Source organism: Flavobacterium sp. ACAM 123, from assembly GCF_000264055.1.
GTDB lineage: Bacteria > Bacteroidota > Bacteroidia > Flavobacteriales > Flavobacteriaceae > Flavobacterium.
In genome coordinates this window covers 1-52,296 of record NZ_AJXL01000013.1, presented here as the reverse complement: position 1 = coordinate 52,296, position 52,296 = coordinate 1, and the positions used below count along the sequence as shown (strand labels likewise).

The following is a 52,296-nucleotide window of genomic DNA, read 5'->3' as shown; positions in this document are numbered from 1 at the left end:
TAATTAATACCTTCCTTTTTTTGTGAATTGTATTCAAACCACAAAAAAGTCAAAATGTTTGAACAATTAATACAATTAGCACAACAATTTGGAATAGAAGCAGTGGTGAAAAAATGATGCTATCCCAAATGATCAAAACGAAGCAGTCATAAATGAAACTAGTACTACGATCCTGACTGAACTGCAAAAAATAGTTTCAGACGGCAACGCAAGTCAATTCGCGGATTTATTCTAAGTAAACAATGCTAAGGAGGAATACAATCCTGTCGTACAAAAAATCACGAAGCAACTTACGGGCAACTTAGAAGCAAAATTTGGATTAAATAGTGAAGTGGCCACAGGACCAGCAGTTCGTTTAATACCACAAATTTCAAGTTCGCTTGTGCGAAAAGCAAAAGACCCCAACAATTCTAGCTTTGAGATTATAAAGATCATTGCAGCCAAATCCCGTAAAGCCGATAGTAGTGGAATTATGGATACTATTTCAAAATATGTTAGTAAGTTTGGCTTAGATCAAAATGCCGATGGAGAAGTCGATGTTATTGATGCGGTGGAAGCACTTAAAAAAAATAGCGGAGGCTTAGGTGATTCTTTAGGAAGTTTATTTGGAAAGAAATAAAAATTATAATTTTCAAAAGCCGATTTTCACAGATTACAGGCTTTTATTATATTAAAACATACTTTACAGAATTTAATTTTGTAGTTTTATAATTCAATTAGTACCTCATGAAATATATATATTACGTCCTACTTCTTCTTTTGGCTACGTTAATAAATTGTACCTCTGTCAAGAATACTGTTGTAAAGGCAGATGGTTTAGATCCTTCAATGCCAAACGATACAGTAAGAATTGCTAATGACGCATTAGAATATGAAGTAATTATTATCGATAACGGATTTAGTACATGGTTAGCATCAAAGTCTTTACCGCGCGGTTATAACTCTCAGTCCTTTTTAGAAAACAAAAATCGGTTGTGGATTCGCGAATGGAACAGCAGGGTAATACAGCCGTTTCGCTACAATGCAAATCTTTACGAAATGACCATTAATTACGATCAAAATGTTGATTATGGATATGAGGTAAATTATTTAATTTATAACTATATGGTCTATTTTCAAAATACCTACAAACAAAAACTTTTTGGTTATGTTCCTCCAAGATAATGTTACTATATTTGTAATCATTATAAATAAAAATGAAGGGACTAAAAAAGCGTTGGAAAATTACATCCAATTTTCAACTTGTAATTATATTTATCGTCTTTGCGATAACTGGTTCTACTTCGGCCTGGTTGTCAAAACCTGCTTGCTTTTGGTTGGGAATTATGGAAGAAGACTTTGGATTCTGGTACACACCTGTTCGGTTACTTATTATTTTTCCCCTATACCAAGTACTTTTGGTATTAATCGGAGCGCTATTGGGACAATTTAAATTCTTTTGGGCATTCGAGAAAAAAATGCTGAAAAATATGGGACTAGGTTTCCTATTTAAGGAATAAACAAACTTAACTTCCACTCCCTTTTTTTATCACATAATTGTAAAACCACATTAGCGTAAACGAGGGAATAAAATCCGTAAAAGGAAATATTTCTTCAAGAAATGTTACCACTCCTCCTACTTTCCCTGCTGTTCCTTTATACATTGTGGTCATCAAATAAGCAGCTATAGGTGCCCAAATAATATCTGAAAACTCACCAACCATGGGCACCGTAAAAGAAAGCATTCCTATGCCGTCAAACAAAATACCTAAAACTAAATTTTTATTTTTAATCTTTGCATTCACCTCGCTGACCTCTTTCTCCATTATTTTTTAAGTTTATCTTTATAAACTTTCTTTAATTTGTCTATTTTAGGTGTTATGATATACGAGCAGTAACCTTGAGACTTGTTATCATTATAATAGTTTTGATGTACCTCTTCTGCTTTATAAAATTTAGACGTTGACGAAATCTTGGTTACAATACGCTTCCCAAAAGTATCCTCAGCCGTCATTAAATCAATATATTCTTCCGCTGTCTTTTTCTGTTCCTCGTTATGATAAAAAACTTCACTACGATACTGCGTTCCTACATCATTGCCTTGACGGTTCAGTGTCGTCGGGTCGTGTGTGGCAAAAAATATTTCTAATAGTTCGCCAAATGAAATTTTTTCAGCATCAAAACTAATCTCGATTGCTTCTGCATGGCCCGTATCTCCATTGCATATTTCCCTATAGCTTGGATCAACCGTCTTGCCGCCAATATAACCTGAAATGACAGAGTGCACACCCTCTAATTCTAAAAAAACGGCCTCTGTACACCAAAAACAACCTCCTGCTAACGTAGTCACTTCTATTCCTTCTTGATTTTCCATTGTATTCGATTTCTTAATTTGAGGTAAAACAACCTCGTTTTTATTTCAACTAATAGGCAATTAACAGTATGATCAGTTCAACTCTAATATACCTATTACCAAGATAACATTATAAATCAAATTTAGGCTATTAAACAGACTCCCTTATTTCTTATTAACTAAATTTTATAGTTTGTCTCATGAAAATTATTTTGTCAGCCATTTAATATTCATTTAAATCTTTGTTTCTTTGCAGAAATAGCTTCTTATGATATATGCCAAAAATTTGCACAAATATTACGACCAACTCCATGTTTTAAAAGGAGTAGATTTGCATATTAAACAAGGGGAAATTGTTTCTATTGTCGGAGCTTCTGGAGCAGGTAAAACAACTCTTTTACAAATCCTTGGAACATTAGACAAGCCTTCGGTAGAAAAGGAAATAGAATTGCGCATCAATAATGAAGACATTCTTACTATGAATGATAAAAACCTGTCTAAATTTAGAAATTTGAATCTCGGTTTTATCTTTCAATTTCATCAATTGCTACCTGAATTTACGGCATTAGAAAACGTATGTATTCCTGCCTTTATAGCTAATAAGCCCAAACAAGAAACCGAAACCGAAGCGAAGAAATTATTAGATTTTCTTGGTCTATCGCATAGACTTAACCATAAACCCAATGAACTTTCTGGAGGGGAACAACAACGAGTAGCCGTGGCCCGCGCATTGATAAATAAACCCGCGATCATATTTGCAGATGAGCCTTCTGGTAATCTTGACACCGCATCTGCAGAAAACTTGCACCAATTGTTTTTCAAATTGCGAGATGAATTTGGTCAAACGTTTGTCATTGTAACCCATAATGAGGAACTCGCTAATATGGCCGACAGAAAACTGGTGATGGTTGATGGCCAAATTAGTAATTAGGAGCTGTTTCCAGCTATGCGCTACAATCTTTTTACCTCGTCCTAAAACGAGATAAAAAGGATTTTCACTTCTATCTGGGCTAAGCTTATTTGCTATCAGTAGTAATTTTTCCACAATTTGAGTAAACCTGTTTTAATCCATGTTATCCGATTCCCACAATGAAGAAATCAGAACTTAAAAATTTTCTCGACGAAAAAGTACTTCAATACAACACACTCGATTTCATTGAAAGTGATCCAGTACAAATACCGCATCTTTTTACTCGAAAAGAAGATGTTGAAATCGCGGGTTTTCTAAGTGCAACAATTGCCTGGGGAAACCGTACCATGATTATCAAAAACTCCCATCGCATGATTGATTTGATGGGAAATGCTCCCTTTGACTTTGTAATGTCACATTCTAACGATGATTTACAAAGGCTCGAGACTTTTGTACATCGTACTTTTAACGGACAAGATTTTAGCAGTTTTATAAAAAGTCTCCAAAACATCTACCAAAACCACGACGGACTCGAAGCTGTTTTCTCCAAACATCAAGAGCCCGCATCGATGCAAAAAAGCATCTCTGAGTTTAAGAAAATATTTTTTGAGATTCCGCACCAATATCGGAGTCAAAAACACGTGTCAGATCCCTTGAATGGCTCTGCGGCAAAAAGGATTAATATGTTTTTGAGGTGGATGTGTCGCCAAGACAGTAAAGGAGTTGACTTAGGAATATGGAAGAGTATTCCTCCAGCAGTTCTATCCTGCCCTTTAGACGTCCATTCCGGTAATGTCGCCCGAAAACTAGGATTGCTAACCCGGAAACAAAACGACGGTAAAGCAGTAGCTGAATTGGACTTTAAACTGCGAAAAATCGACCCGAACGATCCTGTCAAATATGATTTTGCACTCTTTGGGTTGGGCGTTTTTGAAGGGTTTTAATGTAAAATTCACTACCACTGTACACTACCTGTTTTCGCTGTATTTCCCTCTGTTTTTCATGTTGAAATGGCAGAAAAACTAAAAACCCATTATTTAACACTTTGATTCTGATCTAAATAGATTTTGAATGTCTTTCACCTATATATTTAGCTCTTAATCGTTTTTTATAAAGAAAATTACACTAATTTCGCATTAAATAAATAATAAATCTATTCTATGTTTTTGAGAATAAATTATTTGAATTGAATTGAATGTTTTATAAATAAGATCAATACTTATTTAGAATAATAAAAACCGAAACGGTAACCATTACGTATACAATAGTAGAATAATTAATCCATATTGAGTTAACGGTATTATACTAAATTTACATGAAAAAAGTTTTACTCGCTGAAGATAATTCCATGTTATCGTTACTGCTTAAGTTTCGATTAGAAAAAGAAGGATATGAGCTTTTAATTGCAGAAAATGGAAGAGAAACGATAGCGTTAATTGAAGAACACAACCCTCAATTGATTTTAACGGATATTATGATGCCGTTTATCAGTGGATTAGAAGTAATTAGTCACGTACGCAATAAATTGAACTACAAAACCCCCATCATTGTTTTTTCAGCATCAGGCCAGGAAGAAATAGTTCTTAAAGCCTTCAAATTAGGAGCTAATGATTTTATGAGTAAACCATTTAGTCCCAATGAATTGATGAATCGTGTAAAGCGAATATTACGTTAACTAATATGATTCCCTTTAATTATTTTATTGAACTTTTTAAAGAATCTGATTTAATCGTTGAATTGGTTTGGATTTTCATAGGCATATTATTTTTCTTAGTTATTACAGTCATCATCTACTTGAAATATTTAAGAAGTACTTTACGCAGAAATGAAAAGTCAAAAAACAAGTTAGAAAAAGAATTTGAAACTGCTGTTATCACTTATTTATATTCCGGTGATGATAATACTGAAGAAATTAGTTCAGATCAACAAGTAATCATTGAAGAATTAAAAAAAGAAACAAGCAAAGCATATAGGAAGGATATCCTAATTGGTACAATGTTAAAACTAGACTATGAGATTTCTGGGGAAATGGCCGCAGCAATAAATAAGCTTTACATTCAAATTGGGCTGAAAGAATATACTCTTTCCAAAATAAAAAGCAGAAAATGGAATTTGATTGCTGAAGGACTAAGGGAACTTACCCTTTTTGAAGTGGCAGAAGTCCAACATTTAGTTAAAGAACATATAAATCACCCTAAAAGTGAAGTGCGGAGTCAAATGCAATTGTATCTCGTTAATTTATTTCACTTTAAAGGTCTGGACTTTTTGAATGAAATAAAAACACCAATTTCAGAATGGGATCAAATCCAGTTACTTGAAGTACTACAGTTATCTAAAACTCAGGAAATTTCAGATATATCGTCCTGGTTGAAATCACCAAACGAGTCTGTGGTCTTTTTTTCTCTAAAACTGGCGAAAATCTACAACCAATATATAGTAAAAGAAGAACTTATCGCGCTTTTACAGCACCCAAATGTAAATGTACGGGTTGAAGTAATCCATGTTATCAATCACCTCGATATTATCGAAGCAAAGCTTGACTTAAAGAACAATTTTAACATACTTGAATTAGAAGAACAAATCGCTTTTTTCACGATGATGGAAAGCACTTACGAATTAGACGACAAGCCATTTATTGTGGATAATATCTTAAATCCTAATTTCGAAATTAAATTCGCAGCGATTAAAATCTTAAAAAAAATAAGTCTTGACGATTTCAATACTTTCAAGGACATATCTATCGACCCTGAATTTATTAAAATTATTAATTACGTAGAATCCAATTAATTATTTTTATAAATGCAAAATTCGATCCTTGTTATTCGCTTCTTGTTTTTCCTCTATGGGTCTTTGCTTATAGGGTCTTATATTATACTAGGGATTATATCGGTAATCGAGAGTATTGGGTACATGAAAAAGAATAGCTTTGTCAACTATAACAAAATTTTATCCTCAAACATTTCCCCTTCAATTTCTATTATTGCCCCGGCGTATAATGAGAGTTTAAATATTATTGAGAATGTAAGGTCGTTGCTATCTTGTCATTATGCTAATTATGATGTAATTATTGTAAATGACGGTAGTAAAGATGATAGCCTCGAGAAACTTATAGAAGCCTATGATCTAGTAAAAGTAGACTTCCTTATCAATGAACAAATACCTACACAACCACTAAGGGGCGGGATATTCAAATCAATAAATCCAGCATTTGAAAAATTAATCATTGTTGACAAGGTGAATGGAGGAAAAGCTGATGCTTTAAATATGGGATTAAATATCAGTTCTAACAAATATGTTGCTTGTATAGATGTAGATTGTCTGTTGATTGAAGATGCGTTACTCAAATTAATCAAACCTTTCTTAGAAACGACAGATACAAAGGTTATCGCTGCCGGAGGAGTAATCCGAATTGCCAATTCTTGTATTATTAAAGAAGGTAAATTGCTTGACGTTAACCTACCTCTAAACAAGATGGTGCAAGGTCAGATTCTGGAATATTTACGAGCTTTTTTACTGGGAAGAATGGCATGGAGTAGACTAAATGGATTGCTTGTGATTTCTGGTGCTTTTGGATTATTTGATAAAAAGATAGCAATTGAAGTGGGCGGTTATGATGTGCATACTGTGGGAGAAGACATGGAAATTATTGTGCGTATGAGACGGTACATGGAAGAGAAAGAAAACAAAACAAAATATAAAGTTGCCTATATTCCAGATCCGCTTTGTTGGACTGAAGCTCCTGATAACTATAAAACGTTTATCTCTCAAAGAAACCGATGGACTCGCGGTACTATAGAAACACTGAGAAAACATAGAAAAATTGGTTTAAACAAGAGATATGGTGCCATGGGACTCCTAAGTTATCCCTATTGGTTTTTATTTGAAAGACTGGCTCCGATAATAGAAATCATTGGTCTGTTCTATTTTGGATTTCTTATTTTTTTCGGTAAAGTCAGATGGGATTACACCATTGCATTTGTATTAGGAGCTTACTTATTCACAGTATTATTTTCGATAATCGCAATTATTTCTGAGGAGCTTACCTACCATCAATACAAAAAAAAAGGTTCAGGATTAAAAATGGTTATGATTTCTTTCACAGAGCCTTTGGTCATCCATCCTTTTATTCTGTATTCAGCTGTAATGGGAAATATTGATTACTACTTCAATAAAAAGAAGAAATGGGGAGCGATGACAAGAAAAGGAATGGGCAACACACAAACAATTAATAAATTAACAAAAGATGGAGAAAATAGAGAAAAAAGCGAATAAATTTTCTTTTAAAACTGGCTTTAGATATATTTATCTAACACTCTCCTTAATATTTACTTTTTGGCTAATTACCCTTTTCGAAATCTACTCTAAAACGGCAAGCGGAATTCAAATACAAGACCTTACCACTACGGTATTATTTAAAATACTAAATGATTTTTGGACAGGATTACTGATTGGTTTGTTATTCTTGCCCTTATATTTAGCTTTTGTATTTATCAAAAAAGCAATAAATGAAATACTAATAAAAGTACTATTTTGTTTAATTATAATTGCGCAATTTGCGTTAGTTAAGTATAACCTCACTACACTAATCAACTTAGGTGCTGACATCTTAGGCTACTCCATGGATGACATGTACACTACCGTGACAGCATCAGAGTCTCTATCTTACCTCTATTTCTTGCCTTTTATTCTTTTTCCAATGATCTATTTAGTGATCAATGGCATCTTAATCAAATTTACCACTGAAAAGGGAATCTATATTACCACTGCTCTACTTATTTTATTTTTAGGTGGTTTAAAGCTATTTATACCTGATATTTCCGCCTCCAATTATCAAAATAAAATGTACTTTTTCACCAGTGACATCATCCGTGTTCAAAATGAAAAGAGCTTAACAAACACTGAAAATTTATTCTATAAAAAAGAATATCCCTTAGTTCAGCCTTTTAATTCTACCCCAGATGTACTAGGTCCCTTTTTTGAAATTCACGAAGAAAAACCAAATATTGTAATGATCATTGTAGAAGGTTTAGGGAGTGAATTTATCGGAAAAAATGACTATCACGGCTTTACACCGTTCTTAGATTCTATGATTACCAAATCCCTTTACTGGGAAAACTTTATTAGTACAGCCGGAAGGACCTTTGGCGTTGTTCCCTCCTTATTGGGTTCTTTGCCTTACGGCGAAAAAGGATTCTTAGAGCTTAATCCGTTACCATCACACACTTCTTTGATTAGTATTCTAAAGACCAACCAATATACTACTTCGTACTATAGCGGAGATGACTCCAGTTTTGACCGAAAGATTAATTTCTTAGAATACAACGGAATCGACAATGTAATTGACGTAAATAAATTTGGCCCAGGCTATGTCAAAACAAAAGAAAATTCCGGCGGATTCTCTTGGGGATATCCAGACGCAGAGATATTTAAAAAAACCCTATCTAACTTAAATGGTAAAGAAGAGCCTCGTTTAGATATCATCATGACTTTAACAAATCATGAACCTTTTGATTTTCCATCAAAGAATCTGTATTTAAAGAAAGTAGATAGTATTGTAAACGCCAATCCTAATTTAAGTATAAATAGAGGAGAAATTAAAGCGTTCAAAGATATTTTTGCCTGTCTTTTATATACTGATAATTCGATTAAAAACTTTATGCAGTCCTATGCCAAAAGACCTGAGTATAAAAACACCATATTTATAATTACGGGAGATCATAGATTAATTCCTATAAATCAAAAAGACAAATTATGTCGCTTTCATGTGCCTTTATACATCTACAGTCCGATGCTAAAAAAAGCCCAAAGCTTCAAATCAATTTCTTCGCATTGGGATGTAGCTCCCAGTTTAATTTCATTTTTGATTAATAATTATAAATTAAACAAAATGGAAAAAACAACCTGGATGAGTCAGGGCTTAGATACTGTACAACAATTTAGAAATATTCACCAAATCCCTCTAATGCGCAACAAAGGGAGCATAAATGATTATATCTATAAAGACTACTTATATTCTGATGGAGAGCTGTTTAAAATCAATGCTGATTTTGACATTAAAAAAATAAATGATGAAACAGTATTAAAAACTATTAGCGACTCTCTAAGAGAAGCAAAAAAATTAAATGCTTACCTGACTAAAAAGAATAAAATTATACCTAAGTCTTTGAACATTTATACCCAGCCTGCTTTTCAGTTTTCTGAGCAAGAAATGGCCACAATAAAAAAACTGACCAAAGGATTGACCTTCGACGACATTCTTTTTTCTTGCCCGCGATTTTGCCTTTAATAAGGAGCGTCAAAAAGCTAGACTTTTATGCAATTATATTCTAAATGAAGTTCCTAATTATAGTGATGTACGAACTTTAAAAGCGCGAACATTAGCATGGGACGGCGACTATCCAAAAGCAGAAGCTGAATTATTAAATGTAATAAAAAGAACACCATACTATGAGGACAGCTACTTAGCCTTAATGGATGTTTACTGGTGGTCTGACCAAAACAGCAAAGCAATTGCAATTGCAAAAGTAGCCCTGAAAAACGAAGTCACACCACCTGAACTGAGTGTTAAACTCGCGCAAGCATACAAACGAGCAAATGCAGTTCCTCAAGCGGAAAAAATCATGGACAGTATTATAAAAAAACATCCTAAAAATACGGAATACATTAAAATCAAAAAAACCTTTAAAGAATGATTTCAAAAATAACAATCAAACTGACTTTTATACTTTCTATTTGCTTTGTATTACATATCCAAGCACAACAGGAAAACTATAATGGTAATCCGGACACCTCTTTCGAAACTGCCCGAAATCTTGCTTTTAATCAGCAAAGGAAACAGGCGCAGGATACACTCCGCAATATTTTAACAAAGTATCCTGACTATCATGACATCCGGACTTTCCTCGCCACTACCTACGCTTGGGATGGAGACTATAAAAAAGCAAGGAATGAGTTTGCCTACGTTTTAGATAAAGACCCTAAAAATAAATCTAACTGGATTGCTGCTATAAAAAATGAATCCTGGAGTGAATCTCCATTTGTTGCTTTAGAATTGTCGAAAAAAGCATTAAAAATATTTCCAGAAGATCCGGAATTTATTTATTTAAAAGCAACTGCCGAAAAAAGTACTAATAATCCACTAGAAGCCTTAAACAGTATTGAATCAATATTAGATAAAACTCCTGAAGACGAAAATGCACTTGGCTTTAAAGCAAATTTAAACCAAACATTACGGAAAAATACTATTGGTCTTATTGCCGCCGTAGACATATATTCGGAAGTTTTTGACCCAATGCAATATTATACGCTAAATTATACCCGACAAACAAAGTACGGGAGTATCATCAGTAAGTTTAATTTCAACAGACGCTTTAATGAAAATGGAACGCAAATTGAATTTGATTTATATCCAAAAATAGCTAAAGGAATGTATGCTTATTTAAATATTGGTTTTGCCAATACCTTTCTTTTTCCCGATTTAAGATATGGCGCAGAATTATACAAATCATTACCATACAGTCTGGAGGCCTCATTGGGATTCCGTTCTCTAAAATACGACACAACCACTAATATATATACAGGCTCCATAGGCTGGTACACCGGAAACAGTTACCTCTCTTTTCGCCCCTATATTACTCCGGGAGAAAATGGAACCAGCTCTTCTGGAACCTTTACGTATCGGAAATACAGGAGTGACGCCGATAATTATTTTGGAGCAATTTTGGGAGTAGGGTTTTCTCCTGAGATAAACCAATTTAATTTCACTGGAAATGCAAATGAAATTGTTGATTTGAAATCTCAGAAATTAATTGTGGGCTACTTTTTTACATCTACTAATAAAAAAAATGCATGGGGAGCACAATTTGGAGTAACCCATCAAGAAATCACTTTTGATCAAGGCAATTACTTTTGGATCTATAACGTCACTTTAACCTGGGACATCCGCTTTAAATAGAAAGATCAATAGTCTATAATAAAATTAGTCAGACTCATTTGCAATTGCACGAGTTTGGACCGCAATTAGCATCTTTACTTTCAAAAACCGTATATTTGCAAAAAATATACCTTTTATGACCACTTTCGAGCAATTTAATCTTCCAAAATCAGTCCAAAAAGCAATAGACGATTTAGGTTTTACTACCCCTACGCCTATTCAGGAAAAAACTTTTTCTGTTATAATGTCTGGTCGTGATATGATGGGAATTGCACAAACAGGAACTGGTAAAACATTTGCCTATTTATTACCTTTATTAAAATTATACAAATTTATCCCAGGACATACTCCGAAAATAGTAATCCTTGTCCCTACCCGTGAACTTGTAGTTCAAGTGGTAGAGGAAGTGGAAAAATTAACCAAATACATGTCGGTTCGTACGGTAGGTATTTTTGGTGGTGTGAACATCAATACCCAAAAAACAACTATTTATCAAGGTTGCGACATACTAGTAGGAACACCAGGAAGAATCATGGATTTAACCTTAGACAATGTGATTCGTTTTGAAGAAATGCAAAAACTAGTTATCGATGAGTTTGACGAAATGTTGAATTTAGGGTTTCGTACGCAGTTGACTGCTATTTTGGCAATGATGCCTAAAAAACGTCAAAACATCTTGTTTTCTGCGACTATGACGGATGAAGTAGATGCTATTTTAAATGACTATTTTGATTATCCGCAAGAGGTTACTCTTTCGGCTTCTGGAACACCATTGGAAAACATTAAACAAGTCGCTTACAATGCAGTTAATTTTAATACCAAAGTAAATCTACTAAAACACTTACTACAAGAAAACGAAGACATGAGTCGTGTTTTAATTTTCGTAAATAACAAGAAAATATCAGATATGCTTCACGGTCGCATTGAAGAAGATTTTGAAGATCAATTTGGAGTAATTCACTCTAACAAATCACAAAATTACCGTTTGAGTACGATGGCTTCCTTCCAGGAAGGGAATCTGCGAGGACTTATTACTACAGATATTATGGCAAGGGGTTTAGACATTTCTAATATTACCCATGTCATTAACTTTGAAATGCCGGCGATGCCAGAGTTATACATGCACCGTATCGGTAGAACGGGACGTGCTGATAAAACGGGAACAGCAATTAGTTTCATTGCTCCACGAGAGGAAGAGGCAAAAGCAGAGATTGAAGCTTTAATGAATATGGAGCTAGCAATTGAGCTATTCCCGACTGAAGTAGAAGTTTCGTCCAAGTTAATCGAACCAGAAAAAGAGCGACAAGTAGTTAAGTTCCTAATGAAAAAGAAGAATCTTGATGGTGATGGTGCCTTTCAAGAAAAAAGTAAAAAGAATAAGAAAGTCAATTTAGGAGGTCCTGGTGTCACCAAGAAAAAAACCCATGGATCTGTCAATCGTAATATGTTAAAAACAAGAGACAAGAAAAGAAAAGACAAAAATAAATAAGACTATTGAAAGTCCATAAGTCTAAAAAACAAAAAAGCTAGAGATGAAAATCTATTTTCATCTCTAGCTTTTTTTATTCAATAAAAAAAGTAAACATAATTTTCATATTACATCGGTATCAATAATGAAAAATGAATTCTACTTGTTTTTAGTGAAAACCAAACATACCGGAGCACACAGCGCTATTCTTTTTCCGGAGTATGTTAGCGCACCAGTAGATTTATTCCTTTTAAATATCACAATATCATTCGTATATTGATGTGCCACCAAAAGAAAATTACCAGTTGGATCAATTGCAAAATTTCGTGGTCCTTTACCCAACGAACTTGTTTGTCCTTGCGATTCTAATTTTCCATTTTTTAGAATTTTAAAGGTTGAAATTGTATTCGCTTCCCCACGGTTTGAGGCATATAGAAATTTTCCGTCAGGCGAAATATGGATGTCGGCTCCAGTAAAAGTTCCTTGAAAGTCTTTCTCTAAAATAGTCGTTTGATCCACTTTTTTCAATTTCCCTTTCGAATAACAAAAAATCGTCAAACCTCCAGTAAGTTCCTGTAATAAATAAATATACTTTCCATTTTTACTGAACGCCAAATGCCTTGGACCACTTCCTGCCGCAACAGCAAAACTGTCTTTTAATTTTAATGCGGTCCTATTCGAATTTGGATTGTATTCATAAGAATACACCTTGTCATTCCCTAAATCATTAGACAAAACAAACTTTCTGTCTGGAGAAAAATGAACCATATGAACGTGCGGACCTTCTTGTCTTTTAACATTACTTCCTTTTCCATAATGCTGAACCACCTGTTTAGCTTCTCCAATGCTTCCATCACTGTTTTTTCCGAAGACAGCGATATTTCCGCCAGAATAATTAGCGACAATCACATTCTTTTCATCATTAATAATATAACAGGGATCTGCCCCCATCGAGTTCTGGGAATTTATAAAATCTAATTTACCATTGGAAGGAGTATAACTAAAAGCGCTTACTTTACTTTCATTACCGTTTTCGTTTACGGAATAAACAAAGCTATTATCAGTAGAAACCGTCAAATAACTTGGATTTACAGTGTTTTCGGAAGCATTTTTAAAATTAAAATCACCCGTATCAGAATCAAACTCATACATATAAATTCCTTTGCTATCGCACCCCTTTGTATATGTCCCGATAAGCAAATTAAATTTATTATTTTGAGCTTGAATACTACTGCAAATTAAAAGGAACAGAAGGGAGACAAATTGCTTTTTCATTTTCTTAAATTATAATTGAAAGCTAAATTACATAATATATCGAAATCTGTTTTAAACCAGTTGAAAAATATAAAACCAATTAAAATTTTATTTGTTATAAATAAATGAGAGCCTTTACAAAAATATTTAAACAATAGCGTCTTGCAAATGTCAACAAATTCGTATTTTTGATTATAACTTCAGTTCGAATATAATCCACTGTAGTAAACTCAACGTAAGAATGCAATTTAAACATCCCGAAATTTTATACTTTCTCTTCCTGTTGATAGTACCAATTTTGGTTCATTTATTTCAATTTCGCCGTTTTAAAAAAGAATATTTCACTAACGTTCAATTCCTCTCAGCACTTTCTGTGCAGACCAGAAGAAGCTCTAAAATAAAAAGGTGGTTGCTTCTTAGCTGTCGATTATTATTACTCTCTTGTATTGTTATCGCTTTTGCCCAACCTTATTTTGCAGCAAAAGACAAAGAAAATACCACAAATGAAATGTATATCATTTTAGATAATTCATTTAGTATGCAGGCTAAAGGAAAAAAAGGAGAGCTAATGAAGCGAGCCGTTCAGGAGCTACTTGAAGACACTCCGGAAAACACTAATTTTTCGTTGCTTACGAACTCTGAAAATTTTTGGAATACCGATATTAAATCAATTCGCAGCGTCCTTCAAAACCTGAAATATAGCGCTTCGCCATTTGACTTAGGTTCTATTATGGCTCGGCTAAAAACACATAAATCCTCTTTTAAAAAAGATATTGTCATTATTACAGACGCCGTAGGCCTCGATGCGAAACAACTTGAAAGCTGCGACAAAAATGATGTTCCCTATTTTATAATCCCCACGGCAGAACAAAAGAACAATACTGCTGTCGACAGCGTTTACATTAATGAAGTATCTGATGATTTTTATGAAATAATAGTTGACTTATCGCATTACGGCACTGATTACAGACCGGTATCAATAGCCATTTATAATCAGGATAAAATGATCGCAAAAACGGCAGTTAACTTTGAAACCAAAAAAAAGAGCATCAATTTTACTATTCCAAAACAGCCCTTCCACGGTTATGTTTCCATTACTGATAATGGTCTTAACTACGACAATATTTTATATTGCAGTATTTCCAAAATAAAAAAGACGAATGTCATTAGCATTGGCACGTCCGAAAAAAGCAATTTTCTAAGTCGGGTCTACACAGATAGTGAATTCAATTTTATCAACTCTCCCATTGGCTCATTAGACTACAATAGTATTGAAAACCAAGATCTAATCGTATTAAATGAACTTGATGCTATTCCGCAAGCATTGCAAACGACTCTAAGATCTTTTGTGGAAAAGGGCGGTAGTCTTGTCGTTATCCCTTCAGAAGAAGATACAGCAGCAAACTTGGAACAGTTTCTCAGTAATTTTGGAGTCATCCAGTTTAAATCTTTCGAACCCATAGAAAAACTAATCACTAAAATCAATTTCAGTCATCCGCTGTTTAAAGCTGTTTTTGAAAACCGAATTACTAATTTCCAATATCCGAAAACAAACGGTTCCTTTACAATATCAAATACAAATCCAGCAGCACTTTATAATGACGATCAAAGTACATTCTTAACCGCATTACCAAATGCACTTTCTACCGTTTATGTGTTTTCGGCACCTATAAATACTAGAAATTCAAATTTTCAGCAGTCTCCGCTCATCGTTCCTACTTTCTATAAAATGGCAATGAACAACCAGCCAAAAGGTATAAATGCATTTACTATTGGAGATACAAATTCCTATTTAGTTGATGTTACGCTATCGAAAGATGCGATATTAACCGTTAACAATTCATCTGAAAGTTTTATACCCATGCAACGAATCATAAATGATAAAGTAAAATTATCGTTTAATGATTATCCAGAAGAAGCAGGAAATTATGGAATCTACAACCAAAAAGAAGCTTTGGACAATATTAGTTTTAACTATGACAGAAGTGAAAGTGATCTTAGCGCAGTCAATCAAAACTTGCTTTCTAGCTACAAAATAATTGATTCTATTGCAAATGTATTTGACACATTACAAACCAACCGATTGGACAATCAAATTTGGAAATGGTTTCTTATCTTTGCACTACTCTTTCTGGTAACTGAAATGGCAATCTTACGATTTATGAAATGAATTATTTGTTTTGAAATCTAAAATTAAAAAAATAGTCTTTATATATGAAATTTATCCTCCGTAGCGCCAAAATAATCGATTCGAAAAGTCCTTTTCACAATAAGACAGTAGATATTTTAGTTGAAGATGGTTTTATAAAAAAAATAGCTACTTCCCTCCCCAATTCAGATAAAACCAAAGAAATAAAATTAGAGAATCTGCATGTATCACAAGGCTGGTTTGATAGTAGCGTTTCACTTGGAGAGCCAGGTTATGAAGATAGGGAAACTATTTCGAATGGATTGACTGTTGCAGCAAAAAGTGGTTTTACTGCTATCGCTTTGCAACCCAACTCCTCCCCTATTATTGACAATCAAGCACAAGTTAACTTCGTTAAGAATAAAGCGATGGGAAATGCTACACAACTCTTTCCAATAGGAGCTTTGACAAAAGGAAGTGAAGGAAAAGATATGGCGGAATTATTTGATATGACAAATTGTGGAGCGATTGCCTTTGGAGATTATAATAAAAGCCAAGACAATGCTAATTTGCTTAAAATCGCTTTACAATATGTGCAGGATTTTGACGGATTAGTGATCGCATTCCCTCAAGACGAAAAAATAAAAGGACAAGGAGTAGTTAATGAAGGAGTAGTTTCAACTCAATTAGGGCTCAAAGGAATTCCTAATCTAGCCGAAGAATTACAAATTGCGAGAAATTTATTTTTATTGGAGTACACCGGAGGTAAATTGCACATCCCAACTGTTTCTACTGCAAAATCAGTTCAATTAATCAAAGAGGCAAAAGAAAAAGGATTACAAGTAAGCTGCAGCGTAGCGGTGCATCATTTAGTATTGACCGATGAAAAACTGGAAGGTTTTGATACCCGATTCAAAGTTTCACCTCCTTTGCGCACAGAAAAAGATCGAAAAGCATTGCTCAAAGGAGTATTGGACAATACCATTGATATGATCACATCAGACCATAACCCGATGGATATAGAACACAAGAAAATGGAGTTTGATATGGCTAAAAATGGAACCATCGGACTTGAAAGTGCTTACGCTGCCTTAATGACCGTTTTACCATTAGAAAAAATAATAGAAAAATTAACATCAGGAAAAACAGTTTTTGGTATCGAAAGTCATTCTATCTCAGAAGGAGCCATAGCAAGTATGAGTTTATTTAACCCAGAAGGAAAAGCAGTTTTTACCAAAGCTGCCATACTATCAAAATCTAAAAACTCAGCATTTCTGGGAACAGAAATAAAAGGAAAAGTTTACGGAATCGTAAACCAAGGAAAATTAATTTTAGCATAATACGACAACATGAATAATACTATTGAAAAAGGAAAAACGGCAGCAATCACCAGTTATATTTTAGGTATAGGTGTTTTTATCGCCATGTCCATGAACTCCGAAGACAAAAATACCTTTGCCTCGTTTCACATCCGTCAAGGACTAGGAATAACACTTACTTTCATCTCATTAGGCTTAATTATAAGTAATTTTGATAGTATGTTAATTTCTACTTTGATGTGGGTTTTCGTTTTTGTGTTGTGGTCTTATGGCATGTTCAGCGCAATAAAAGGAGAAACAAAACCAATGCCGCTCTTGGGTACCCTTTTCCAAAAGTGGTTTTCAAATATCTCTTGAATCTTTCTTTCAAAACCCCTTCCTTTTGTCAAAGTTTAAGACCTTGACAACACTTTTAAAATAATAAACAAAAATGAATTTATCCTTAAACTACCTCGTTAGAGAGCCAAAAATAAAATTAGACAAAAACCCACTTTTACTTTTACTTCACGGATACGGAAGCAATGCCGAAGATTTATTTTCGTTTGCAAATGAACTTCCAGATGAATATTATGTAATAGCTGCACAAGCGCCCTATGACCTACAATACGGTAGTTATGCCTGGTACGCCATCAATTTTGATGCAGACCAAAATAAATTTTCAGACAACGAACAGGCAAAATCTTCTCGAGATTTAATTGCCAGTTTCATCGATGAATTAATCCTCAATTATCCGATAGACGCAAAAGCGGTTTCTTTGCTGGGCTTTAGCCAAGGTGCCATATTGAGTTATGCCATTGCACTATCACATCCTGAAAAGATCAAGAACGTAATTGCTTTGAGTGGCTATATAAATGAGGACGTTCTAGAAGAAAATTATCGAAATAACGATTTCTCAAAACTAAGTATATTTGCTTCGCACGGGGTTGTTGATCAGGTAATTCCCGTAACCTGGGCAAGAAAAACAAAGCCCTTTTTGGATGCATTAACAGTAGACTCAGTATATAAGGAATACCCTATTGGCCATGGAATCTCTCCACAAATTTTTGCTGATTTCAAAAACTGGTTATAAAACAAATACAAAAAAAAAGGTTCCAAATGTGGAACCTTTTTTTATTTCTGGTACAGTAAACTTTGATTTACTTCAAAAGAAATACTTTCATCACTATTCACGAAATACTTGAGTAATACTTCACCCCACATTTCCCCATCACTGTAGTCAGCGATAATCCATCGGTGGTTTAACACTTTCACTTTATTGATAATGAATTTATTAGCCCCAAGCTGATCTTGACCTGCATAAGGATTTCCTTTTGGATTTGCGTTGAAATCCAATAATTTCTCGGTTACATAAGGAATTAACTTTTCATACTTAACCATTTTTTCTGAATCCTCGGAGTCAAAATAATTTTGGGCATTTTCATTTTTTTCCAAAGAAAAATAATTAGCGTCATCCAATTTGGCAGTAACTACCTTCAAATTTTCTTTTAATTTTTTAGTTGTTTTTTCATATTTTTTTTGCTCATAAGCGACCTCTCCATTATAAAAGCTATAGGTAAAAACATTCATGAGAACTAGTAATATAACCGCATAGAGCATAAAAGATCTTTTCATTTTATTTTTTTTATTAAAGTATAATTTCTAAATTATCATAAGCAAGATAAACATTTTCAGGTAGCTTTTTTTGCACTTCTTCATGAAAACCAAAGTGGTGACTTATATGCGTTAAATATGTTTTTTCAGGCTTTAAGAGTGCAATTAAATCTAAGGCTTCTTCTAAGTTTAAATGAGAGAAGTGAGGCTCTTCCCTTAAAGTATTTAGAACTAATACTTTTAAATTTTTAAGCTTTAAGATCTCACTTTCATCAATTGTCTTGACATCAGTAAGGTAAGCAAAATCATCTATTCTATAGCCAAAAACCTGGAGATTACCATGCATTACATTTACAGGAATCGCAACTTTATTCCCTATTTGAAACGGTTCATCGTTAACAACGGCTATCGTTTTTACAGAAGGTGCACCAGGATATCGATTTACCGTTGTAAAAATGTAATTAAAGCGTTCCTGAAGATTACTAATCACACGTTCGTGTGCATAAATAGGAATCTCTCCTTGTTTAAAATTAAACGGACGAATGTCATCTATACCTGAAGTATGATCCGCATGTTCATGAGTAAAAAGAATTCCATCTACTTTTTCACAATTAGATGCAAGCATTTGCTGCCTAAAGTCAGGGCCGCAATCAATTACATAAGAATGACCGTCCCAAGTAACCCAAACAGAAACTCTGAGCCTTTTGTCTTTGAAATCAGTGCTTTTGCATACAGGATGATTGCTTCCTATAACGGGAATCCCTTGCGATGTACCAGTGCCTAAAAAATATACCTTCAATTGCTCTTTATTTTTTTACAAAAATAGGATTAATTATCTTTCATAAGAAACCTATTTAACTAACTTTGTATCAAATTAGCCATATTTAAAATATAATGGATACAGAAATAAAATTAAAAGGTGATAAAGTCATCGCTCAAATACCATCAATAAAAGATAAAGCCCTTCGTATAAATTTAAACGAAAATATATATGGGACCTTTGCTGAAATCGGTGCAGGACAAGAAACTGTAAGACATTTTTTTAGATCTGGTGGTTCATCGGGAACTATAGCGAAAGCGATGTCTGCCTATGACAAAGATTTTAGTGATGCAATCTATGGCATAGAGCAAGACGGACGCTACGTTACGGAAAGCAGGCTCAAAAGAATGATTACCATGGAAGGCCAGCTAATTGAAGAGCGGTTGAGTAGGGAAAAACATCCTCATAAAATGTTTTTTAGCTATGCTAATACTGTGGCTACCATTGATTTTGCCAAACAATTTAAAGGCCACGGATGGGTTGGTATAAGGTACCAAATTGAGCCAGATGAAGACTACAATGAAATTATACTTCATATCCGTTTTAAAGAAACTGATGCTAGATTGCAACAGGAAACTCTTGGTGTTTTAGGAGTAAATTTAATTTATGGTGCTTATTATAAATACAACGACCCGAAACGATTACTACGTTATTTATATGATCATTTAGACAAAGACCAACTAGAAATAGATACCATAAATTTCTCAGGTCCCCGTTTTGCGGATGTAGACAACCGTTTAATGAGTTTACAATTAGTTAAAAACGGAATGACTGACGCGGTTATGTTTGATCCTCAAGGCCGCAACATACTTCCGGCAGCCATCTTGTATAAAAAGAATATCCTTGCTCTAAGGGGCAGTTTCCGTCCTGTTACGAAAGTAAATATGGATATGTATGAAAAATCATTAAAAATGTTTCTTGAAGAAAATAAAGTCGAGAAAGAAAACACACTAGTTATTTTTGAAATCACATTATCAAACTTACGTTCTGATGGTGAAATTGACGAACGCGATTTCATGGACAGAGCCGAATTACTTTGTTCACTGGGGCAAACGGTAATGATTTCAAATTTCCAAGAATATTATAAAGTGGTTGAGTATTTTGCCAATTATACCAAAGCAAGAATGGGATTAGCCATGGGAGTTAATAACTTAGTTGATATTTTTGACGAAAAATACTATCGTCATTTAAGTGGAGGAATATTAGAAGCGTTTGGGAAATTATTCTTCCGAGACATGAAGGTGTTTTTATATCCAATGTTAGACGAAAACGAGGAAATTACTACCTCCGAAAATCTAAAAGTACATCCAAGAATGAAAGAATTATACAAATTCTTCAAATTCAATGGAAAAGTGGTCGATATCGATGATTATGATCCTCAAATTTTAGAAGTATTCTCACGAGAGGTATTAAAAATGATTAGTGATGGTAAAACTGGTTGGGAACCAATGCTTCCTTCCGGTATTGCTGAAATCATCAAAGAATATAGCCTTTTTGGGTACAACCCAACTAAAGCTTTGAAAGAAAATAATATAAGTAATGATAGTTAATACAAACTATAAAACACAAAAAAACCTCGTTTAAAGCTATTTTAAACGAGGTTTTTATTTTTAAATGAGAAGATTTGTACTAATTATGAACACAGTATTATCGGATAACAAACCATTCTGTTTTTTACAAACTACACCACTTCATTTGTCTCGCTGAAAGCGTCTCAAGATAGGTGAGCAACTTTGCGGAGACGCTTCCAGCGTGACAAATAGCGCGAGTAATTGTTAAGTAAACGACATTGCACTATAAAATAATAAAGATTTACTTCAATATTTGATCAGCATGAGCTTTAGTTTTGACTTTGTCGATGACTTCATCTATTACTCCATTTTCGTCGATTACAAAAGTGGTTCTATGAATTCCATCGTATTCTTTTCCCATAAATTTTTTAGGTCCCCAAACACCAAAAGCTTCAATTACTGATTTATCCTCATCTGCCAATAACGGAAACGGAAAATCATATTTTTCTTTGAATTTAGCCTGTTTTGCTTGTGCATCTGCACTAACTCCCAATAGCTCATAGTTATTGGCTTTAAAGCGATCAAAATTATCTCTAAGATCACAGGCTTCGGCCGTGCAACCGGGAGTACTTGCTTTGGGATAAAAGAAAACTACTAATTTTTTTCCCTTGTAATCTGCTAATTTGTGAGCGTTACCGTCTTGGTCCATTGCTGAAAAATCAGGCGCTTTGTCCCCTTTTTTTAATGTTGTCATATTTTTTTATTTATCCGCCCTGTGCGCTAAGTTCTTTCGCAAAGGTCACAATGCTTTGTTATTGCTTATTATTGGTTTAAGTTATACCTTTTCTGCCCCAGATGGTAATGGAAAGCCCAGACTGAAAAAACCTATTTTTTATTGATTATAAAGAGCGACCGGCAGGAAGCTCCTTTATAAACTTAGAAAAAAAGTTTTTTGAAGGAGGACTTGTAATAAACAGCTGGATTAGGCACATCCTAAAATTTATATTATTTTTACAGGATATAAAAATACAAAAATGACTAAACAAGAACGGGTAACCTTTGTTATAAATACGTTAAAAGAATTATATCCTACGATTCCTATTCCTTTAGACCATAAAGATCCCTATACTTTATTGATTGCAGTGCTACTTTCTGCACAATGTACCGATGTGCGGGTTAATAAAATTACGCCATTACTTTTTGCCAAGGCAGATAATCCGTATGATATGATCAAAATGTCAGTGGAAGAGATAAAAGAAATCATTCGCCCCTGTGGTTTATCACCAATGAAATCAAAGGGAATTCATGGGTTGTCACATATATTAATCGACAAGCACGGAGGAAAAGTTCCACAGAGCTTTGAGTTTCTAGAAGAATTACCTGCTGTAGGACATAAAACAGCTGGTGTAGTAATGTCTCAGGCCTTTGGAGTTGCGGCTTTCCCAGTAGATACTCATATTCACCGCTTAATGTACCGCTGGAATTTGACTAATGGTAAAAATGTAATCCAAACAGAAAAAGATGCGAAACGCATATTTCCCGAAGAAACTTGGAACGATCTGCACTTGCAAATTATATGGTATGGAAGAGAATATTCCCCTGCTCGAGGTTGGGACTTAGAAAATGATGTTATCACTAAAACCATAGGAAGGAAAACGGTTTTAGCTACGTACTATAAAAAATAAATTTCACTACTCTAATATACAAAATAGTGAAATTCATCAATTCAAGTTGAACAATAGTACTTGACTTTTAAGCATTTCAACTAACAATAATACTAATTTGAAATAATCTCATAACTATGATTGTCAATTTCTATCATGCTTAGCGCCTTTGAATAATTTAGTAAAAAAGAAACGACTTCTTTTCTTGGTTTCATTACCTTAACGGGTAATGATTTTTTAGAGTAAATTTTTGCCATGCTGTGATTAATTTGTTTTTATTAATAACGTGGCATATCTCTATATATTGTTAATTCGTTAAAACAATTTGGTGCTTATCAATAACTTTTCTTAGGTTCATTAAAGCGTAACGCATTCTGCCTAAGGAAGTATTGATACTTACTCCTGTAATTTCAGAAATCTCTTTAAAACTCATATCCTGATACATGCGCATGACCAACACCTCCTTTTGATCAAGAGGAAGCTCTTCGATTAGCTTCTTTATATCCATTTCCACTTGGTCGGCTATAATTTTATTTTCTATTGTAGGGGAATCATCAGACATTATCGAAAAGATTGAAAACTCTTCTGTTTCTCTAAATAGAGGCATTTTCTTGTTTCTTCTAAAATGATCTATGATGAGGTTGTGGGAGATTCGCATAACCCAAGGTAAAAACTTACCCTCCTCGTTGTATGAATTAGACTTTAGCGTTTTGATTACTTTAATAAAAGTATCTTGAAAAATATCATTTGAAATGTCTCTATCTGAAATTTTAGAATAGATAAAGCCGTAAATTCTTGATTCATGTCTTTTGATTAATGTGGACAGGGCCTCTTCATTACCTGCTACATATTCTTGCACCAATAAAGCGTCTGGAGATTGTATATTAGCCATAGTTATACCTTTTAGTTCTTGTTTAAAATTTGGAGTAATTTTTCCTAAAAGTAGTTTTATGGTATAGGCTATTGGTTTTTTAATATTAGTTTGATAATCAAATTTAACAAATATTTACGCTAACAAACAAATAAAATTAAGAAAAATTAACACCCTAATTTTTAAAGCGTTAAAAACAAGGACTTCAACTTTCCATTTAATTATTTTTGTTGAACAGTAAAAAGAATTTGAAGAACATTGTCCCCCTTAATTTTCTCATAATAAAGAGCAGCGCTCAAATATAAAAAAAAATATCAAAATACGGTCAGGCCTGAAAATAAAAAAGTAGCAAGTTGAAATTTACTTGCTACTTTTCTTACAGTAAAGACCTATATTTATTGGTATACTCGAATGTAATCTACAGAAAAATCTTGCGGAAAAACGGAATCGTCAACATCCGGTCCTCCAAAACTTCCTCCAATTGCCAAATTGACAATAAAAAAGAAGGGTTGATTGTAAGGCCAAATGGCTTCCGTTTTATTCTCTGGATTGAAAGTATATACTAAGTTATTATCAACAAAAAAATCTATTTTATCTTTGGACCAATCCATCGCATAGATATGATAGCCTTCTTCGATATCTTCAATCTTTGTTTTTTTAGTGTTGATGGTATTTCCGTGACTGTCCTGCGTATGCAAAGAAGTAAAAATAATATTAGGTTCTCTTCCCACGTATTCCAGGATATCAATTTCACCACATTGTGGCCAACCTACTGTATCAATATTAGACCCCAACATCCAAAAAGCGGGCCAGATGCCATGCCCAACGGGCAATTTTGCTTTGGCTTCAAAATAACCATATTGGAATTCTTTTTTAGCTTTTGTAGTGATTCGTGTTGACGTGTACTTTTCTCCTTCTTTTTTTGCGGTAATTACTAACTTTCCCTTTGCGATTATATGGTTTTCGTTAGTGTAAAGTTGTCGTTCATTATTACCCCAACCGCAATTAGGACAACCATTTCCTAATTCAACATTCCAAATTTCCTCGTTTAAGTGTTTACCCTTGAAATTTTCTTCCCAAACTAGTTTTCTCTTAGTCCCCTGTCCAAAACAAGCGCTTCCAATAAGAAGTAATATTAAAAATTTTTTCATTTTTATTTAGTTAGAGTATTGAAAATTCGTTTGTAAGGTTTTCACTGAACTTCCACCGACAAAGACATTAAAGTCGCCCGGTTCTGCTTCCCATTTACGATTAGCAGTAAAAAATTCGATTGTTTTTTCATCGATATTAAAAGTAATTTCTTTCGTTTCGTTAGCTTTTAATTCTATCATTTCAAAACCTTTTAACTCTTTAACAGGTCTTGTTACACTGCCTATCAGATCTCTGATATACAGTTGAACCACTTCTTTTCCAGTAACTTTTCCAACGTTTTTAACTTTTACTGAAACAGCTATTTTTCCGTTTTTGGAAAAAGAACTGCTACTCAGTTTTAAATCAGAATACTCAAATTTAGAATAACTCAAACCGTACCCGAATGGATACAGCGGAGTATTTTCTTCATCAATGTAATGCGACCAAAAAACACTTTCTGGCTCATTCATAATGGGTCTTCCTGTATTTTTATAATTATAGTAAATGGGTACTTGACCTACATTTCTTGGAAATGTCATTGGTAATTTTCCACTCGGATTATAGTCACCGTACAAGACTTGAGCAATAGCATTACCACTTTGACTCCCTAAATGCCAAGCTTCCACAATAGCTGGAATATTTTCGTCAGCCCATGGCATAGCCAATGGACGTCCATTATTTAAAACTAAAACAACATTAGGGTTTGCTTTGAAAATTGTTTCCAACAACTCCTGTTGTACTCCTGGCAATCCTAAATCAGTTCTACTTCTTCCTTCACCAGATTGCAAACCATGCTCTCCTAAAACCATTATAACGACGTCAGCCTGCTTTGCTGCGGAAATTGCTTCCGGAAAACCACTCTTATCCGTCATATTAATTTTGGTCTCCCAAACGAATTGGGTTCTTCCAACACTAACATCAGCTCCTTTAGCATAGCTAAGTTGATTCCCTTTATAGTCTTGAAGTCCCTCCAATACTGAAACAGCACTTTCATCATCAGCAGCAATTCTCCAACTGCCCAGAGGACTCGTTTTATCATTTGCCAATGCTCCTATCAGCGCGATTTTCAATCCTGATTTTTTAAGAGGCAACACTTCGTTTTCATTTTTTAATAAGACAATTGATTTTTTTGCCATATCTAAAACCTCTTCTTGGAACTTAGGGCTTCCTACCGTTTCTTTTTCGCGGATTTCATCACAATACTTATATGGATCATCGAACAACCCCAATTCAAATTTCACTTTAAGTATTCTTCTGGCTGCATCATCAATTAGGTTCTCGCTTACTTTCCCTTCCTGCACCAATTCCACTAAATACCCTACGTAAGCACTGGATTCCATATCCATATCAGAACCTGCATTAATCGCAATTTCTGCGGCTTGTTTACTGTCTTTTGCATAACCGTGAGCAATCATCTCATTGATAGAACCCCAATCTGAAACAACAAAACCATCAAAATTCCAATCCCCTTTTAATATTTCTCTTTGTAAGTATCGATTTCCTGTTGCAGGAACCCCGTTCAATTCATTGAAGGAATTCATAAAAGTTCTCACTCCAGCATCAACAGCTGCTTTAAAAGGAGGGAAAATAATGTTCTGTAAGGTGCTTTCACTCACATCAACTGTATTATAATCCCTTCCCGATTCTGCAAAGCCATACCCTGCAAAATGTTTGGCACAAGCCAAAATAGTATTTGTGGCCGCTAAATCTGTTCCTTGAAAACCTTGGACTCTTGCCACCGCAATTTTACTTCCTAAAAAAGCATCCTCACCTGCGCCTTCCATAACTCTACCCCATCTCGCATCACGAGAAATATCGACCATGGGTGCAAAAGTCCAGTTTAGACCAACGGCAGAAGCCTCCTCTGCAGCCATCGCTGCTGATTTTTTAATAGCCTCCATATCCCAGCTTGCGGACTCAGCCAATGGTATAGGACTTATAGTTTTATATCCATGAATTACGTCAAACCCAAAAATCAGAGGAATACCTAATCTTGTTTCTTCGACTGCAATTTTTTGTAATGCCCTAACATCTTTAACCCCTTTAACGTTGAGCATAGACCCAACTAAACCCTTTTTTAAATCATCATACTTTTTTGCCGCCTGTCCCTCTTTAGGAGTAGGACCGGTTATTTCCCAAAATCCATTATATTGATTAAGTTGTCCTACTTTTTCTTCTAATGTCATTAACTTTAAAACAGAATCCACTTTCCTTTCTAAAATATTATCTTTCGTGTAAGACAAAGATGGCTTCATTATTTTATCACCACAACCCGCTACTAAAAGGGAAGCCGTAATGATGGGTAATATAAATCTTAAATTATTTTTCATGTATTTCTTTTTTTAAAATTATCAAAATTAAAAGGCCGGTAAACAACCGACCTTTTTAATCTCTATAAATAAATACTTAATTGTTATTGATAAACTCTCACATAATCAATCTCCATTGAAGATTGCGTAAAAGCAGGGTCTATTGCTCCACCAAAAGTTCCTCCCATAGCTACGTTTAAAATCATGAAAAAGTCTTTATTAAATGGTAAGCTGCCATCATTTGCTACAGTGTGGTATAATACATCATCTACAAATATTTTTACTGAAGCTGCAGTCCAAATCGTTTTATAAACATGAAATTCTGTAGAAGCATTGGTAATTGTTTTAACACTTCCATTTCCATTACCACCAGAACGACCGGGATAATGCAAAGTTCCATGAATCACGTTAGGTTCATTTCCTTTATGTTCCATAATATCTATTTCTCCACAACCCGGCCATGTATTTGTTGCATAATCTGAACCCAACATCCAAATAGCGGGCCATGTTCCTCCACCTGCAGGCAATTTCGCTCGTACTTCTACCTTACCATATGTAAACTTGTACTTACCTTCTGATTTTAATCGAGTCGAAGTATATCCCGATCCTACTTTTTTAGCGGTGATTTTTAAATTTCCATTAGCAACAATTACATTATCAGCACTATTGGTATAGTTTTGCGCTTCACTATTTCCCCATCCTCCGGCACCTAAATCATAGGACCATTTAGCTGGATCAGGTGCACCGTCAGTATTAAACTCATCCGAAAACTTAAGCGTTGTAAAGTCAGTTACCGCTTGCGTTGGTTTTGTTGTAGTAAAAATCATGTACCAAGCTAAACCTGTATTATTTCCCTGTACAAAACGCACAGTCATTCGATTATCTGTAATTGATAGAATTTCATAAGAACTTTGTCCTACATAATAACCCATAAATCCGCCATCAGAGAAATTCATAGCAGTACCTCTTGTTTGCGTCAAACGATCGGCATTGCGTGTTACAACTGACTCTGAAGGACTCAAAGCAACCGTTTTAAGACCTCCTGTATTGTAAACTAAACAAGCATCATCTTTTCCTGCACCGCCACCTACACTTAAATAATTAGAGTTAAAAAATGTAGAGCCACCATTATCCAATTTGAATTTCATGACCCCGCCATCCAAACTGAACGTTAGTACATTTTCGTAGAAACAACTAGTTGCTGCTGCACCAGCTTTTTCAAACGCAACCGCTTGGTAATAATTAGCGAAATAATTCTTAGTCGCATCGCCATCGTTTTGCCCAACACCCAAATGACCTGGTTCTGAAGCAGAAACATACCATTTTTTAGAAGTACCTCCTGTTAAAAGTTTAACCGCTTCAGCATCTTCAAAGTTACTTTGAACCTTTACTTCAACAGTAGTATTCGTTGATACTCCACCTGTGCCCGAAGCAACAACAGTTACATTGTAAGAATTAAGACCTACTTTTGTAAAAAGCTTTTCAAAAACACCATTAGGTGCATTTGTAGAGGTACCATCAGGGAAAATAAATTTATAAGATATCGCATCATCTGCAGTTGCTGTAAATTTAACTTTACCAGACCCATCACCATTGGGATTTGCTGTTGTTTTACCGATAAGCTCCACGGCAACTTGCAGATTTGTTGGAGCCTGCAATGAACCAAAGGAAAAATCATCTTTCGAACAATTCACCATTAGTAACAGTATAAAAATGGAGAATGTGTTAATAATTATTTTTTCATCTTTTATATTTTTAGTTGGATTGTTTAATATCGTCAAAATAATAGCTTGTTCCAGTACCACCTACGTTAAAATCAGGAAACAATATTACTCTGTCATAGGCATTCGTCGTTTTAAATGCTGCTGCACTGGTCAGATCAAAGGTTAATACTTGCCACGAATTAGCAACGGTAGTGGTGGCTTCAATCTCTACAAAAACGGTTGGATTTCCATTTCCATCTTTAGGTGATGTTGACACTTCCATTTTAAATAATATTTTCGCTCCTACTTTAGGAGACCAAACATTTATTTTCACTTTTGTTCCCTTTGTAAAATCAACTTTTGAATCTAAATTCAAACTTGCTCCCGCCCAAACTTGTGCTCCAGATGGTTTTTCTATTTTAACCACTTTATTAGAAAGATTATTTCCTGTTTTATCTGGATTTACCACTACTGAAACTGGAATCGGTCCAAAATCAGCAGCTCCAAAACCTGCCCAAGGGTAAGTTAAAGTAGTAGATTCAAAATCAATTGGCATTTCGATCAATGCAGAAGGCGCTTTATAGAAATAGATATTATCAATAAAAACAGTTCCTGCTGCCCATGGCGTACCTACAAATTTCAATTGAAAAATATCAGCAACTGTTAATCCTTGACTCGTAAAGGCCGAAATTGGAATATCAAGACTATTCCATTGGTTGGCAACCAAATTTTTCACTACTGGTTTTTCACCATTAGTCTTACTAATTAATGAAGTTTCTAATTTTTGCAAATCCGCTGTCCAAACATCCATGTGAATGAATTCCATTCCAGATACATTAATTGTTTTTCCGTCTGCCAAAGCTATTCCTTGGTAACTCAACTTAATATAATTAAGCATTTTGTCCCCATTCAAATCAAATTCTGCCCAACTACTACCTTGACCACCTTGTCCCCAATCTGGGAAATAATTTGTTCCGGCGACATCAGCATACTTTGAACTATAAATCGAAATCACATCCGATGCCTGTCTATTAGGAGGAGTTGCTGCAGAAGTAAAAGGCTGGTTCACTACTGTTACAGTAAAAACCTTAGTATACTCTGTGCTTTTGATCGCAGCACTTTTTGAAACCACTCTAATGGTATAAACACCTGCATTTTGATATGTATAAGAAATTGACTCTCCGTTATTAGCACTTACTGCATTTGGTTTTCCAGCTTCGCCAAAATAAACATCATAAAACAAAGCATAATCTGCCGTTGCTTTTACATTTACTTTCTTAGAAACTGATAAATCATTTTCAATTGTAACTAGAAGGTTTTCTGGTGATTTGAATGAAACTATCACTTTTTGAATCACTTCTGTTTTTTTACCGTTAAGAGTAGTTCCTATAATTTTGGCATCATAAATACCTTCTTTATAGGTATGCTCTACCGTTCCGCCCGGACCTACATAAGCTGGAGTAGTTGTTCCATCTCCAAAAAATATTTCATATTGTGTCACTCCTTCTCCTTTAGGTAAAAAGGTAACTTTTCCTGTATTATCCTGAGTCACTGTGGTTAATGCTGAAATGTTTTGTGGCGCCTCCAAAGCGTCCAAATCAACATCTAAATTGTCTTCTGAACACCCTAAAAAGAGCGTAAAAACAAGAAGACTTGCTATTAATTTTAAATTTTTCATAATTACTGTTTGTTTTAATATCCAGGGTTTTGTGTCCAATTTCCATTTGCAAACTGAATTTCCTCAATTGGAATAGGAAATAATTCATTTTTTCCAGCTGTAAATCCAGTTATTTCTTGAGCTGCTTTTTTAGTTCTCACTAAATCAAAGAAACGATGCCCTTCACCAACTAATTCTATTTTTCTTTCTGCTAAAATAAAATCTGTTAGTGCCGCTCCTGATGCAGAAATATCATGATTAAGATCTCCAAAAGCACGCCTTCTCACTTGGTTCAAGTATCCTCTAGCTTTAACATCGCTTAATCCGCTTCTATTAAAAGCCTCAGCTGCCATCAATAAAACATCAGCATAACGTATCGATCTGTAATTATTAGGATTCGTTAAGTTTAAATCTCCCGCAGCATTTGCACTTCTTTTTCTTGGTATGTATTTTCTATTGAAATATCCAGTATGCTCATATCCTTGACCATAGGTAGCGCCTGTTTTTAATGCCCAATCCTTAATGTCTAAAATGGCTACAGCCTTACGATTGTCTCCTGCTTCAAAAGCATTTACTATCTTTTGTGTTGGAACATTAAAACTAAAACCAGAGGTAAATACGGTCCCTGAATAATTTCTAGGTCCGCTGAAACCAACAGCTACATTTCCTTCACTGCATTGCAGACAGCCAAAACCAGCTCCCTCAACATCAGTGTATTGAACTTCAAAAACGGATTCAGCTCCATTTTCACCCTCAGATTCAAAAATCGAATTATAATCTGCCACAAGTGAGTAATTGCTTGCAGTGATTACACTTTCTAAAGTAGTTGCCGCCTTAGGAAAGTTGTCTTGATATAAATATGCTTTTCCTAAAAGTGCTAGAGCAGCTCCTTTTGTTGCTCTTCCTTTTTGTGCAGGTAAAGCGGCTAAATTTTCAGAAGCATAAATTAAATCTGCTTCAATTGACTCATAAACCTCTTTGACCGTTGAGCGGGGAATAATTTTTTCATCTCCAACTTTGAAACGGACATCTCCTTTCATTGGAATTCCACCAAACCATTTTACCAATTCAAAATGGTAATATGCTCGAAGGAAACGAGCTTCAGCGATAACTTGGTTTTTACCCTCAAAATTAGTTTTGTTTTGAAACTCTAAAATATAATTAGCTCTGTTTACTCCTGCAAACATCCAGTTCCATACGTCTCTTAGGTTACTGTTTACCGGGGTATGAATCATGTCATCAACTTGTTGAAAACCAATAACATCTGTTTGACTTTCTCCACCGGCTAACGTATTGTCAGATGCAATCTCACCTAGCAGCACATTCACATAAGAAGACTGGAGTAAGTCGTAAGTCGCCACTAGTGCATTGTCGTAATCAGATTTAGAATTAAAATAATTCTCAGAATCTATAGAATATGCTACATCTCGATTAACAAACTCATCGCTGCAAGAAACAGTAAGAGTTGAAAAGATTACTATAGTAGCAATTGTAAAAAATATATACTTTTTCATTTTAATATTACTTAAAAATTAATATTTAGACCTAACAAATAGGTTCTTGGAGTTGGATAAAAACCATAGTCAATTCCACCACCAATAGGAGCGCCATTTGATGCTCCAGGATCAAAACCTCTATATTTTGTAAAAGTGTACAAGTTGTTTACTCCTGCATACAATCTTAACTTGGTAATGCCTGCTTTTTCGGTATATCTGGAATTAAGTGAGTATCCCAATTGAACGTTTTGAATTCTTACATAAGAAGCATCCTCAACAAAGTAGTCAGAGAAAACATTATTTGCCGTAGCTCCTGTGGTAACTCTAGGAGTCATATTACTTGATCCTTCTCCTGTCCATCTATCCAAAACATAATTCAAACGGTTAGCATCAGAAAGTGTTCTTTCATAATTTCGCACCATATCATTTCCTACAGAAGCAAATGTGAATACTGCAAGATCTAAATTTTTATAATTCATCTGCAAATTGAATCCCATCGTCGCTTTTGGAATCGGATTTCCTAAATTAGTTCTGTCTTTTGTATCGATAATATTGTCTCCATTTACATCCACATAACGCATATCTCCTGGAGCTGCATTAGCACCTAATCCTAACTGAGATGGATGTGCATTAATTTCTGCTTGATTTTGGAAAATACCATCCGTTTTATATCCATAAAAATAACCAATAGGAAGACCTACTTCCATTCTTGATGGAGCGGGTTGACCAACACCAAAAACTCCCCCTTCTATAAATCCGGTCCCGTTATTAACTTCCAATACCTTATTTTCTAAAAAAGTAACATTATAGCCTGCACTCATAGAAAAATTATCTGAGAACGAATTTTTATAATCTATAGAAAATTCAATCCCTGAGTTTTTTACAGTTCCAGCATTCACTGTAGGTGCACTAGCTCCAGGAGCGTAATTACCCGTAATTCCTGAAACCGGTATATTTGGAATCAATAAATCCTTTCTTGTATCTGTAAAGTAATCCGTAACAATCGATACTTTATTATTAAATAATTTTAGGTCTAAACCAAGATCAAATTTTTGCGCTTCTTCCCATTTCAAATTTGGATTCGGAATTTGCCCACTTGCAGTACCGTTAATTAATGTCCCATCAAAAACATAAGTTGCTTCACCAGAAAGTTGAGAAACATATCCATTATTAGGTATTTGATCGTTTCCTAAAGTTCCGTAGCTTCCTCTTAATTTCATGAAGTTCACTAGTTTTCCATCGCCATAAAATCCTTCATCAGAAATTATCCAACCAGCAGTAAAAGAGGGAAAATAACCCACTTTATTACCTGGTCCAAATTTTGTGGAAGCATCACGTCGTAGCATTGCTGACAAAAGATATTTCCCCTTGTAATCATATTGCATTCTACCAAAATAAGAAAGTCTTCTTTCGTCATAGTTATAAGAACTATTCGTTTTAGCTTCCAAAAACCCAGTAGTTAGTGAGATGTCCGCGTAATCCCAAGAGTTATTCGGTACATCATACCCCGTAGCAAACAAACCATTTCCCCATTCTTTGTAGATTGTATTACCAATGGTAGCTACAAAATTATGATCCTCCGCTATTGTTTTAGTATATGTACCAAAAACATCAAAAGAGTAATTATTATCATTTATAGCATTTTGAGCAACAGTACTTCGTTGTACGTCAAAAACTTTTCCACCATAATTGATTTGTTTGTCAAAAATTTTCGATTTACTATTTGAAGTGTTGAAACCCATAGAACTGGATAATAGAAACCCATCAAAAAGTTTATAATCCAAACCAAAATTTCCGTTTAATTTCTTGAAATTATAATCATTATACGTATTAGCAAGTTGAGCTAAAGGATTGATTATTTCATTCCCTAATCCTGTTGTACCTGGTACTAATGTAAAATCACCATTCGCGTTATAAGGAGTTAGCGTAGATGGAGTGTTTAAAGCATTAAACAAAACAGAACCCAATCCGTTTTCATTCAATGATTTTCTGTTGAAATAGGTATAAATTACGTTTGTTTTTAATTTCAATTTATCGGAAAGGTCAACTCCCAACGACACTCTGGCTGTATTCCTTAAAAACCCTGACTTGTTACCGCCAATAATACCTTCTTGATCTAAATGAGATCCACTTACTGCATACGTCACTTTATCTGAACCTCCAGAAATTGATATATCGTGATTGATAATTGGAACACCTTTGTTAAAAACCTCGTTTTGCCAATTTGTCCCTTTACCAAGTCCGCTTGCATTAGTGAAAGGAAGAGGATTCCCTCCATTTGCATAGCTTTCATTTAGTAAAAGTGCATATTCTGTAGCATTCAACAAATCGAGTGTCTTTGTTGTTTCCTGAAAACCAGTGTAAGAATTAAAACTGATTTTGGGTTTTGAATTCTTCTTACCCGTTTTAGTGGTTATCAAAATGACCCCGTTAGCACCAATGGTACCGTAGATTGCTGCTTGTGCATCTTTTAAAACAGTAATAGTTTCAATATCATTTGGATTTAACAATCCCAGTTCTCCCACATATCCATCTATAATAGTAGTTGGTCCGTTTTGCCCGTTGGTTGCAATACCCCTGATACGAATATCAAGTGCTGCACCTGGTGCTCCTGAAGTTGTCGTCACATTGACACCAGAAACAGTTCCTTGCAAGGCTTGTTCTACCTTAACAGGCTTTAAAATTTCCAATGTTTTACTATCCACAACAGATACCGCACCGGTTACTTCTCGTCTTTTTTGACTACCGTAACCAATAACAACAACTTCGTCCAAACTTTTTGCATCACCAACCAATGAAACTGTAATACGAGAATCATTGCCCGTCACTTTGTATTCGAAATTTTTGTACCCTATATATGTAAATACAAGTGTCGAACCTGACGCAATTCCTTTTAAAGAAAACTTACCGTCAAAATCTGTTGCAGTTCCTTTTGTGGAATTTTTAATTTGAATATTTACACCTGGTATAGGTAAACCAGACTCTTTTTCATTTACGACCCCTCCAATATCAAAACTCTGGGCGAAACCAAAAGTGGAGAGAAATAGAAAAATAATTAATAGATAATTCGACTTCATAATTTATGTTTTTTGTGAAGTATAAAAATAGAATGAAAACTAAATGATTTGTTAAAAAAAACCGCTATATAAAATATACACTTTAAAAAAACCACTGTTTTTTATCGATTTTAAATAAAACACAGGCTTTTACTGAGGAATTAAGGGTGAGATATTTCACTGTATACTAAGATGAAACGCTAACGACAACGTTAATGTTGTGGTAATGTATGGTTATTACATTAAAATTACTTGTCAACTATACAGTTCAATGAATAGCGAAATCGATATAAAAGTTAAAATCTATTGAACTACTTAAAAAAATGTAACTATTATTCATAAGAAAAAGGAGTTCCTGTAATTAGTAATGGGACGGTTAAATTGAAATTAACTAGCTTATTTAAATCAATTTATAGTAAATTGGTAAAAAATAAGAAGCGTACCGCCAACATAAAAAGTAAGTATAAGTTAACGTTACATCAATTATTTTTACATCTTACATTTAGTCTTGTAGTAAGCCTTAGTTTCTATACCAGACAAAAAACGAACTGTTAAATACTAATAGACTAAAAAAACTGCATTTATAAAAAAATAAGATCGGTGTAAAATACACCGACCTTATAACAATTGATTTTAATACCGAAACGAATTGGATTAAAAATAAATTCCCTTTGTACAACATTTGTATTCTGGGCAAAAAAGCATCGATCTACTATTGTTTACCTGTTCCAACCTCATCACAATTGGTATTTAAAACGAACTTGTCTCAGGATAAGCTTCTTGTCCTTGAAAGCTAAAATCAGTTGTTGACGTTACCTGCCGATTTCATGCAGTTAGTATTTCAAAAACCTCATGATCTGCAGGTTGAATAATTCTTGGCTCCTGCCCTCAACGCATCCTAACTTTTATATTTCCTTTTGGTGCCCATACCATCATTATCAATATTCTTCCCTTTGATAATTTATCTATCGGTCCCTCAAGGATTTGTCCTGAATTAATTCCTGCACAAAAAGCTGAGCTCGAAGGTTTGCCCCATTTTATCACTCTTAAAAAAGTATTTATTGCTACTTTTGGATTAGAAATATTAGCCACAATTGCATCTTCTAAAAGATTGAAATAATTAATTCCATTTTCAAAATTAAATAATGCTATCCCAGCGCCTGTAACACCTCCACCATCCCTTTTTAGAAAAGAGATACATTGTCAAGATTCAATTCGCCAATGGCCGCACCTGAATCAAATAATACACGTGCATCAGTCGCCCCAAAACCAGCGGCTAATAATGTAAGTGTATAGGTCGTGCGCGTAGTTGTAATATTTACCGTTTCTACTGTATTAGAAAAATCTCCACCACTTAAACCAATCCCTACAATAATAGTCTTTGCTCGATCAGACCAAGCATCAAAATTTAAGGTATGAGTCGAGCCTTATTTTATTTGTAGCTTTTGACTAACATTTACATCAAATGAGTTTCCAGCAGCAGTAACATTAACTGAATAAAAAGTATTGCCGCCTTTTGTTCTAACGGGAGCAGGATCAGTACCAACTCCAATAATCCATGAATTACTACCGTTTTCAAAATCACCATTGGTTAATAAACCATCATCAAAAGTACTTCCTGAACCTCCTCCGCCTGAGCCCGTACCATACAATCTAAAATCATCAATATAAAATACACCTGATGTGTTTGAGTCCCTATTAAAGAAAAGCACAATTTTATTGTATTTATTACTCTCAACTGCCCCAAAGTCAATGGTTAATTCCTCCCAAGCATTAGCAATCGTCGTAGCAACTGTTTTTTCTGTAGAACCAGTTCGTTCAAGTTTCACTGTAACTTTAGTATTTATAGCGGCTGACCTTATTTTTATTTTAAAACCAGATTTCGTGTTGAAATCTAATTTATTAGAAAAATTAAATTGATTATTTGCATACCGAAAATCTGGGCTTCCAGTAATCTTTCCAACTTGGCAAGACTTGTTTACAACATTGCCAATGTCGGGATTTTCAGCTCGAACTTTAACGGCGCCATCGTCAACAATGGTCGAAGTAGTTTGCTCTGATTGAAACGTTACATTAAAGTCTGTCACATTTAAAGACTGAGCTGTTTCTAGAGTACATACTATCTTACAAGCGACTATTGTAATCTCGCTTTCATAGGTATCTGAGGCTCCAGACTCATTTTTTGCTTCTAAAATTATAGTGTAGGTACCTGCTGCAAAAGTTTTAACAGGATTAATTTCCGTGGAATTTTCTCCATCGCCAAAGTCCCATTCATACGTTCTTGAATTATCTGATATATTTATAAATGATATTGTGCCAGTATCAGGATTCATAGTACAGGTAAATGCCGTAACAACCTCAGGATAAACAGTATAGTCATTTGTACATCCATAAAAGGATATTGTTAAGACTAAAATTGAAATTTGCTTAACTATATTCATTATTAGTTTCATGATTTTATTATTTTGATTAGTTGCTACTGTTTTTGTAAACTCTTACGTAATCGATAAGCATAGTTTGAGGAAACATAGTTTGATTATGGATATAAACCAAAAAGTCACCCTCATATCCCCAATGGTAATGTCCCTTCCGATAGAAACCTCTCAAATCAAAATCTTTGGCATACCAAGTATAGCTGGCATTATATATTTGTACTCGATTGATATCATTCACTACTAAATCACCTTCAACCTTACTTACAGTTCGAGAACGCCCTCGATTTTCATAGAAAACCTCATCAATGGGATTTTCGGCTGCGTGTTCTATGTTATTAAAATTAATATTGGCGACCATCGAAGAATCAGGTCTGCTCTCTACGCCAATCTAATACGACTGCATATGATCAAAGCCTAATTTATTTGGATAGACTACCTTCTCTGGATTCGCTGTTTTTGGTGTTGTAATTGAGCTTCCTCCTGTATTGTAAGTAGTAAACTCAGCTTTCACGTTACTGAGACTAGTTTTTTCACTGAAAATAAACCCTAAAGCTGCTTTATCTCCACGTGCTCTTAGTACGGCATCTACTAGGTTGCTATTTGAGAAAGCATTAGCAAAAGATTCTAGGGTCGTTCCTAGAGCATAAGCATTAAAATTATGTGCTTCTTTTAATGCATAGTAAGAAGCACGTGGGTACAAATCATGAAGTCCGCGAGAGTTTGTCGCACCCTTGGCACAGATACCAAACCACTCCTCATTCCTATTATTTTCAGTACCTTTTTGATCTAGCGAATAACCTCCGTTTGACCAGGAGGCATTAGTGTCATCAATATCTAGATTTTTTGTCTGGCTATATTTCCACCATCCATCACTAAATTGAAACGTAAACTCTCCAATTGAGTTTCCAGCCTCTCCTAAAACAGCTGCACTCTCATAAATCTCTTTCCAGTTAGCAACATCATAATAGGCTTGAGATTTTTGATCCTCGGAGTTACTTAAGGCATTGAATGCGTCTGCGCCAAACTCAATGAACATAATAGGTTTATTTAATTCGTCTTTAACCCTTTTAAATGCATCGCCAAAAGATGCTCCACGATAAACGTTTGGCCCCCATATACCTATATCAGAGCATTGTTCTTTAATGATGTCTAAAAATTGTAAATCGCCATTACAAATAGCCATGGGGTGCCTTTTATCAATTTTCTTCATCTCCACAATAGCGTCACTAAAAAGCGTCTACCTGCTATGCGCTCTAATTGTTGATTATTGATCTTCAAAAGGTATATCTTCCGTTGCGGCACCATCCCAAAAAAGACCGTAATTGTTCCCATTCTCTAACATAAATAATAATAATCCTGAAGTGCTTTTATAATCTTCAACCATAGCCATGGCTGCCGCTAACAACAGTTTTCTCGTATCTGCATCAGAATATTCGGTAATAGGTACCCAAGTGTTTTTTAGGGTAAGACCATACCTCCCAAACGTGGGATTAAGCAGGATATAAATACCATAATTTTCATAGATGTAACTAATCCATTTTGAGGGGATACCAACATATTGCCTGATCGTGTTTACGCTCATATTTTTCAATAAACTCATTTCTTTATCAAGAGCTGCTTAAATGACATTATCAGATTGATTCCACAAACTGTATGAATAATTTGTACCAATGGGATAATAATCCCAGTTCATACCGTTGATCATAAAATTCTTTCCATCGACCACTAATTTTATGCCTTCATCATTACTTACTACCGACACGTTATTAGACTGTGAAAACGCAGTTGCCATAAAATAAAAAAAATATTAATCTTAGAATAATGTTTTTCATATTTATGTTTATTTTACTATTGATTCTTTAAAAAAAATAGATCCCGTTGTTTTAATAAAGGCTGCTTGAAATGAAGCAATCTTTTATACTCATATCGAAATTATATTTTATATCGATGTACGATGCAAAAGGTAGACGACAAGATCAAAATGAAATCCACTGATACAATTTTAATAATAATGATTTGAGAATCAATTAATAGTATAAATACACAAAAAAAGAATGGTAGGTCGATTTGATAATTCATGTTTTTTGTGAATTGTAAAATAGGAAGAAAACTTGATGAAAGGTTAACAAAAATCTGTAAAAAAGCATAAAATTGTAAAAAGCACGAATTTACGGACGAATAAAAAGTGTATTATTTGCAAACAATAAGAAGTTAACAAACAGTAAATTTGAATGTTGCGGTTTTAACTCATTATAGATATGTTTACTAAAATTACTATATAGTCAGAATATACTCCACAAGACCTTGTTCATGAGACAACTCCATTTTCTTTCTCAAACGGTATCTTTTTATTTCTACACTACGTACAGAAATATTCAATAAAGGGGCGACTTCTTTAGAAGAAAGGTTCAGTCTGAGATAAGCGCAAAGTCTAAGATCATTTGGTGTTAACGAAGGATGAGTTAATTTTATTTTTTTTAAGAAATCTTTGTCAGCACTGTCAAAAGCTTCTTTAAAAACATTCCAAGTGTCATCCTTAGAAATGTTTTTATTTATAGTTGATATAACAGATTTTATACTCCTACTTTCATTTTCATCGTTCTTTTTCAAATCTTCTTTTATATATGCCAGTAATTCATTCTTACTATTTAAGCTCATCGTAGAAACCGCTAACTCCCTGCTTTTAGAATCTACGTCCTGAGAAAGCTGTTCATTTCTAATGCGCATAAGTTGTTGCTCATTCTCCAATTCCTTTATCTCTAATAAAAGATTATTTTCCTCAATCAACTTTTCCTTCTGTTTGTGATAATAATTTTTGTATGACTTATTAATACGGTACACTACAACAAGAATAAAAATAAGATAAATAAAAACGGCAATGTTAGTGCTATACCATGGTTTAAGAATTATAAACGAATATATAGCCGTATTGTCCAAAGTTGAATTTGCAAATTTGGCTTTTACCTTAAAAGTATACTCCCCTGGTGCCAAATTTTTAAAACTCACTGTAGACTTTGCACTCCATTCACTCCATTCCTCTTGAAATCCCTCCAATAAATATTGGTACTCGACATTTATATATTTATTATACTCCGGTACGGTATAACTGAAGCTAATATTATTATCATCATAATTAAAGCTTCCGTTTTCTTTGATAGACTGGCTGACAGAAGTTTCATTCAGTTTATTTGTAGCGATGTTAGCCATAAGAACGGTATGGCTTTTAAAACTCAGATCATTAATATTCATAATATAATAACCGTCTGTCGTCCCTATAAGATAGTCTGAGTTTGATAACTGTGAGATATTTTCATAACCTAACATAGAGTTAGTTAACGACGCAGGAATCGAAATTACATTTTGTTTTAGCTCATTACTTAACTTGCTCAAGGAAAAGTAATGAATATAATTCTTTGAAAACAACCAAATTTTAGTGGAATTATCTACAATCAATTTTCCAGATGTATATTCGTCTTTTTCAAAAACCGAGCTTAATAAAGTGTCTTTTTCAAATTGCTTCGTTTTATCATTCAACTTGAAAACACCTTTTTTGTAGGCATAATAAATTTTATTATTAAATTTTACCAAACTCGCGTTTTTTCCCTTTTTAGGAGATTCGTAAGACTTGAAAGAATTTACTTTTAGCAATTTACTGTCTAATTGTAATCTAAAAACTCCTTTATATTCATGACTGACATATATTTCATTATTGTTTCCGATTTCAAAATATTTTGATGAATAGTCAAAACCTGAAATTTTATTTCTAAAAACCCATTCATTATTAAATTTTACTAATACTGAAATACCATAGTAATTTCCTTGAAGCAAAACCTCTTTTTTATGGGGCATCGTTTCAAACTTCCATGTTCCGGAATAAGGAAATATATTTTTTGCGGTACCTTCACCTATAATGAAGGTTCCAGAGTCATGACCGCAAAATAAAGTTCCGTCATATTCAAATAAAGACCAAACTTGACCCTTAGTACCAGCTATTAATTTAAAAACCTCGTTGCTTTGATATTTTTTATAAAACAATCCCTGATTCGTTCCAATATATAAACTGCCCTTATGCAATTTAGAACTATAAACCGTTCCCAACACTCCCGTATTGTCAACAAAGTTATGAATCGGAGAACGGAGATTGATACAGTTTATCCCGTTGTCTAGTCCAACCCACAGATTTTTGTCTACATCTTCAAACAAACAGAGCGCCGTATTATTACTCAACCCTCGATTCTGTGAAATATGATATTTCATTTTACCGCTGCTGTCGATAATGAAAACTCCATTAGATACCGTTCCAATAGCAAAATTACCATCCGAAAGCAATTGACTGCTGTAAACACTACTTGCTAACAGTTGGGAATCTGCTTCAGTTGAAAATTTAGATAAATCACTTCCGATGAGGGTATAAAATCCATTTAATTGCGTCTGAATCAAAAGCCCCTCATTGATTGAAAAAATATTGATTATCCTATTATTTTTCAAAATAGGATTGTCAGACACTAACCTACCTTTACCTCTTTCTATTTCAAAAAGCTCCCCGGCAATGGTTTGAAAATAAATAGAATTGTTTGTTCTAAAAGATTTATTTATGCCAGTCACAGGCGCTATAATTTTAAAACTACCTGCTTTGGTATCATATATATAGATTCTATTCAACGATTGAAAAACTACCCATTGATCAAAATTTAATATGTTCCAAAACTGTTCGTCATCAAGAATTTTATTTTTTATAGTTTGGCTTAGGGAAGTGTAATTAAGTTGCCCATCTGATTTTCTTGTCCAATAACCAAATTCCATGTAACTGCCCGTATAAATTTTACCCTCAATTACTTTAACAGAACGAATAATTGTTTCGTTAGGAGATGGGTATAACTTCCAATTAGAACCATTGTATTCCAAGAGACCCTCATTGTTAGCAAAAAATAAATAATGATTCTGATCCTGAGCAATCATCCAATTTTGATTCCCTGCGCCATAATGATTCGGAGCATATTTTACAATTGGTGGCAACTCTTGCGCAAAAACAAAAGAAGATACTAGAAAGAGTAGGACATATGTTATTGTTTTCAATGAATTGGGATTTTATTACATTTCAAAAATAAAACTATTAATAGTATTTACCACTAGAAAAAATTATTTTAAAGTATCCGCTGCAGATGATTATTAACTGCAAACCAAAACTAATTTAAAATACTTTAATTAGCTAAAATTTAGTGACTTGTTCAGTCCCAGTTCTCTGTTCAAAATTGATTACTTTTGTGCAAATACATTTTTTTTTATTGCAAGTTGACTTTTCCAAAATAGATCCAAAGAAAAATATAATTATTAAAGGAGCAGAGGTACACAATTTAAAAAATGTGGATGTTGTTATTCCACGTAACAAATTGGTTGTAATTACGGGTCTTTCCGGATCTGGAAAATCAAGTTTAGCATTTGATACTCTGTATGCCGAAGGACAGCGCCGGTATGTAGAAAGTTTATCTTCTTATGCCAGACAATTCCTTGGAAGATTAGACAAGCCAAAAGTAGAATACATTAAAGGGATTGCACCCGCTATTGCGATTGAGCAAAAAGTAAATACGACGAACGCTCGTTCTACAGTAGGAACTTCTACTGAGATTTATGATTATATGAAATTGCTATTCGCCAGAATTGGAAGAACGTTCTCCCCAGTTTCCGGCCGAGAAGTAAAAAAAAATACCGTTACCGATGTGGTCACTGATGTCGAAAGTTTTGATTTAGACAGTAAATGGTTGCTTCTTGCACCAATTCACCTCGAGGAAGGGAGAAAACTAGAGGATAAACTTAAAGCATTACTGCAGCAAGGGTTTGCTCGAATTTTGGTTGATAATGAAATGATTCGTTTAGACGAAATTGATCAGCATTCGCTTGACAAGAAAGATATAATGCTGATTATTGATCGAATTGTAGTAAAAGCCGAAGAAGAATTCTATAATCGTCTTGCAGATGCGGTACAAACGGCTTTCTATGAAGGGAAAGGCATCTGTCATCTACAAGAATTAAAAACGGATAAGAAATTTTCGTATTCGAATAATTTTGAACTAGACGGTATAACATTTTTAGAACCAAATGTGCACTTGTTTAGTTTCAATAATCCTTACGGTGCTTGTCCCCTATGTGAAGGGTATGGAAATATTATAGGTATTGATGCAGAACTTGTTGTTCCAAATACCACTTTATCCGTATATGAGAACGCTGTCTTCCCTTGGAGAGGTGACAGTATGAGTTGGTTCCGTGATGAATTAGTAAACAACGCTTACAAATTTGATTTCCCAATTCACAAACCCTATTATGAATTGACTGAGGAGCAAAAAGAGCTGATATGGACGGGAAATAAATATTTTCAAGGTCTTAATGATTTTTTCAAAGAATTAGAAGCTAAAAATTATAAAATACAAAATAGGGTCATGCTTTCCCGTTACCGCGGTAAAACTAAATGCCATTCTTGCAAAGGAAAGCGTTTGCGCATTGAAGCCTCTTATGTTAAAATTAATTCTAAGACTGTTTCTGACCTAGTAGATCTGCCGATTAAGCATTTAGTTTCCTTTTTTGAAGGAGTCGAATTAGATGAATATGAAAAACAAATTGCAAAACGTTTGCTATTGGAAATCAACAACAGATTATCCTTTTTAACCGAAGTTGGTTTAGATTACCTAACCTTAAACCGAAACTCTTCCACACTTTCCGGCGGAGAGTCACAGCGTATCAACTTAGCTACTTCACTAGGAAGTAGTTTGGTGGGTTCGATGTATATTTTAGATGAACCAAGTATAGGGTTACACCCAAAAGATACAGAACGATTAATAAAAGTCTTATTATCACTTCGCGATCTAGGTAACACTGTACTAGTTGTTGAACACGATGAAGACATCATGAAAGCTGCCGACATGATCATCGATATCGGTCCAGAAGCCGGCTCCTTCGGTGGAGAATTAGTTGCTCAAGGCACCTTTGACGAAATTATAAATTCAACGTCACTCACTGCAAAGTATCTCAATGGCGATTTGGAAATATCAGTACCTAAAAAACGCAGAACGTCTAAAAATTTTATTGAAATTAAAGGAGCAAGAGAAAATAACTTACAAAATATTGATGTTACCTTTCCTTTAGATGTACTAACAGTAATTACAGGTGTTTCTGGAAGCGGGAAAAGCACACTGATCAAGAAAATATTATTTCCTGCGATGCAGAAGAAATTAGATAATGCAGGTGAAAAAGCAGGGCAATTTAGTGAGATGACAGGCTCCTTTTCCCATTTAAGGCACATTGAGTATGTAGATCAAAATCCAATCGGTAGGAGCTCTCGTTCAAATCCTGTGACTTATATCAAGGCTTACGATGACATTAGAGAATTATATTCGAAAGAGAAACTGTCTAAAATAAGAGGCTATCTGCCAAAACACTTTTCTTTCAATGTGGATGCTGGACGCTGTGAAACCTGCAAAGGAGAAGGTTCCATCAATGTAGAAATGGTCTTCATGGCCGATGTTCAATTGCCTTGCGAAACATGTAATGGCAAACGATTCAAAAAAGAAGTACTCGAAGTTACCTTTGCTGGGAAAAACATCCATGATATATTAACAATGACAATCGATGATGCTGTCGCCTTTTTTGAAACTAACGAACAACATAAAATTACACAGAAACTAAAACCATTGCAAGATGTTGGATTGGGGTATGTTCAATTGGGTCAATCTTCTTCTACGTTATCCGGTGGTGAAGCCCAAAGAATAAAACTAGCTTCTTTTTTAGTAAAAGGAGCGACAAAAGAAAAAGCATTATTTGTATTTGATGAGCCTACAACAGGATTGCATTTCCATGACATAAAGAAACTCTTAGCCTCTTTTGAAGCTCTAATAGAAAAGGGACACTCTATACTGGTTATCGAACACAATTTAGACCTTATAAAATGTGCAGACTGGGTTATTGATTTAGGACCTGAAGGTGGAGAAAACGGAGGACAGTTACTAGCTGTGGGAACACCTGAGCAAATTGTAAAAAACAAAAAATCTATTACTGGACACTATTTGAAAGACAAACTGTAAGCCGAAAATTATAGAAAAAAAATAGCCTAGGATAAATCGTAGCTATTTTTTTATTTGAAACAGTACATTAACCGTAACATTTATCTTCAAATGCATTTCCATCTTCATCAATGGCAATTAGTATTCTTTTGTCCCTCGAAGAAATAAAGCTTCTATACAACCAGGGAATCGACCATAAACCTAATGTAATACAAGAAAAAATAAAATTAACATTGTGATTTACTTTTATTCCTTTTTTTGATAACACAGCAAAAGGTAATTTATCATTTCTCTCTTCTATTACAAAACCCTTATCCATTTTTTCCTGTAAGATTTGTGAGAACTTAATTAAATCCTCCTCTCTATTTAATGCTTGGTTCTTCATAATAATCACATCATTTTACGCCAAAATTGTTTTGATTTGCACAATGATGACAAGACAAAATTAACAACTTACTACGTGTAACACAATACCCACTTTTAGTGATTAACACTTGTTCAACGCTTTAAGCGCCTCTGTAACAAATCTAGACTATTTTAACTTCTTCACTAACGAATCAATAAAGTCATTAATTTCAATCGAAATAACAAATTTATAATTAATATAGACATAAGCCATAGTTAACAGAATGGATTTCAATCCGATGGCAACGACAGGAATAAAAGGAAATTCCCAAAAATAAAACAATAAAAATAAAACAAACGTGAGCCCCATGGAATATAAGGTTTGCTTCGTAAAAGGATACAAATGCATCCGTTTTACAACAAAGAGTAACTTAGCTAAGCTGTATAAAGTAATAGACAGTAAAGTGGCAAAGGCTGATCCTATAATTCCGAACGTAGGGATAAAAACAAGATTTAGAGTGATGGTTAAAAAAACTAACATAAGTCCTAAAAACAATACCATCTTGTAATATTTTGAATTAAAAATAATAGCATTATTATTCCCTAAAATCAAATCAAAATACTTGGATAATCCTATCATAAAAACAACAGTAATACCACCAGCATAGACTGGAGGCATCAATTCATAGACTTTATTAATATTGACAAATATGCCTAACATCACGTAACCTCCAACTATTTGCAAATTTATAGATGTTTTTTTATATAAATCATTCAACTTTTCTTGTTGATTCTCATGCATTAGTTTTGCCGTAATGGGATAGACAATTTGGTGCATAGCGCGACTAGGAACTGATATCACCAATGCTATATAGGTCGCTACTGAATAGTAAGCGATGTTTTTTAATTCCATAAACTGCCCTAATATAATTTTATCTCCATCCAGTAATAAATTTGCAACACTACCAGATAAAATTATATAAAAACTATAAACTAAAATATCTTTTATATTAGCAGGTAAGCTAAATTGAAAGTGCGGTTTTTTAATCTTAAAAGCGTAGAACATGGTGACTAAAAAGGCAAAAAAATATATTCCGGCTGTGACATATATAAATTGTATAACTGTTATAAAATTTAAATAAACTGCTATAAGTGCAAAGAGAGAAAACACACGCAATCCAACTTCTTTCACAAAATTTCCGAAAATAGAATGCATATGAACCCTTGCCCAAGCATAAAATATTTCGAAATAAGCCATGCAAAAACCTGTAAAAGGAATGAGCCACAGATAACTAATAGCAAGCTCATTTTTCTTAGGTATCAGAGCTGCAATATCATCAAAGAAAAATAATGCTATTAGTAGTAAAGGAATACATAAAACTAACGGTACTAAAACAGTAAATGACAGAAATCGATTTTGCTCCTCCTCGTTAGTGCATTGCGAAAAGAATTTTACTAAAGTATTTTGCATACCGATAGCGAATAAAGGCATCATTAGATTTGCCCCAGAAAGAATATAATTAGTTAAACCATAATACGTATCTCCTAAAATAATTGGAAAAAAGAAAATGGTATTTATACCTCCAATACCAAAACCGATATAGGTAATTATTGTATTTTTTAATGACTGATTTAATACTATTCCCATTCGGAGATTAGAAGTTAGGTGTTAGATTTTGAGGGCTTACTTTATTAAATTAACTAATTCTTTAGTTAGATTTTTTCTTGAATACTGTTGTAACCCTACTCCATTTGCTTGCAATTTACCTTGCAAAAATTGAGTATAAAAATCCAAAATTACACTTTTTAACTTCACTTTCTCTGAATAGTTGAAAAACACTCCTGTATTAGTGGCTGTTATGATTTCCGCAAAATCAGAATTCCTGGGCCCTATTGCAATGATAGGTCGGTTAGACACCAGATACTCAAATAATTTACCGGGAATAATACTTTTAGTATCCTCCGAATCAATTTCAATTAATAGCAAAACTTGGGACTTGCGTTGATGAGCAATCGCTTCTCCATGCGAAACATATCCCAGATTATTCAAATAAGAATCCAATCCAAATTGTGAAATGGTTTCTAGTACTTCCTGACTTACCGCCCCTATTAATTTTATCTCCAAATGCAATTTGAAATCTGGAACTTCAGTGATTAACTCCGCTAAACTCTCCCATAAAATCATAGGATTACGCTCAGAAAGAAAAGAACCTATATGCGCCAAACTGAATTTTAAGTCTAATGACTGCGCTTCTGGTTTCTCGACATCATACCCATTTGTTATTACCGCAATAGGCTTAATTGTAATCGCTTCAAACTCTCTTTTTGTGGTCTTACTGGTAACTATTATAGTATCTGCCGCATTTAAAACTTTACGCTCTAACAACTTATGCTTCAGAGTGGCGTAATTTGATAATCGAAGCGATTTATGATACCCAATGGTAGTCCATGGATCCCTGAAATCAGCAAACCATTTTAAATCTAACCTCTGCTTTAATTTCAGTCCGATCAGATGTAAACTATGTGGTGGTCCCGAGGTAATAATCGTATCAATATTATTTTCCAAAATATATTTTTCTAAATAAGAAACAGAGGGTTTTACCCATAAAAACCGGGCATCAGGAATAAATAAATTACCCCGTATTAAAAGAAAAAGTTTGTCCATGAAGGACTGTTTTTTCTGATTTGGGATAATTCCGGAACTTATTTTCTTTGTTTTATTTTTCGAAAAAAAAGAAGCCAATTGATAGGGTTCAAAAATTTTATGCTTAATTACAATTGCCTTATCTGAAACTTCTTTTATTAAATTTTCATCAATAATGGGATACGTAGGGTTTTCTGGGACATAAACAATCGGCTGAATTCCAAAATCAGGTAAATATTTTGCAAATTTAAGCCAACGTTGAACACCTGGTCCTCCTGCCGGTGGCCAATAATAAGTTATAATTAATATTTTTTTGTTTTCCAAGTTTAAGATTTAGTCGAAATTAATTTAAAATCAGCAAAAAATAAAATACTGTTTTTATACAATCCTCTTGAAATAAAAAACAAAGCTGGAATCGAAGGCAATAGAAGTACAATATTAAATTTTTCAGGTTTAATTAAATATGCAGCCAATAAACCCCCAATAATTACTCCAAAAAGAAACAACCAAAACGCTATCTGCTGCAACGATCTTAATCTTACTAATTCTTTCATATATATTTTTACAATGATTACGATTTATAATTATCGCTTTTCAATAATCAAATAAATCGTATTTTTTAATTTTTATTTGATTTTTCCAATTCCTCGATATCCAAAATATCTTTTGGTCTGTTTGTTGCTTTTTTGGCAATAATCAAATTATCGTAATCAATAAAATAAAAAGGAGTTTTTTTAATCATTAAGACAGTGGCGCCATTTAAAAGCGAATCAAATGACTTATCTTCCAATCCTTTAACGACGGTCATAATATCCAATCGCAAACCCTAACTCAATGTAAAATCTGTCCAACCAGGAATAAATTACATCGTTTCAATTGTTTCAAAATCTCCTAAATCAATCGACTTTAATACCTTTCTTAAATTAATTCGATTCTCAAGAGTGTCTTCTAAATAAATATCAATATCTCCTGTGTTGCGATTATAACCATAAATATTTACGGCAAAACCTCCTATAGTTATATATCTAACTTTATTTTAAAAAAACTATTCCAAATGGCCAATAGTTGCTCATTCATTATTTTTTAGATTGTATTTTTTGTGCTGTTTTAAGCATATAAGAAACCTCTAAATGCGCCATTAAACGTTCTAATCTTTCGAGATAAGAAAGTGATTTAATTTCAACAATTCTTTTAGCTTCTAACTCCTTTGGAGTCCCACAATTAAGCACCGCCTTTTTCATTATTGCTTTTTTTAAATTACAACAAATATACTAAATGAATGTTGAATTATAAGATTAAAGAGATTGACTAAAGCTCTTTAATTAAACCTCGTTACTCAACATTCTTAAAACTTTTCTTTATTTCATAATAGATCCCACCTCCTAAAAGCAATAACATTCCCAGAGCACTAATTAAGGTGATCGTACTTCCCGTTTTTATGACTTGTGGCTCAAACTTGAATTCAATCGTATGTTCTCCTCCCGGTACGATCAAAGCTCTCAATACATAATCAACAGGAAAATGTTCTGTCTTTACATCATCAATGTAGGCATTCCATCCATTTTCATAATAGATCTCAGAGAAAACAGCTAATCCTTCGTTTTCATTATTAGAAGTATATTTTATATAATTGGGCTTATAAAGATCTATTTTAATCGTTCCTGATGTATCTAAATTTCTTTTTAAACGGGCATTTTTAAATTTATCTCCATACAGATGAACATTAAAAATTGCTGCTTTCTTAGTATCCAGTTCATCCAGCAATTTCATTTCACTATTGGACTTATTCACTAATTTGACATCATTGACAAACCAAGCATTCCCGTTAGCATTAGGATTAATCGTAGGAAATTCTTTCCCTTCTTTGTTGGTTTGGATAATGTATTTAACATTTAACATGTTTAGAATTTCCATGTTGTTCTTAGCAATCTGATAGTCAAATAACTGCTGTACTTTTCTTGGTTTGGCCGCATGATATCCCCCAATAGATTTATGAAAATAAGAGGCTCTAGCGCTTGAAAAATTACCACTCACTTCAAAAACACGGTAGTGCGATGTATCCTTCAGAATCTCAATATCTGAAGCTGTTTCCTGAAAAGGAACTTCAACTTCTCTCCCACTGACAAAATCTTTTGCTGAAACATAGTTTTTATCAACAAAAAATAAATCGGAAACCATAAATAATCCCACCAAAATTATAGCGGTATTTTGGGCTATTTTATTTTTTATAAATAACCAAAGAACTCCGGCTACAAGAAGTATGAAAAATCCGGAACGCAACAAATCTGCGCTATATAAACTCATTCGGTCCCCTTTCAGCGCATCAACAAATCCAGGACCGTAACTTTCGCGATAATACCCATCATTGACACCTGAAAAGCTAAACATATTTTTGCTTAAAAACAAGATTACTACAAGCCCTAAAGCTACTGCTCCGGCGCGCCAAAGTGCTTTCCATTGCATTTCTTTATCCAATTTAAAAAACGACTGTAACCCCATAATTGCCAAAACTGGGAAACACAATTCTAAAATTACCTGTATCGAAGAAACCGCTCTAAACTTATTGTACATCGGTACATAGTCGATAAAGAAATCGGTCAATGCAGGGAAGTTTTTACCCCACGAAAGGATTAAAGCGGTAATGGCGCCAGAAAGAAAAACGTATTTTATTTTTCGCTCGTCAATAAATAAGGCAACAATTGCTAAAAAGAAAACCACGACCCCGATATAAGCCGGTGCTGCGACTATTGGTTGGTCTCCCCAATAAGTGGGCATGCCCTTTACGTAATCGGCTGCCTGGCCTTCAGGGACTCCCTGACCTAGCATGAACTCATACATTTTACTGTCTTTACCAAGTGATTCATGGTTTGAACCGCCAAAAAGTCTTGGTGCAATGAGATTGAAACTTTCTGCCAGTCCATAACTATATTCGGTAATGTAATCCTTAGTCAACGCGCTTGAAGAAGTGTTTTTTGAACCATCAGGATTAAAACTTAATTCGCTTTTTCCCCTAGTACTAAAACTGGCATACTCTGCCGTGGCTAATAGATTTGTTGCATTGGCACCAATAGCAAATATCCCAGCGATTACCAGAACCCCAAGCGAATTTAAAAGTGGTTTATAAGATTTTTCCTTAATATCTAAATAAATAAAATAACCCGATAATATCAGCAAGAAAATCAATAAATAGTAGGTCATTTGGAAGTGATTGGCATTAATTTCTAATGCTGTCGCAAACATAGTCAGTAAACCTCCCAAAACATATTTTTTCCTAAAAACCAATATAAATCCAGCAATCACAAGTGGCATATAGGCTATTGCATGCGCTTTGGAATTGTGCCCAACACCAAGTATAATGATCAAATAAGTAGAAAAACCAAAGGCTAAAGCACCAAAAAAGGCTTTTAACGGATCTGTTTTTAAAACTAATAATAAGCCATAAAATCCCAAGAAGTATAAAAATAAATAATCAGCCGGACGAGGTAGAAAACGCAGCGCGTCATCAATTACTCCGATATAGTCATAGGGATACTTCGCTCCCAATTGATACGTAGGCATCCCTCCAAAAGCGCTGTTTGTCCAATAGGGCTCTGCATTTTCAGCCGCTCTAAAGTCATTTTGCTCTTTAGCCATTCCAGTGTATTGAGCAATATCAGATTGGTAAATTTG

General features: G+C 34.1%; 47 protein-coding genes. 19 read left to right on the top strand and 28 right to left on the bottom strand.

What is annotated here, in order from left to right:
* Positions 1-331 precede the first annotated feature (331 nt).
* The 3 genes from A3SG_RS22195 (at position 332) to A3SG_RS0103860 (ending at position 1,499) form a co-directional block, all read left to right on the top strand.
* Positions 332-619, top strand: coding sequence for a hypothetical protein (locus A3SG_RS22195; protein ID WP_016988697.1), 288 nt, complete (start codon positions 332-334; stop codon positions 617-619).
* Positions 620-726: 107 nt separating this feature from the next.
* The gene (locus A3SG_RS0103865; RefSeq protein ID WP_016988696.1) at positions 727-1,164 is read left to right on the top strand and encodes a DUF6146 family protein; all 438 of its coding nucleotides are present in this window, start codon (positions 727-729) and stop codon (positions 1,162-1,164) included.
* A 32-nt stretch (positions 1,165-1,196) separates the two neighbouring features.
* Complete coding sequence (locus tag A3SG_RS0103860) at positions 1,197-1,499, top strand: DUF6787 family protein (protein ID WP_016988695.1); 303 nt, start codon at positions 1,197-1,199, stop codon at positions 1,497-1,499.
* Positions 1,500-1,505: 6 nt separating this feature from the next.
* Here A3SG_RS0103860 and A3SG_RS0103855 read toward each other — a convergent pair whose 3' ends face one another.
* Both A3SG_RS0103855 and msrA read right to left on the bottom strand, forming a co-directional pair.
* A complete protein-coding gene (locus A3SG_RS0103855; RefSeq protein WP_016988694.1) occupies positions 1,506-1,805 on the bottom strand; it encodes a hypothetical protein in 300 nt (99 codons plus the stop codon).
* Positions 1,805-2,353 carry a peptide-methionine (S)-S-oxide reductase MsrA gene (msrA, locus tag A3SG_RS0103850; protein ID WP_016988693.1) on the bottom strand — a complete coding sequence of 183 codons (549 nt, stop codon included), beginning with the start codon at positions 2,351-2,353 and terminating at the stop codon, positions 1,805-1,807. The genes A3SG_RS0103855 and msrA overlap by 1 nt, the downstream gene beginning before the upstream one ends.
* Positions 2,354-2,600: 247 nt before the next feature.
* Between msrA and A3SG_RS0103845 the strand changes: the two genes are divergently transcribed.
* The 9 genes from A3SG_RS0103845 to A3SG_RS0103810 all read left to right on the top strand — a co-directional run bounded on the left by A3SG_RS0103845 (position 2,601) and on the right by A3SG_RS0103810 (position 12,664).
* The gene (locus A3SG_RS0103845; protein ID WP_016988692.1) at positions 2,601-3,263 is read left to right on the top strand and encodes an ABC transporter ATP-binding protein; all 663 of its coding nucleotides are present in this window, start codon (positions 2,601-2,603) and stop codon (positions 3,261-3,263) included.
* 158 nt (positions 3,264-3,421) lie between these two features.
* Positions 3,422-4,186, top strand: coding sequence for a TIGR02757 family protein (locus A3SG_RS0103840; RefSeq protein ID WP_016988691.1), 765 nt, complete (start codon positions 3,422-3,424; stop codon positions 4,184-4,186).
* A gap of 371 nt (positions 4,187-4,557) precedes the next feature.
* Positions 4,558-4,917, top strand: a complete 360-nt coding sequence (locus A3SG_RS0103835; protein WP_016988690.1) for a response regulator transcription factor — start codon at positions 4,558-4,560, stop codon at positions 4,915-4,917.
* A 5-nt stretch (positions 4,918-4,922) separates the two neighbouring features.
* Positions 4,923-6,029, top strand: coding sequence for a hypothetical protein (locus tag A3SG_RS0103830; RefSeq protein WP_016988689.1), 1,107 nt, complete (start codon positions 4,923-4,925; stop codon positions 6,027-6,029).
* A gap of 12 nt (positions 6,030-6,041) precedes the next feature.
* A complete protein-coding gene (locus tag A3SG_RS0103825; RefSeq protein WP_029596593.1) occupies positions 6,042-7,514 on the top strand; it encodes a glycosyltransferase family 2 protein in 1,473 nt (490 codons plus the stop codon).
* Positions 7,486-9,528: an LTA synthase family protein gene (locus A3SG_RS19035; protein WP_016988687.1), complete on the top strand. Its 2,043-nt coding sequence runs from the start codon at positions 7,486-7,488 to the stop codon at positions 9,526-9,528. Before A3SG_RS0103825 ends, A3SG_RS19035 begins: the two co-directional genes overlap by 29 nt.
* Before the next feature lie 184 nt (positions 9,529-9,712).
* Complete coding sequence (locus A3SG_RS22190) at positions 9,713-9,934, top strand: tetratricopeptide repeat protein (RefSeq protein WP_016988686.1); 222 nt, start codon at positions 9,713-9,715, stop codon at positions 9,932-9,934.
* Complete coding sequence (locus A3SG_RS0103815) at positions 9,931-11,196, top strand: YaiO family outer membrane beta-barrel protein (RefSeq protein ID WP_016988685.1); 1,266 nt, start codon at positions 9,931-9,933, stop codon at positions 11,194-11,196. The genes A3SG_RS22190 and A3SG_RS0103815 overlap by 4 nt, the downstream gene beginning before the upstream one ends.
* Before the next feature lie 115 nt (positions 11,197-11,311).
* Complete coding sequence (locus tag A3SG_RS0103810; protein WP_016988684.1) at positions 11,312-12,664, top strand: DEAD/DEAH box helicase; 1,353 nt, start codon at positions 11,312-11,314, stop codon at positions 12,662-12,664.
* A 138-nt stretch (positions 12,665-12,802) separates the two neighbouring features.
* On the opposite strand, the gene A3SG_RS0103805 is transcribed toward A3SG_RS0103810, so the two are convergent.
* Positions 12,803-13,918: a lactonase family protein gene (locus A3SG_RS0103805; RefSeq protein ID WP_016988683.1), complete on the bottom strand. Its 1,116-nt coding sequence runs from the start codon at positions 13,916-13,918 to the stop codon at positions 12,803-12,805.
* 220 nt (positions 13,919-14,138) lie between these two features.
* Here A3SG_RS0103805 and A3SG_RS0103800 point away from each other — a divergent pair, with 220 nt between their 5' ends.
* The 4 genes from A3SG_RS0103800 to A3SG_RS0103785 all read left to right on the top strand — a co-directional run bounded on the left by A3SG_RS0103800 (position 14,139) and on the right by A3SG_RS0103785 (position 18,413).
* On the top strand, positions 14,139-16,067 hold the full coding sequence (locus A3SG_RS0103800) for a vWA domain-containing protein (RefSeq protein ID WP_016988681.1): 1,929 nt from the start codon (positions 14,139-14,141) through the stop codon (positions 16,065-16,067).
* A 44-nt stretch (positions 16,068-16,111) separates the two neighbouring features.
* Positions 16,112-17,365: a dihydroorotase gene (locus tag A3SG_RS0103795; protein WP_016988680.1), complete on the top strand. Its 1,254-nt coding sequence runs from the start codon at positions 16,112-16,114 to the stop codon at positions 17,363-17,365.
* Positions 17,366-17,374: 9 nt separating this feature from the next.
* Positions 17,375-17,701, top strand: a complete 327-nt coding sequence (locus A3SG_RS0103790; protein WP_016988679.1) for a DUF4870 domain-containing protein — start codon at positions 17,375-17,377, stop codon at positions 17,699-17,701.
* Between the two features lie 73 nt (positions 17,702-17,774).
* Positions 17,775-18,413: an alpha/beta hydrolase gene (locus A3SG_RS0103785; RefSeq protein WP_016988678.1), complete on the top strand. Its 639-nt coding sequence runs from the start codon at positions 17,775-17,777 to the stop codon at positions 18,411-18,413.
* 41 nt (positions 18,414-18,454) lie between these two features.
* Here the strand turns inward: A3SG_RS0103785 and A3SG_RS0103780 are convergent, their stop codons facing one another.
* Both A3SG_RS0103780 and A3SG_RS0103775 read right to left on the bottom strand, forming a co-directional pair.
* Entirely contained in the window at positions 18,455-18,955 is a 501-nt protein-coding gene (locus A3SG_RS0103780; protein WP_035663371.1) for a hypothetical protein, read from the bottom strand.
* A gap of 13 nt (positions 18,956-18,968) precedes the next feature.
* Positions 18,969-19,733: an MBL fold metallo-hydrolase gene (locus A3SG_RS0103775; RefSeq protein ID WP_016988676.1), complete on the bottom strand. Its 765-nt coding sequence runs from the start codon at positions 19,731-19,733 to the stop codon at positions 18,969-18,971.
* 95 nt (positions 19,734-19,828) lie between these two features.
* Between A3SG_RS0103775 and A3SG_RS0103770 the strand changes: the two genes are divergently transcribed.
* Positions 19,829-21,304, top strand: a complete 1,476-nt coding sequence (locus tag A3SG_RS0103770) for a TonB-dependent receptor (RefSeq protein ID WP_016988675.1) — start codon at positions 19,829-19,831, stop codon at positions 21,302-21,304.
* Positions 21,305-21,566: 262 nt separating this feature from the next.
* Here the strand turns inward: A3SG_RS0103770 and bcp are convergent, their stop codons facing one another.
* Positions 21,567-22,019 (bottom strand): thioredoxin-dependent thiol peroxidase, encoded by a 453-nt coding sequence (gene bcp / locus A3SG_RS0103765; RefSeq protein WP_016988674.1) that lies wholly within the window; start codon positions 22,017-22,019, stop codon positions 21,567-21,569.
* A gap of 280 nt (positions 22,020-22,299) precedes the next feature.
* On the opposite strand from bcp, the gene A3SG_RS0103760 reads away from it, so the two are divergent.
* Complete coding sequence (locus A3SG_RS0103760; RefSeq protein ID WP_016988673.1) at positions 22,300-22,950, top strand: endonuclease III domain-containing protein; 651 nt, start codon at positions 22,300-22,302, stop codon at positions 22,948-22,950.
* A 92-nt stretch (positions 22,951-23,042) separates the two neighbouring features.
* Here A3SG_RS0103760 and A3SG_RS21830 read toward each other — a convergent pair whose 3' ends face one another.
* The 15 genes from A3SG_RS21830 to A3SG_RS0103690 all read right to left on the bottom strand — a co-directional run bounded on the left by A3SG_RS21830 (position 23,043) and on the right by A3SG_RS0103690 (position 42,663).
* Positions 23,043-23,186 (bottom strand): hypothetical protein, encoded by a 144-nt coding sequence (locus tag A3SG_RS21830; RefSeq protein ID WP_198008497.1) that lies wholly within the window; start codon positions 23,184-23,186, stop codon positions 23,043-23,045.
* A 50-nt stretch (positions 23,187-23,236) separates the two neighbouring features.
* A complete protein-coding gene (locus A3SG_RS0103755) occupies positions 23,237-23,821 on the bottom strand; it encodes an RNA polymerase sigma factor (RefSeq protein WP_016988672.1) in 585 nt (194 codons plus the stop codon).
* Positions 23,822-24,195: 374 nt separating this feature from the next.
* On the bottom strand, positions 24,196-24,951 hold the full coding sequence (locus A3SG_RS0103750) for a family 16 glycosylhydrolase (protein WP_016988671.1): 756 nt from the start codon (positions 24,949-24,951) through the stop codon (positions 24,196-24,198).
* A 6-nt stretch (positions 24,952-24,957) separates the two neighbouring features.
* Positions 24,958-27,261, bottom strand: coding sequence for a beta-glucosidase BglX (gene bglX, locus A3SG_RS0103745; protein ID WP_016988670.1), 2,304 nt, complete (start codon positions 27,259-27,261; stop codon positions 24,958-24,960).
* 83 nt (positions 27,262-27,344) lie between these two features.
* A complete protein-coding gene (locus A3SG_RS0103740) occupies positions 27,345-29,021 on the bottom strand; it encodes a family 16 glycosylhydrolase (RefSeq protein WP_016988669.1) in 1,677 nt (558 codons plus the stop codon).
* Complete coding sequence (locus A3SG_RS0103735; RefSeq protein ID WP_029596590.1) at positions 28,996-30,621, bottom strand: hypothetical protein; 1,626 nt, start codon at positions 30,619-30,621, stop codon at positions 28,996-28,998. Before A3SG_RS0103735 ends, A3SG_RS0103740 begins: the two co-directional genes overlap by 26 nt.
* 14 nt (positions 30,622-30,635) lie before the next feature.
* The gene (locus A3SG_RS0103730; RefSeq protein WP_016988667.1) at positions 30,636-32,114 is read right to left on the bottom strand and encodes a RagB/SusD family nutrient uptake outer membrane protein; all 1,479 of its coding nucleotides are present in this window, start codon (positions 32,112-32,114) and stop codon (positions 30,636-30,638) included.
* Between the two features lie 11 nt (positions 32,115-32,125).
* Positions 32,126-35,173, bottom strand: a complete 3,048-nt coding sequence (locus tag A3SG_RS0103725) for a SusC/RagA family TonB-linked outer membrane protein (RefSeq protein ID WP_016988666.1) — start codon at positions 35,171-35,173, stop codon at positions 32,126-32,128.
* A gap of 867 nt (positions 35,174-36,040) precedes the next feature.
* Positions 36,041-36,244, bottom strand: coding sequence for a hypothetical protein (locus tag A3SG_RS0103720; protein ID WP_016988665.1), 204 nt, complete (start codon positions 36,242-36,244; stop codon positions 36,041-36,043).
* Between the two features lie 335 nt (positions 36,245-36,579).
* A complete protein-coding gene (locus tag A3SG_RS0103715; protein WP_016988664.1) occupies positions 36,580-37,605 on the bottom strand; it encodes a PKD domain-containing protein in 1,026 nt (341 codons plus the stop codon).
* Positions 37,606-37,621: 16 nt separating this feature from the next.
* On the bottom strand, positions 37,622-37,945 hold the full coding sequence (locus A3SG_RS20675; RefSeq protein ID WP_016988663.1) for a hypothetical protein: 324 nt from the start codon (positions 37,943-37,945) through the stop codon (positions 37,622-37,624).
* A 30-nt stretch (positions 37,946-37,975) separates the two neighbouring features.
* Positions 37,976-38,770 (bottom strand): hypothetical protein, encoded by a 795-nt coding sequence (locus A3SG_RS21825; RefSeq protein ID WP_198008496.1) that lies wholly within the window; start codon positions 38,768-38,770, stop codon positions 37,976-37,978.
* An 81-nt stretch (positions 38,771-38,851) separates the two neighbouring features.
* Positions 38,852-39,187 carry a hypothetical protein gene (locus A3SG_RS21820; protein ID WP_016988661.1) on the bottom strand — a complete coding sequence of 112 codons (336 nt, stop codon included), beginning with the start codon at positions 39,185-39,187 and terminating at the stop codon, positions 38,852-38,854.
* A gap of 18 nt (positions 39,188-39,205) precedes the next feature.
* Positions 39,206-39,379, bottom strand: a complete 174-nt coding sequence (locus tag A3SG_RS21815; RefSeq protein WP_016988660.1) for a hypothetical protein — start codon at positions 39,377-39,379, stop codon at positions 39,206-39,208.
* Positions 39,380-39,861: 482 nt separating this feature from the next.
* Positions 39,862-42,663 carry a triple tyrosine motif-containing protein gene (locus tag A3SG_RS0103690; RefSeq protein ID WP_016988659.1) on the bottom strand — a complete coding sequence of 934 codons (2,802 nt, stop codon included), beginning with the start codon at positions 42,661-42,663 and terminating at the stop codon, positions 39,862-39,864.
* A gap of 209 nt (positions 42,664-42,872) precedes the next feature.
* On the opposite strand from A3SG_RS0103690, the gene uvrA reads away from it, so the two are divergent.
* Complete coding sequence (uvrA, locus tag A3SG_RS0103685; RefSeq protein ID WP_016988658.1) at positions 42,873-45,659, top strand: excinuclease ABC subunit UvrA; 2,787 nt, start codon at positions 42,873-42,875, stop codon at positions 45,657-45,659.
* Positions 45,660-45,726: 67 nt separating this feature from the next.
* On the opposite strand, the gene A3SG_RS0103680 is transcribed toward uvrA, so the two are convergent.
* The 7 genes from A3SG_RS0103680 to A3SG_RS0103650 form a co-directional block, all read right to left on the bottom strand.
* Complete coding sequence (locus tag A3SG_RS0103680) at positions 45,727-46,023, bottom strand: hypothetical protein (protein WP_016988657.1); 297 nt, start codon at positions 46,021-46,023, stop codon at positions 45,727-45,729.
* Between the two features lie 147 nt (positions 46,024-46,170).
* Positions 46,171-47,631, bottom strand: a complete 1,461-nt coding sequence (locus A3SG_RS0103675; protein ID WP_016988656.1) for a lipopolysaccharide biosynthesis protein — start codon at positions 47,629-47,631, stop codon at positions 46,171-46,173.
* Between the two features lie 36 nt (positions 47,632-47,667).
* Positions 47,668-48,951: a glycosyltransferase family 4 protein gene (locus tag A3SG_RS0103670; RefSeq protein ID WP_016988655.1), complete on the bottom strand. Its 1,284-nt coding sequence runs from the start codon at positions 48,949-48,951 to the stop codon at positions 47,668-47,670.
* A gap of 2 nt (positions 48,952-48,953) precedes the next feature.
* Positions 48,954-49,181 carry a hypothetical protein gene (locus A3SG_RS0103665; protein WP_016988654.1) on the bottom strand — a complete coding sequence of 76 codons (228 nt, stop codon included), beginning with the start codon at positions 49,179-49,181 and terminating at the stop codon, positions 48,954-48,956.
* Between the two features lie 65 nt (positions 49,182-49,246).
* A complete protein-coding gene (locus tag A3SG_RS22185; RefSeq protein ID WP_016988653.1) occupies positions 49,247-49,435 on the bottom strand; it encodes a hypothetical protein in 189 nt (62 codons plus the stop codon).
* Positions 49,436-49,703: 268 nt separating this feature from the next.
* Positions 49,704-49,868: a hypothetical protein gene (locus tag A3SG_RS21810; protein WP_016988652.1), complete on the bottom strand. Its 165-nt coding sequence runs from the start codon at positions 49,866-49,868 to the stop codon at positions 49,704-49,706.
* 91 nt (positions 49,869-49,959) lie between these two features.
* Positions 49,960-52,296 (bottom strand): YfhO family protein (locus tag A3SG_RS0103650; protein WP_016988651.1); only part of this gene is annotated, 2,337 nt, incomplete at its 5' end.

Coding starts and splice junctions, on each gene's coding strand:
- bcp (WP_016988674.1), bottom strand. CDS start 22,019: ATGACAACATTAAAAAAAGGGGACAAAGCGCCTGATTTTTCAGCAATG.
- A3SG_RS0103730 (WP_016988667.1), bottom strand. CDS start 32,114: ATGAAAAAGTATATATTTTTTACAATTGCTACTATAGTAATCTTTTCA.
- A3SG_RS0103760 (WP_016988673.1), top strand. CDS start 22,300: ATGACTAAACAAGAACGGGTAACCTTTGTTATAAATACGTTAAAAGAA.
- A3SG_RS0103800 (WP_016988681.1), top strand. CDS start 14,139: ATGCAATTTAAACATCCCGAAATTTTATACTTTCTCTTCCTGTTGATA.
- A3SG_RS0103865 (WP_016988696.1), top strand. CDS start 727: ATGAAATATATATATTACGTCCTACTTCTTCTTTTGGCTACGTTAATA.
- A3SG_RS0103860 (WP_016988695.1), top strand. CDS start 1,197: ATGAAGGGACTAAAAAAGCGTTGGAAAATTACATCCAATTTTCAACTT.
- A3SG_RS0103835 (WP_016988690.1), top strand. CDS start 4,558: ATGAAAAAAGTTTTACTCGCTGAAGATAATTCCATGTTATCGTTACTG.
- A3SG_RS0103715 (WP_016988664.1), bottom strand. CDS start 37,605: ATGAAACTAATAATGAATATAGTTAAGCAAATTTCAATTTTAGTCTTA.
- A3SG_RS0103750 (WP_016988671.1), bottom strand. CDS start 24,951: ATGAAAAAATTTTTAATATTACTTCTTATTGGAAGCGCTTGTTTTGGA.
- A3SG_RS0103680 (WP_016988657.1), bottom strand. CDS start 46,023: ATGAAGAACCAAGCATTAAATAGAGAGGAGGATTTAATTAAGTTCTCA.
- A3SG_RS0103830 (WP_016988689.1), top strand. CDS start 4,923: ATGATTCCCTTTAATTATTTTATTGAACTTTTTAAAGAATCTGATTTA.
- A3SG_RS0103675 (WP_016988656.1), bottom strand. CDS start 47,631: ATGGGAATAGTATTAAATCAGTCATTAAAAAATACAATAATTACCTAT.
- A3SG_RS22190 (WP_016988686.1), top strand. CDS start 9,713: ATGGATGTTTACTGGTGGTCTGACCAAAACAGCAAAGCAATTGCAATT.
- A3SG_RS0103815 (WP_016988685.1), top strand. CDS start 9,931: ATGATTTCAAAAATAACAATCAAACTGACTTTTATACTTTCTATTTGC.
- A3SG_RS0103665 (WP_016988654.1), bottom strand. CDS start 49,181: ATGAAAGAATTAGTAAGATTAAGATCGTTGCAGCAGATAGCGTTTTGG.
- A3SG_RS0103795 (WP_016988680.1), top strand. CDS start 16,112: ATGAAATTTATCCTCCGTAGCGCCAAAATAATCGATTCGAAAAGTCCT.
- A3SG_RS0103840 (WP_016988691.1), top strand. CDS start 3,422: ATGAAGAAATCAGAACTTAAAAATTTTCTCGACGAAAAAGTACTTCAA.
- A3SG_RS0103825 (WP_029596593.1), top strand. CDS start 6,042: ATGCAAAATTCGATCCTTGTTATTCGCTTCTTGTTTTTCCTCTATGGG.
- A3SG_RS0103855 (WP_016988694.1), bottom strand. CDS start 1,805: ATGGAGAAAGAGGTCAGCGAGGTGAATGCAAAGATTAAAAATAAAAAT.
- A3SG_RS0103790 (WP_016988679.1), top strand. CDS start 17,375: ATGAATAATACTATTGAAAAAGGAAAAACGGCAGCAATCACCAGTTAT.
- bglX (WP_016988670.1), bottom strand. CDS start 27,261: ATGAAAAATAATTTAAGATTTATATTACCCATCATTACGGCTTCCCTT.
- A3SG_RS0103810 (WP_016988684.1), top strand. CDS start 11,312: ATGACCACTTTCGAGCAATTTAATCTTCCAAAATCAGTCCAAAAAGCA.
- A3SG_RS21820 (WP_016988661.1), bottom strand. CDS start 39,187: ATGAGTTTATTGAAAAATATGAGCGTAAACACGATCAGGCAATATGTT.
- A3SG_RS21825 (WP_198008496.1), bottom strand. CDS start 38,770: ATGGCTATTTGTAATGGCGATTTACAATTTTTAGACATCATTAAAGAA.
- A3SG_RS0103770 (WP_016988675.1), top strand. CDS start 19,829: ATGGATACAGAAATAAAATTAAAAGGTGATAAAGTCATCGCTCAAATA.
- A3SG_RS0103725 (WP_016988666.1), bottom strand. CDS start 35,173: ATGAAGTCGAATTATCTATTAATTATTTTTCTATTTCTCTCCACTTTT.
- msrA (WP_016988693.1), bottom strand. CDS start 2,353: ATGGAAAATCAAGAAGGAATAGAAGTGACTACGTTAGCAGGAGGTTGT.
- A3SG_RS21830 (WP_198008497.1), bottom strand. CDS start 23,186: ATGGCAAAAATTTACTCTAAAAAATCATTACCCGTTAAGGTAATGAAA.
- A3SG_RS0103845 (WP_016988692.1), top strand. CDS start 2,601: ATGATATATGCCAAAAATTTGCACAAATATTACGACCAACTCCATGTT.
- A3SG_RS0103785 (WP_016988678.1), top strand. CDS start 17,775: ATGAATTTATCCTTAAACTACCTCGTTAGAGAGCCAAAAATAAAATTA.
- A3SG_RS0103755 (WP_016988672.1), bottom strand. CDS start 23,821: ATGGCTAATATACAATCTCCAGACGCTTTATTGGTGCAAGAATATGTA.
- A3SG_RS22185 (WP_016988653.1), bottom strand. CDS start 49,435: ATGACCGTCGTTAAAGGATTGGAAGATAAGTCATTTGATTCGCTTTTA.
- A3SG_RS21810 (WP_016988652.1), bottom strand. CDS start 49,868: ATGAAAAAGGCGGTGCTTAATTGTGGGACTCCAAAGGAGTTAGAAGCT.
- A3SG_RS21815 (WP_016988660.1), bottom strand. CDS start 39,379: ATGGCAACTGCGTTTTCACAGTCTAATAACGTGTCGGTAGTAAGTAAT.
- A3SG_RS0103780 (WP_035663371.1), bottom strand. CDS start 18,955: ATGAAAAGATCTTTTATGCTCTATGCGGTTATATTACTAGTTCTCATG.
- A3SG_RS0103805 (WP_016988683.1), bottom strand. CDS start 13,918: ATGAAAAAGCAATTTGTCTCCCTTCTGTTCCTTTTAATTTGCAGTAGT.
- A3SG_RS0103735 (WP_029596590.1), bottom strand. CDS start 30,621: ATGAAAAATTTAAAATTAATAGCAAGTCTTCTTGTTTTTACGCTCTTT.
- A3SG_RS19035 (WP_016988687.1), top strand. CDS start 7,486: ATGGAGAAAATAGAGAAAAAAGCGAATAAATTTTCTTTTAAAACTGGC.
- A3SG_RS20675 (WP_016988663.1), bottom strand. CDS start 37,945: ATGGTCGCCAATATTAATTTTAATAACATAGAACACGCAGCCGAAAAT.